This window comes from Psychrobacter sp. CR212 (assembly GCF_059693765.1).
In genome coordinates this window covers 1-57671 of record NZ_JCATIF010000001.1, presented here as the reverse complement: position 1 = coordinate 57671, position 57671 = coordinate 1, and the positions used below count along the sequence as shown (strand labels likewise).

Here is a 57671-nt window from a genome sequence, read left to right as displayed (position 1 = left end):
CTGCTGCTTTGGTTTTGCTGTGTTCTTAGGTACTCATTGACTTCGTTATGTACATTGAACGGACGCGCCTGTGCTGCATTGCCAGCTGTCTCGCTCTTGGCAACCAAACCAGCCATCTGACTATCGCTTGGAGTACCATCAGCTAGACTGCCAGTCGTGCCGCGCTCAAGATCACGGCTGTAGCTGCGCTGATCGCCCTGATTGTACTGCTCGCGATACAAGTCCTGAATATTACGGCTCAGCGCACTAATCTGCTCTTTGGTCGGACGAGCAAGATAACCGTAGATTAACCACAGTAATAAATGCAGCAACATAGTGCCAATCACAAACGGCCACTGCATCGCGATGATTTCACCTTTACTAACGTCTTTTAACGTCAGTGCAACGCTACCAATCACCGCATCACCATTGGTGGCGATTTGGCGAATCGTATCGCCTTGCTGCATCGGCGCGTTGCCCACAGGCACCAAAATATCGTCTTTATTGTCTTTAATCAGTATTCTTGTTACGTCCTGCTCGCTGGTATAGCGGTTAGCAATCACACTGAGACTGACACGGTCTTTGTTTTCTAAAGACAACCTTGCTTCATCAATCAGCTGGGCGACCATTTGCTCGCCTTTTAACGCACGACTTTTACTCAGCTGCTGATCGGTACTGATGACCAATAACAACGTCTGCAAACAAAAACTAACCAGAAGAATAATGGCAAACAACCCTTGCCGCGGCGCTAAATACGTCATGATATGTTAAACTTTTTTGGAGAAAAGAAATTAAAAAACGAGTCTATTGCTCATTTTTTGGCTAATTTTTGAACAATTGTAATGCGCGAATATTGATCGATATTCACGGAAAATCGATAGTATTTCATTGAAATCAGTCATCATATAAAATGCTACTACGTAAAATGATACTTATTTATTGAGCTAAATTTGAACGATGATACTATCGCGCGCTGCCTCATGATTATCGCTGCTATTTTTGCCACAGCATTATTATCAAAGTGGTCCGTTTATCTCATCTACTATATCACCATAATAAGTCTTATAGCGTTAGTCGATTTATAAATTTATCATAATAACTTTGTTGTATTTCAGCAGATTTTAGGCGCTGATAAGCATTTTTGAACACCCATGATACTTTGCATGTCATCTATAGGCGCTGCTCAGTAAAACTGTTATTATTCCCAATCTTATATGAGCATACAAGGGACAATTGAGCCATGCCAAAAAATACATCTTATTCGTTACCAAAAGACAGCAAAGCATGGCAACAAGCCGTCGACTCTATTGCAGAATTATTACCTGATGATACCAATCTGCGAGATTTTGATGCGCTACAGTCGCTGCCTGTTTTTGCGCTCATTGTCGTGCTGCCTACTCAAGTATCAGCGATGGACATTCATCAATATGTTCAGTCTTGGGTCGATGAGCAGCCAAGTTGGCATTTGGTGACGGTCGCTGAGGATACTGAGGCGAGCTTTGTTAATATTACGGTCTCTGATACAGAGCCAACGGCAGCCGATGCACAGCGTCTACCCTTTACCAATGCTCAAGTATACCGCTATTTGTTGGTACCTGTGACCGATACGCTGATGCACCCTAGCAAAAAGACCGCCGCCGCTCACATCATTGACGATCAGCTGACCACTCGTCTGCGCCATGACTTGTCTGAAGAATACAACCGCACACGCAGTGCGGATAGTACAGGCAATCTAGACATCGTCGATTGTCACATCCTATCGGTCGGTCATATGCTACGTACTCACAAGCTTGCCTGTTTTGACATGGATTCGACGTTGATTGAACAAGAGGTGATTGTAGAGCTGGCAAAAACGGCTGGTATTGGTGAGCAAGTTGAAGCCATTACTGAGGCGGCGATGCGTGGTGAAATTGACTTTGATGAATCATTTGCTCAGCGCGTGGCCTTATTAAAAGGTATCTCTACCGATGTGCTTGATGATATTTGCAACCGCTTGACGTTATCGGTCGGTGCCCGTACCACCATCAGTGCGTTAAAAGCCTTGGGCTACCATACGGTACTGGTGTCTGGTGGCTTTACTTACTTTGCCCGCTATATCGCTGAGCAATTGGGCATTGATGAGGTCCATGCCAATGTCTTAGACATCGACGAGGGAGAAGTTACCGGCCAGGTGCAGCTGCCCATTATAAATGGTGCCAAAAAAGCCGCTATAGTCGAGCATACTGCTGAGCGCTTAGGTATGGAGATGTCTCAAGTGGTCTGTGTCGGTGATGGGGCTAATGACTTGCCGATGATGGCGCTTGCCGATTTAGGAGTGGCTTATCATGCCAAGCCCATCGTGCAAGCACGTGCTGATGCCGCGATCAATGTGACAGGACTTGAAGGGACGCTTTATGCACTTGGCTATCCAGCGCTCGCTCCTACTCAGTAATCGCTAAGTATTCTATATCATCCGTTAAGCTGGGTTAATGTCTGTCTCATTAAGCCAGCTTTTATGCGTTAGCACATGTTTCATAAAATGATGTTGTTTTAATTTTTAAGTACGTTTCGTTGTAATAACGCCAGATATTTATTTTTAGATAACATTTATTCTCAGATAATAAAGGACTGTTCATGACGGCACCACAATCCCCACGGCCAAACCAGCCGTCAGTAGCAGAGCCACTAGACCCAAACACTCCTCCCGTACGCACTGATAGTCCAAAGCAGCTGCTTGGTGTGTATATCAAAGGCATGGCGATGGGTGCTGCTGATATCGTTCCTGGTGTCTCTGGTGGCACTATTGCATTGATTGCAGGGATTTATGAGCGCCTGATTAATGCACTCGGTAGCATTGGCCCCAACCTTTGGCAGATATTTCGACAAGACGGCGGACTCAAAGGACTGATTGCGGTTTGGCGACAGGTTGATGCGACATTTTTATTGTGTTTGATACTTGGTATTGCGACGAGTTTTGCTACCTTGGCTGGTATTATCAAATATTTGCTAGACAATCAACCACTGCTTATTTGGTCATTCTTTTTTGGATTGGTGGTCGCAACGGTATTTATCTTATTAAGTGAGATTAAGCGCTGGAATATAGGACGTGTGGCGCTGTTTGCTGCCGGACTCATTGCTGCTGTGGTCATTAGTAGTCTGCCATTACTCGCGGCGACACCTAGCTTACCGTACTTATTTTTTGCAGGCGCGATTGCGATTTGCGCCATGATATTGCCTGGGGTCTCAGGGTCTTTTATATTGTTGTTGCTAGGTGCCTACGATACCGTATTGGAAGCCGTGCATACTCTTAACTTTACGGTACTATTAACTGTGATGGCGGGCATGGCAACTGGATTGTTATTATTTACCCGTGCTCTAAAATGGTTATTAGCCCGCTACTATCAAGCCACCTTGGCATTGCTGACCGGTTTTATTGCCGGCTCTTTGGTCAAGGTATGGCCGTGGAAAGTAGATGTATTAGGCGCTCTTAACAGCGAGGCGATCAATAACGTTATGCCATGGCAGTATCCTACTGGTCCCCACTGGCTGACTACAGTTGGTCTTATGCTACTCGGTGCTATTTTGGTGTCGTTACTATCTTGGTGGGGCAGACGGACCAATAAGGCTTAACTGTTGATCCTCCCTGTGTAAATATTTGATTAAAAAGCCTCTGTTTGAACCATTATAACGGCTCCTACCCTCCCCAATATAAGCGCCCTTTTTTGCGGCGCTTAGCCTACCAGCTAACGATTAAAAATCGTACAAGCTATCTAAAAAAAAGCAACCTTAATCTAAAAAATCAAACGTCAACGGTTGTCGCAAAGTCGCCTATCACCTCTTTAGCTTTGCTCAGCAACCTTCCATAATAGTCTCATTGGAGTTCACCTTATGAATAGCGAGATGAATGATGGCAATGACTATTTTTTCTTTTATTGGCGTAGAGATGTGGAGCAGCTCAGCATGGCTAGGCTATAGCTTGCTAGCAGGTATGATCGTGGCGCTCGCTCTATCATCGCAGCGCTGGCTGTTGCTATATCTATTTGGTGGTATGGTCTACTGGTTGGCTGTTGAGATGATACAGAATATCTTGGTAGGTCGTCCGATGCTGTCTGCGCTTTCGGAATGGCACCGTTACGTCATCGCGATGGGAATCAGCTGGTTACCTTTGGCCGGCTGGGTACTATACCGAGCACTACGCTACGAGGATGTGAGTCATGCAGTCAGTCGGCAGCGCGAGTTAGAAGCGGCTCGCTATGTCGAACATACGCCTGTTTACGATGATGATTATAAGCCACGCTTTCATTGATACTGCCATACTGATATGAATACCCTACCCATAACAGTGATATTTAATGTTACAAGATACTTAACGCTTTCTACTTAACTCCTAAAGAGTTGAAATCACTCAGTAGGTTATAATCTAGTTATATATTTATCATAAAAACTGGTATAAAGTACGCTTTATTCTTATGCCCTACCTTTAGGAGTTCCACTATGTTTACTATTCCTGTATTAGATATCAAGTCTGACCCATTAGATGCGCTGCTAGCCGTGGTTGGCTATCGTCTGTCTATGCTCGCTGATAGCGACAACGAAGACGTCAAAGCACTCTTTGCTGATCGTAATGTCACGATTGAGTTTGCCAGCACCGAATCTGATATCGCGCGTTCTTTTCGCTTTGATAATGGACAATTTAGTCAACAAAGTGGTCATGCAAAAGCAGCAGATTTGACCATTACTTTCAAAGATTCTATGACGGGTGTCAAGCTATTGACCAAAGGTAGCTTGCCTGCATTTATGACTGCCGTGCAAGAAGGCAATCTAAGCATCGAGGGTGACTATAGCCTAATGATGTGGTTCAACAAACTTGCTAAGCATATCGTGCCAGCTGTTCCAGAAGAGTGTAAACCCTACCTCCAAAAAGCCAAGCCTTATGCGTATAAAGCACAGAAGTTTGCTGAGCACTGGGTGGGTTTTGCTAAGCATAAATTGGGCAAGTAAATAGCTGATCCTTTCCTATAAATGAGTAATGCATTGCATGATATTCACTGGTAAAATGGCTGAAATAGGCTCAACTAGATAGTTGCTATTTATGTGCGCTATTGTGACAATTATACATGCTCTCTAGCAGTGTTCTGATTTTCTAAAAAGGTTGCGGTATACTATACGGCAACCTTTTTTATTACCTTATAAATGACAATAGACACATACATTGATATTACCTGATACCATTTAATTTTATAAAAGGATTTACCTTATGGCAGGACTGCTTAGAATCTCTGAACCAAACGCCGATAGCACAACTGACCTACTCAGCCAACCTGATACTCACAAAGCCGCTCACAAATACAGTCGTGACGACATCGCTCAGTTGTTTGATTTGCCTTTGATGGACTTGTTGTTAAAAGCCCAGACCATTCATAGAGAGCACTTTGTCGCCAACGAAATACAAATCAGTACGCTACTGTCTATTAAGACGGGTAACTGTCCTGAGGATTGTGGCTATTGCTCACAATCAGGTCATCATCGCGATACGACGAAACTGCAGGCAGAAAAACGCATAGAAGTGGATAAAGTCATCGCCGCGGCCAAACGCGCCAAGGCAACCGGTTCATCTCGCTTCTGTATGGGTGCTGCATGGAAACACCCAAGCGCCAAAGACATGCCTTATGTGGTCGAGCTCATCAAAGAAGTGAAAGCGTTAGGACTTGAGACTTGCATGACGTTAGGTATGCTCGATACCAATCAAGCGGCGCAACTCGCGGATGCAGGACTGGATTATTACAATCATAACCTAGATACCTCGCGCAGCTATTACGAGCAAGTCGTCAGCACGCGTAGCTATGATGAGCGCTTAGATACCATCGAAAACGTACGCAACTCTGGTATCAATGTTTGTAGTGGTAACATCGTTGGTATGGGTGAGAGCCGGGATGACCGTATTGATTGGGTGCATGAGCTCCTAAAAATGCCTAAAGCCCCTGAGTCGATTCCTGTTAACCTGCTAGTCCCGATTAAAGGCACACCGATTGGCGATAAAGTATTGGCAGAAGGCCAGTTATCAGTGCTAGAGTGGATTCGTACCATTGCCGTGGCACGTATTTGCTGCCCGACTAGTTATGTGCGTTTGTCTGCTGGCCGTGAAAGCTTATCAGATTCAGAGCAAGCCTTGGCATTTATGGCGGGTGCTAACTCCTTCTTTTATGGCGACAAGTTATTGACGACGGGTAATGCCAGTCAATCAGGCGACGACAGACTCATGCGTGAGCTTGGTCTCACCAAGCAGTTTGCCGCACCAAGAACGCCCAAAGTATTGCCTGTGATGGATGCGATGAGCGGTCATCAATCGCAGATGGTATTGGCCGATTAGTTTGGCTGTGTGCGGCTAACAAAAATGTATGAAAACAAGCCTGATATTACACGGCTGATAATAAGAGATTAAATAATGGCAGATTATTTTAACTGGATTAAAGCTGCACACATCATCTCGATGGTCTGCTGGTTTGCGGCGATATTTTATTTGCCGCGTCTGTTTGTCTATCATGCGATGAGTGACGATAGCATCAGCCATGAGCGCTTTGCCATTATGGAGCGCAAGCTGTATCGCGGTATTATGACGCCATCGATGATAGCGACATGGATATTCGGTCTATGGATGTTAGGACTGGGCTGGGATGTTTATAAAGCCCAAGGCTGGCTACACGTCAAGCTATTATTGGTCGTACTGCTATCAGGCTATCATGGCGCTTGCGGATTTTATCGCAAAAAGCTGATTGATAACCCTCACTATAAATCCCATAAGTTTTGGCGCTGGTTTAATGAGGTACCTGTTTTTGCCTTGGTGATTATCGTCATTTTAGTGGTTGTTAAACCATTCTAAAATCCAGTCGAAATGCTTATAACTGATGACCTACCAATAAAAAGCGTCCGCCACTTCCATAAGTGACGGATGCTTTTTTATTTGTTTTTTGGACTGTCTACCAAATATTATAGATCAAACACTAGGGCGCATGATTTGATAGACATTGCTCAAATCATAAACACGATAACGCGCCGGCTCACGGCGGTTTTCACCAGCATAGCTTAATATCAATGCTTGCTTAGCACGCTCATCGACCCAACCGACGAACAGTCCACTGTGCTCAATGCCATTGTAGCCATGATTGATATAGTAAAGCCAGTCACCTGCCTCAATCTCACTGCTACTAGCATAAGGGCCTTGCGCATACGTGCCTTTATGTATGGTATTACGCGAAACTCCCGCTCGATTAAACACCGCATTCAAATAATCCCAGCAGCCGCCTTTGATAATCGTCCGCTCATTCAGTGCCATTTTACGTGCCGTGCTGACCACTTCGCGGGCAGCCATACTGCTTTGCGTCTCCGCACTACTCAATAGCGGTAAATACTCGCTATCGACATTGTCATAACTCCCTGATAAAAATGCTGGCAACACGGTGGGTGACTGACGCTGAATTTCAGGGTAACGATAGGTGCTGTTCATCGTTGACTGATTGCCATCATTGCTCGTATTAGAGTAATTGTTATATATTGGCGAAACTGCTGCATCGCTTCGAGATGAATGAGCACGTTGAATGGTAGAGTGTGTACTGACTTTGACGGAGGGAACTGCTGGATAAGAAGACGTATAGCGCGCACTAGAGTCAGACTGGACGGACTTTTGAGCGATAAGGGCACTCATACTATCTGCATGGGCTTGTATGCTACAAGTGAATAATAATAAACTGCACGACGCTGCGACTGACGACATAGGCAAACGCGACATGACTAACTCCTGATCAAAAAAGTATCAATGACAGTATGGATAATAGTGAAGATTGAATTTTGCAATCTTACTTATAAACCATTTAGACAGGCATCTGCAAGAACTATTCACCTTAGATATGCGATAGACGGTATAAAAATCATGACGAATGGTCATAACAAAGAAGAGCGTTCAGAAGGGTCAAAGAAGACAAAGCACGGTGGTGTTAGATAGGATAGAGACTGGAGTGACTTTTGATGAATCAAGCGACTGAGGCGTAAAAATACTAATCACTACTCATTTTAATATTTACGTGGCGTTTTGTCAGTGCTTGCCCTTCTAATATGGCTTTAGTCACTTTCGCCTCTTGGGCACTCTCAAAACCAGTAATATGATACTTGCGTGCCTCACTGCTATCGACAATCTGCAGCCCATCACCGATAAGCATAATTTTATCGTCGTCAGTCAAATGAATGTGTTCACGTTTGCCTAGATTGTCATGTACCAACTCATCCGCTCGCACCCATAATGTACCGCTACTAATCATGCCACTCATGGCTTTTTTATGCTGCTGACGTTTTTTGTTAAAAATAAAACTACCAACGATAAGCAGTGCCAGCGCACCGATAGCCAATCGCTCAGACAATAAGCTCATTGCCATAGCAACTGCCACCGCACCTATCAGTAATGCAGATCCAAACCAAAACATACCGTTGTCAGCATTATTCGGCTGACCCTGTAAGGTGATTTTGGCGCCATCATCAGTCAGCTTGAGCATGCATTGTTACCTATCGCGAAATGTAAAAAGTGTTTTTTATGAAAAAACTGCCTATCAGAGACTAACAGGCAGTTATCAAAACTAAAAATAAAGACAGCAAGTTTTATCTAAATACCAGACTACCAGCCAAGTGCAGTCTGCTGCATTTTAATCAATTCAGCAATGCCTGTTTCAGCCAATGACAGCATAGCGTCTGCTTGAGCGCGAGTGAACGGCTTTTCTTCAGCAGTACCTTGAAGCTCAATAAACTCACCTTTTTGAGTCATAACGACGTTCAGGTCGGTATCACAGCTAGAGTCTTCTTCGTAGTTCAGATCCAGATAAGCTTCACCATCTTTCATACCAACAGAAACCGCAGCAACCAATCCAATCAGCGGATCAGCTTTGAGTTTTTTGCTCTTTTGGATAGTTTCTAACGCATCGATCAGTGCAACTGCCGCACCAGTGATACTGGCCGTACGAGTACCGCCATCCGCTTGCAATACATCACAATCAAGATAGATGGTGTTTTCACCAAGCTTACTTAAATCAATCATGGCACGTAAGCTACGACCGATCAGACGCTGGATTTCCTGCGTACGGCCTGACTGCTTGCCGCGAGCCGCTTCGCGTTGATTGCGAGTATTGGTTGCGCGTGGCAGCATACCGTATTCGGCGGTTATCCAACCTTTACCTTTACCTTTGAGCCAGCGCGGTACACCAGATTCGACACTGGCCGTACATAGCACTTTGGTATCGCCAAAACTGACCAATACTGACCCTTCAGCATGCTTAGTATAGTGGCGCTCAAAGCTGATAGAACGAAGTTGGTCAAGTTCACGATTGTCAATACGCATAAAAATTCCTAGTACAATATTATAAAAGCAGTGTCATAAAAGTACGCTATCAGTGGCTAATAAGCAGACCGACAGGTATCTGGTAGACTAAAATCTTAAGATATCCTAACGTGACAGCGGCGCAATGGCAAGATTCACGCCCGCCATTGCGCCGTCAGTTAGGCAATAATGGACGATAGAGGCTATTCTAAGCCTTCCATCTTACGCAATTCTTTACGTAGGATTTTGCCAACGTTCGACTTTGGTAATTCGTCAACGAACTGTATGTGACGCGGACGCTTGTAGCCAGTCAGTTGTTTTTTGCCGTACTCAAGCAGCTCTTTTTCGGTGACATCGCCTTTTTTGACCACAAATAGTTTTGGCTCTTCACCGCGCTCATCATTAGGAACGCCAATGGCACCGCACTCTACCACAGCTGGATGCTCACTCATGGCTTCTTCGATTTCATTTGGATACACGTTAAAACCAGATACCAAGATCATGTCTTTTTTGCGATCAACAATTTTGATAAAGCCTTTTTCGTCCATGATGCCAATGTCACCGGTTTTTAGGTAACCACTAGCGGTAAAGGACTCGGTTGTTTCTTTTGGACGATTTTGATAACCAATCATCACCTGTGGACCTTTGACGCATATCTCACCGCGATCACCCAGCGCGACGACGTTTTCTTCTTCATCGATGAGCACGACATCGGTGCTAGGTGCAGGAATACCAATCTTGCCAGTAAACTCTGCGATGGTCATTGGGTTAAAAGCAACGACTGGTGACGTCTCAGATAATCCATAGCCTTCAACGATAGGTAGACCTGTGATTTTATGCCACTCTTTGGCAACGCTCGGCAATACGGACATACCACCGCCGATAGAGGCTTTTAGATTAGAGAAATCTAGGTCTGCAAAGCTGTCTTTGTGCACTAAGCCATTAAATAGCGTATTCACAGCTGGGATAAAAGAAGGTTTGTATTTACCCATCTCTTTGATAAGCCCATCGAGATCGCGCGGGTTAGGAATAAGCAAGCCTGTATAACCCTGGTACATGCTACATATACCGCATACCATAAATGAGAACACATGATACAACGGCAGTGCTGTCAAGATGACATCTCTGCTGTCTATATCATCTTCGAATGCACTATTCATCAGTGCACTAACCTGTAGCATATTGGCGACTAAGTTGCCATGAGATAGCATTGCCCCTTTCGCCACGCCTGTCGTCCCGCCTGTATATTGTAGTAATGCCACATCACTCAAGTTCAACTCAGGACGCTCATAATTACTGGCAGAGACTGCGCCCGATGCCTCCTTAAAGCTCACGCTATTTGGGATTCGATAAGGAGGAATCATTTTTTTGATATGACGAGCGACGAGGTTGACCACGACCCCTTTGACCGTACCCAGCATATCCCCAATCTTACAGACGACAACATGCTCAATCTGCCCTTTATCTTCGGCATCTTGATAGGTTTTCGCAAAATTCTCAACGATGAATAAGGCTTTGGCACCACTGTCATGGAGCTGATGGGACAATTCGCGACTGGTATATAAAGGGTTTACATTGACGAGTATCATACCGGCGCGAATGACACCTAACGCGATGATCGGATACTGTAAGAGGTTGGGCATCATAACCCCAACCTTATCGCCTTTAACCAACCCTAGCGATTGCAAATAACTGGCAATCTGGCGGCTATATAGGTCCAATTGCTTAAAACTAATTGAAGCGCCCATGCAGATATAGGCCGTTTTTTGGCCATAACGGTTAAAATTACGCTCAAACACATCAAGTAAAGAGGTACTGTCCTCTGGCATCTCAATCGTAGCATCAATGTTATAACGCTCATAAGCGCTCAACCATGGACTGTCACTGGCGATGGTCGGCATAGTAGGGAATGCATTGTCTTGATAAATATACTCAGATGCATTGCCTTTATCACTGGTGCCAGCGTTATTATCTGTTGTCTCTTTATTGATATTGTCCGTCATAATTTTCCTTAAATATTACTGTTAAAAACATAGAATACTTTATATAAAAACTCTGTTTTTTTTTGATGGTGTAATGTTTGATGCAGCATGGTGAAATCGTATTAAATGAGCTCACAGGTCAGCGTAGCTATATCATTTTTATAATAATCGCTTTGCAAGTCATATTGAGTAAAATCATCACTCTATTATAAATAAATGCAAAAACCTCTTGGCTGGCACTATAGCAGTTTTACTAAAAATTCTCTATCTATACTCCTTATGCCCCACTATTCACAACAGGCACAACAGGCACAAAGACAAAAAATGACAAGGCAGCACGAGACAACCTTATCATTTTGGTTATAACAATAACTAAATCTGGTTACTCAGCATATTACAAGTACCAATCAATCATAGAGGTACTTATAAATAGCCAGTGATAAAACCCTATCTAAAGATAAGCCTTCGTAGATTAACCGTGGTTTTTCTCTTCGAGTGCTCGTAAGTCTTTACGTAAGATTTTACCGACGTTCGATTTTGGCAGCTCGTCAATAAACTCAACATGGCGAGGACGTTTGTAGCCAGTTAAGTTTTCTTTACCGTAAGCGATGACTTCATCAGCAGTGAGACTGGCGTCACTACGTACCACGTAAATCTTCGGTACTTCACCGCTCTTCTCATCATCGATACCGATCACACCACATTCCAAAATCTTTGGATGTGTCGACATGGCGTCTTCTACTTCGTTTGGATAAACGTTAAAGCCAGATACCAAGATCATGTCTTTTTTGCGATCGACAATCTTAAAGTAACCGTCTTCATCCATCACGCCAATATCGCCAGTACGAAAGTAACCATCCGAAGTCATGACTTCAGCGGTCGCATCTTCACGCTTCCAGTAGCCTTTCATCACCTGCGGGCCACGGATACTAATCTCACCACGCTCACCCAAGGCCACTTCATTGCCTTCTTCATCCAAGATAGCCATATCAGTGGCAGGCATTGGCAAGCCGATGTTTCCTGAGAACTCACCCGTACCATGTGGGTTCGCTGAGGCAACTGGCGAGGTCTCTGACAGACCATAACCCTGAACGATGATATTGCCCGTTACCTGCTCCCATTTGGTCGCCGTGTCTTTGAGTACTGCCATACCGCCGCCCATAGACATCTCAAGCTTGCTATGATCTAGCGATTGGAATTCTTCGTTATTGGCAAGCGCGGTAAATAAGGTATTTACTGCTGGGAAAAATGCTGGTGGATAGTCTTTATATGCTTTGATAAGGCTTGGTAGATCACGTGGATTTGGTACTAGCAGACCGATACAACCACGATATAGACCAAACATACCGCAGACCGTAAACGAGAAAATATGATATAGCGGCAGAGCCGTCATAATCACTGGCTGCTCGTTACCCTTCTCAAACTTATCAAAAGTATCGCCTAAATAAGTATCGCTTTGGATCAAGTTAGCCACCAAGTTACCATGCGTTAGCATAGCGCCTTTGGCCACCCCTGTCGTACCGCCCGTGTATTGAAGTACAGCGACATCATCGAGGCTGATATTGTTAGGACGTTTATAGCTTTTAGCAGAAAAAAGGTTCATTGCTTTTTTGAACTTGACGCTGCCTTTGATATGATAATCAGGCACCATTTTTTTGACGTGACGTACCACGGCATTGACAATAAAGCCCTTGAGCGGACTCATCATGTCACCCATTGAGGCAATTACGACATGATCGACGAGGTCTTGGCCGATATCTTCATAAGTTTTGGCAAAGTTCTCAAGCAAAATCAAAACTTTGGTATCTGAATCTGTTAACTGATGTGACAGCTCTTTGGTGGTATAAAGTGGGTTGACGTTGACCAATATCATACCAGCACGTAGCACCCCTAGCACCGCAACTGGTAGCTGCAAAATATTAGGCATCATTACTGCCACTTTATCGCCTTTTTGTAGTCCTAATGACTGAAGGTAAGCGGCAACTTGTTTACTATAGAGATCCAACTCTTCGTAAGACAGCTTAACATCCATACAGACAAACGCCGTTTTGCCTGCATGATTGATAAAGTTTTGCTCAATAATATCAATCAATGAGGTGTTGGCTGGCGGCATATCAATATCATACTGAATGCCAAGTTTTTCGTATGTTTTGAGCCATACTTTGTCGTTGCGACGAATCAGGTTACCTTGATCTTCCATAATCTTTTCTCTCCTAGTAATAATACATTACCGTCAGCTCATGCAAATCACAGTGTGATAAACAGACGAAAAACCAGAGCGCAGTCTCACCATCATGATGACAAGCGAGGCTGCGATATAGTCGTAAGGTGATGAGCAAACAATGTAGTGGTAAATAGCCCTTTGTTCATTAACATACACACTTTATATAGACTACTCAATACAAAAGATTGTTATACGAGTTCTCAAACTGGCTTGACGGCTGATATTTTCATTAATATCAATTATTTATATTGAAGAAAACTGGCCATATCACTGAATTCTACCCACGGTATCTCTTTTATTTTAGTCACAATATTTACATAATAAGATTGCCTTTGCGCATGCTCTCAAGGGCATCAGCTGGCCCAGTGAGCGTTATAAACTTATGGCAAACTTCCTCTTTGTCGCTGCTCGGTTTAGCTTCGCTGGTTCTGTCACCAATTCGGCACTGTCACTCTAAGATATTTATTAAAAATAAAAAATAAATGTTAGTTTTACTATACTTAACTTTATCTATAAAAGCCACGTACGGGGACATGGTAAGTAAAGTCTATAAAAGCCAGTATAAGCACGTCATGAGCTGTCGTATATTCTGATACATGTCTTTTTAATTGGATCAATATCCTTTACGATAGCACTATCTTATTTTTGCATAAGTATCGCGCCGAACCTAAATGAGCATACGGTGCGGTTCACATTCATACTATGCCTGACTATATAAACCATACTAATTAAAAACTCATAAGCGAAGTCTATTTTATGTCTGATGTTATTGATCCTACTGTTGCCCCAATCATTCCTAATGAGCCGATGGATACTCGCTCAGTGGCAGAGTTCACTGAGCAGGCCTACCTCAATTATGCCATGTACGTCATCATGGATCGGGCGCTACCAAATATCGCTGACGGCCTCAAACCTGTTCAGCGCCGTATTGTCTACGCCATGAGCGAGCTTGGGCTAAAATCCTCTGCTAAGGCAAAAAAATCTGCACGTACGGTCGGTGATGTGCTCGGTAAATACCACCCACATGGTGATAGCGCGTGTTATGAAGCCATGGTGCTGATGGCACAGCCGTTTAGTTATCGCTATCCGCTTATCACGGGTCAAGGTAACTGGGGTAGCCCTGATGACCCTAAGTCCTTTGCGGCTATGCGTTATACCGAAGCCAAAATGTCTGCTTATGCCAACACCCTACTTGCAGAGTTGGGACAAGGCACGGTCGATTGGCAAGATAACTTTGACGGCACGATACAAGAGCCAACCACTCTACCCGCCCGCCTACCCAATATTTTATTAAACGGCACCACAGGAATCGCGGTTGGCATGGCAACTGACATTCCGCCGCATAACCTTAACGAAGTGGTACGCGCAGCGATTCGTTTATTAAAAAATCCTGAGCTGTCTGTTAAGCAGCTTACCCAGTCAATACCAGCACCAGATTTGCCAACGCCAGCTGAAATCATCACTAGCAAAAAAGACTTGCAGACGATGTATGAAACAGGGCGTGGAAGTTACAAAATGCGCGCGACTTTTCATATCGACCCCAAAGAGAAGAATTTAGTCATTATTGACGCGCTGCCCTACCAAGTCTCAGGCAACAAAATCCAAGAGCAAATCGCCAAGCTCATGACGGATAAAAAACTGCCTTGGATTACCGATATTCATGATGAATCAGATCATGAGAACGCTTGTCGTATCGTATTAGAATTGCGCTCAACGCGCGTCGATGTCGATCGCGTTATGAGCCATCTGTTTGCTAGCACCGATCTTGAGAGCAACTACCGCGTCAATATGAACATGATTGGCCTCAATGGTAAGCCGCAGGTCAAAAATCTAAAAGAAATCTTAGAAGAATGGCTCATTTGTCGCCGCTCAGTGGTCACGCGCCGTCTGCAATATCGTCTTGATAAAATCGATAAGCGCTTGCACATCCTTGCAGGTTTGCTAATTGCGTATCTCAATATCGATGAAGTGATACGCATCATTCGTGAAGAAGACGATCCAAAAGCAACATTGATGCAAGACTATGACCTGACTGACATTCAGGCCAATGCCATTTTAGATATTCGTCTGCGTCAGTTGGCAAAGTTAGAGGAAATTGAGTTACGCCGCGAGCAAGATGAACTCGCTGCCGAACGCGCCATTATTCAAGAGTACTTGGACAATCCAGATAGTCTGACCAATCTCATGATTGAAGAGCTCACCGCCGATATGAAAGAACACGGCAATGAGCGTGTGTCGCCATTAGCAGAACGCGAAGAAGCACAAGCATTAAAAGAGTCAGACCTCGTACCGAGCGAGCCGGTCACCGCTATCCTATCGAAAGCGGGCTGGATTCGCGCGGCCAAAGGCCATGATGTCGATGCCGCTGGTATGAGTTATCGCTCAGGGGACAGTTATCAAGCGCACGTGCGCGGCAAGTCTAATGAGAAAATTTACGTCCTCGATAGTACAGGACGTAGCTATAGTATTGATACGCACAACCTTGCCTCCGCGCGTGGTCAAGGCGATCCGCTGACCAGTGTGTTAAAACCGCCAGCCGGTGCAAGCTTTGAGCAGCTATTGACTGGTGCTGACGATCAACGCATCATTCTTGCCAGCTCGCAAGGTTATGGCTTTATCAACACCCTTGGTAATTTAGACAGCAATCAAAAGGCAGGCAAGAATGTCATTAATCTCGCTGCCGATAGTCGCTTGCTGTCTGTCGCTCGTATCGACGCGCCAGTAAAAATGGCGGATAACACTGACGACGAGACCACCAAGTTAGAGATAACGCCTGACCATGTCGCAGTGGTAACCAATGCCGGATATCTACTAATATTTGCCCTCGATGATTTGCCCGAACAGGCTCGCGGTAAAGGAAACAAACTGATTAAGCTGAAAGATGGTGAAGAAGTGCTGGCTATTACGCCACTCAGTTTACAAAACAGCCTCGTCATTACTGCTGGCAAACGCCACGTGACACTCAAGCCGAATGACTTGGCTAACTATACGGGCACTCGTGGTAATCGCGGTGGGCAGTTACCACGAGGCTTTCAGAATGTAACGGGTGTTGAAATAGCAGGATAATTCATAAGCCCAGTTCAGTAGAATGAATTAAGGAGTAACAAAACATGACTTTAAACACTTATTCAGTCGACCTGCTTTATAGGTAAATCAAACACAGCTCATTCTCAGCAAAAAGCCGCCCATACACAATGTATGGGCGGCTTTTTTGTACTAATAAAGGTTTGTATTACCAAGAACAAAAATTTGTACCACAGCAGAAAAATGTCTGACCATATTTGAATATTAAAACTAAGAGCCACCGAAACTAGAAACGATTAAAAGTAGAGTGAAAAAACACAGTTGTAGCGAACAGATACGCTCCATTTACATATCCTTAAGCAGTTCATCTGTGAACAGCGCATCCATAAAACTTGTGATTCGATCTTTCGGCATTAGGTAGGGATTAAAGTCAGTACCTGCCGAAAAATGTCTGAGGGTATGTACTTCATATTCAGGAGTTGGTGTTAAGTATCTGATCAAAAATCCATCCCATTTACGTGTCTCTACCTCTTTAATATCTACAACATGGATAAAAAGATGTGGACGTTCCGTGATAATCCTTGTTATCAGCTCGTTGACATCAAGTCTTGAACCTTCAATATTTTGAATAATATAGTTGTCGTTGATGGCCAGTGCTGAGGTTATACCGCTTTTCTCGTTGTTTCGTCTTGCTATCTCAAAAGTACGAGCCATTTTCACGCCATTATCTTTTTCGCGGTTTTTGCCAATATACGTTAGACTGGTGAGAATGTGAGCACCGTTTTTATTTCTCTCGTCTGAAATCATTCCCTTCTCTCTTCTAAATTAGCACTTAATAGCGTTACCCAAATACAGCCTACTTAGCAAAAATTGGTTGAATGCAAAAAAGTCTAAACGATCTCTACACTACTATATGTCACTACTGAGTTATTGCTGTAGATTAAAGATAGCTATCGACTCGGTATATATTTTTCTACACAATTAATGCAGCTGTCAAATAGTATTTATTGTAGGTATGGCGTGTTGAACACTCAACCATGGCACTGACAGAGGCTATTTTTTAGGCAATTCTCAGGTAAAAATAGTGTTCAAAAAATGTTCAATCTGAGTACTTTTCATTAAGTAGGGATTAAAGTCATAACCCGCTGAGAAGCTTTTTAAGGTATATTCCTCATCTTCAACGCTTGGTGTTAAATATTTGGTTAAAAACCCATTCCATCTCCGCACCTCTATTTCCTCAACTCCAATGATATGAGGGAATAGATGAGGGTAGTCACTAATCAATATTGCTAAGACCTCATTGATAATAGGCCTTGAGCCTTCAATATTTTGAATTAAGTAATTATCATTAATAGCAAGTGCAGATGTTATATCACTTTTTTTATTATTCCTTCGCCATCGTTCAAGAACTCGAGTCAACTCTATTCCATTATTTTTTTCGCTATTTTTTCCAATATAAGTGAGACTGAGAAGAATATGCTCGCCATTTTTTTTATTATTTTTTGAAGTATGGCTCGTCGTTAAATGCATAAGTAACCTTATTTTAAAAATACTTTTCTAATCAAAAAAATACAATCAATAAAATTTTTAGCTTTCGATAATCTTTATAATCTACAGTTTTTTAGAGTTATGACACGAAAATTTTAATAAGATATCAAACCGATGTGTCTCACAACACTAAAGAAAATTAAATCACATCGTGACTTTGTGGTTTTTTCTCCTCAAAAATCGCTTTCAAAAAATTTTCAATCTGAACACTCTTCATTAGGTAAGGATTAAAGTCAGAACCTGCTGAGAAACTCTTTAGAGCATATTCCTCATCTTCAGCGCTTGAAGTAAGGTGTTTGATTAAAAATCCATCCCATCGACGTACTTCGACTTCCTGTACTTTAACAATATTAGGAGAAATCTTAAAATGCTCCTCAATAATCTTAGCTAACGCATTATTAACAGCAGGCCTAGAGCCTTGAATATTTTGAACAAAATAATCTTCATTAATTACAAGCGCTGATACTAAGCTGTTTTCCTCAAAATATTTTCGCCAATGCTCAAGTGCACGGGTCAACTCCACCCCTGATTTTAATTCGACGTTTCTGCCAATGTACGTTAGGCTAATAAGAAGATGCTCGCCATTTCTTTTTCTATTTTCTAGAGTATGGTTTGTCGTTATAATATTCATAAGAAACCCTATTTGCAAAATACTTGTTCTAAATTAAGATACACTTTATTATAAAATATAATCAATGAAATTGTTGCGTTTTGGGCAGGTTTTTATCCTCTATGCTGACTTTATATGGTTATGATATGAATATATTAACAAGATGCATATCGGCATTTTTATCGTTGCATTTTACTACAACAGCTAATAAAAACGGTGCAATGCCATTATTCCAATACCTCAAAACTCTAATCTCTATTAGCCTATAACTACTATTGAATTCTAAAATACGCATGACTAAGCTTTTTCTATCAAGGCGGGTATTACAAGAGCCATTCATCGGATTTGATGTAAAGCATGTCATCAATTAGTACATTTTTAAATTTAGTGGTCTTAAAACACCTAAATTTTAAACCTCACAATCTGAATGATGACACGCCCTAGACAGGTCAAGGTCAAATACTGCTACCAATATCAGCTTAGGGCTTTTTCTCCTCAAAAACGGTGTTCATAAAATCTGTGATTTGCTCTTTTTTCATCATATAAGGATTGAAGTCAGTGCCTGCTGAGAAAGATTTTAGAGCATATTCCTCATTTTTAGTACCTGATATTAGGTATTTGATTAAAAACCCATTCCATCTTCGCGTCTCTATCTCTTCAAAATCAATAATATGAACTAGGAGATGTGGCCGTTCATTCGTCACCCTAGTTACAAGCTCATTAATAGCAACTCTGGATCCTTCAATGTTTTGAATAAAATAGTGATCATTAATGACAAGCGCTGAAGTGATATTGCTTTTTTCGTTATTTTTTCGTGCCGTCTCAAAGGTACGAGTCAGCTTTATGCCATTATCTTTCTCACGATTTTTACCGATATATGTGAGGCTAACCAGAGTATCTGCACCGTCTTTATCTCCCTCCTCCAAAACTTCAGTAGCAGATTCTGAGATGTAATCAATAACTTTATGCATAAAAGATTCCAATGGTCAAAAGCCGCTTTAAATTAAGATACCCTTTACTCTAAAGTACAATCAACAACATTTTGTATTTTTTAGTAGGTTTTTACCCGTTATTACTATTTTCTAGAGAGCCAACGTTGCAGTTTCAATAAGATAGCGTACTCCTACTCCTATCGCTACATCGTAGTACTACAGATTTTGATACATTCAGTGCGGTAGTCTTGTCTAATAAAAAATAAAGCTGAACTATTTTTCGCTATAACACTAATTCAGCCCCAAAATAGGAATCACCAAATCTTCTTCATCAGTGAGGTGTTGCGACAGTAGCTCATTTGCATCCATTAAGCGCTGATGCAATAGCTCAACCAGCGCTTTATCTTCAGTATTGCTTGATGCTAGCCTGCTATTTAGCACTTGCAGCTCATTAAGCAGTGTATCTAAATGCACATGATCACGATCTAATATCTCAAAACCTGCTTTTAGTTGAGGGTACATGCGCATGAACTGTGGAAAGTAGCCTGTATCTTCAATATTATGGTGCTGATGTAATTTAAAAATATATTGATTAATCCGTGGTGAGATTTGTGAGCGGTATTCTAACCATTCAATATCACCCGAACGATAGGCATCACTGATTTGGATAAGAACGTGTTGGCGTTTACGTATGTCAGCGTGAATACTTAGCCAAAACGATGTCTTATAAACATAGTCTGCACTAAACCATTGATTAGGCGGTAGCTTCTCGTACAAAAACAGCCAATCAGCCTCTAACCGACTGTCAGGATGACGTGGAGTCGGAGCAAGTAGCCCCTCATCTGCTTTATTTTGAGCGTTTGAGTTTTGAGTGGAAGCAGTCATAATATTGTCCCTATAAATTATTTTGCTTATTCAGTTTTCTCTATAAGTGCTTGAGTCCTATAAGTGCTTGAGTCGTTATCAATAAATCCTCTTTAAAAACTTAGCTCAGAAAACGACATAGTAATTTATTAGATAAAATTCATTAGATGAACTAAAAAATATTTAATTTAAGTGTAGTCTATATATAGTCTAAACATAGAAGATCAACGGTATCTTCGGTAATACGTTAGCAATTTTATGAATCATCAAAGTGAATAGCGTAAGACCCATGCGTTACACAACCTAGTCAAAACCATTCTCATTTTTGGCTAATGAGGCTGTAGGATAAGACGAATAATAAAGTCGCTCAGACATTAGTAATCAGCTACTATTACCTTTAGTAGCAGCGCTTAAAATGTAAAGGATCATCATGTTTATCGAAGATAAAATTGCTCAAGAAAGTATGAATACCAAAGTTTCTACACCTAAAATCATCTTTTTCGATATCGATGATACCTTGAGTCGCAGCGGCGTCATTGCCAAACATAATAAAGCAACCCTTGAGCAACTGGCAGACACTGATATCAAGCTGGTGATTTCAACTGGGCGCTCCAAGGCCATATTGCCTGAGGATATCTTAGCATTGCTTGATGCAGATATATTGGATGCCATTATTTGTATGAATGGACAGTATAGCTTTGATAAAAAGGGCCGAATCAGCCACTATCCATTGTCAGATGAGCAAACAGATAAAATCGTGCGTCTTTGCCAGCAGAGCGATTTGATTCATAAGTTTGACTCTGCTACTCATATCGCATGGTCAGATGAAAACGACCGTTTGCGTGAATTCAATGCTATCACACCCAACTCCATTCTTGACTCTGAGTATTACAAGTCAAATATCGTCTATCAATGCTCAGTATTTTTTAATAATCAACAAGAAAAAATGCAAGATATCGACTTTGCGCAGTATGATTTAAAACTGGTGCATTGGCATCAAATCGGTGCAGATATATTGCCAATAGAGGCATCAAAAGCTCGCGGTATCAAAGATGTCTGCGAATACTATGGGGTAGATGTTAGCGACTGTATGGCGTTTGGCGATGGTATGAATGACTTAGAGATGTTTGATTTGGTGGGGTTTGCGGTTGCGATGGGGGATGCGCAGCCTGATCTGATAGCGCGTGCTGATTTCGTCACAGGTACGATCGAAGAGTACGGCATACAGACAGTGCTTGAACCGTTCTACGCCACCTCGTCAACCAAATAAAATCTTATTTGAGCATGTATTGCGTACCTATCAATATCCTGTCAAAGCATCGTTGAACTACCATCAACAGTCATTGAATCTTCGGTGATAGCGGCGCTCAGTCATTGAATCTTCGGTGATAGCGGCGCTCAGTCATTGCGTCGCATCCTTTGCTGTTCTGGTGTAGCTAATTATTATGTTAAGTTCTAAGTTATAAGTTCTTGGCGCTATTTGACGCTTGAACCTTCGCTTGTCCTTATACTTGTAATAGCATAGGTCTATACGGCCATTATTTGTCTCACCCTTGGCAATACTCTAGAAAACCCACTCAGCATTGGCTGTCTTTAAACCAATTTTGATTAGTATTATTAGCGACCTTTATTAGCATAACTAAGCATCGTCTTGATAATAGCCCTTTAAATTGTCTAAAGTAATAACCATAATAGTTTTATTAGCGACATCAGGCATCGACTGCCTGATTATTTTTATCTAGGAGAAGTATTTTGACCCATTTATCATCGTCCTGTCCAGACAATCCAATTCGTATCGGACGTATAGTACCAAAGGCATTATTAGCGGCAGCTATTGGCTTGGCATTATCCAGCTGCAGCAATTCTGACAATGCGGCAGATGCTAGCGCTGCGGCGAGCAATGAGGCGCTCAATTTGTATAACTGGTCAGAATACATGCCACAAGAGATTTTGGATGGTTTTGAAGAAGAAACTGGCATCGCAGTCAATTACACAACGTTTGATTCAAACGAAGCGATGTACGCCAAACTTAAACTGCTCGATGATTCTAGCCAGTATGATTTGGCCATTCCATCGACTTATTATGTCGAAAAAATGGCCAAAGAAGGGTTACTGCAAGAGTTAGATAAGTCTAAATTAAGTAACTTTAAAAACCTCGATACGTCATTTACCAACACCAAAGTCGATCCTGACAATAAATACTCTATACCGTACATGTGGGGTAGCACCGGTCTTGCGATCAATGGCGATAGTGTCGATCCTGCAACTGTGAATAGCTGGAATGACCTATGGGACCCTAAGTACAAAGGTCAGGTGATGCTTACCAACGATGTGCGTGAAGTGTTCGGTATGGCGTTACTGACGCTAGGCTACTCGGGCAACAGTAGCAATCCTGATGAAATCAAAGCGGCTTACGACAAGCTTACAACGTTAATGCCAAACGTCAAAACGTTTAACTCTGATGCGACACGTATGCCGTACATCGAAGGTGAGACGTCTCTTGGCATGACGTGGAATGGCGAAGCAGTCATGGCGAATGACGAAGGTCTAACGAGCCTAGCTTATAAATACCCAACTGAAGGCGCTATCTTGTGGATGGACAACTTTGTCATTCCAAAAAATGCCAAACAGGTTGATGCAGCACATAAATTTATTGATTACTTATTGCGTCCTGAAAACGCCAAAATCGTGAGTGAAGAAATTGGTTATGCCTCACCAAACCAGGCAGCACGAGAGCTGATGGATGAAAGCGTTCGCAACAATCCAACGATTTACCCATCTAAAGACGTGTTAGCCAAAGCGGAATTCCAAGAAGATGTGGGCGATGAAGCACTACAAGTGTATCAACAATACTGGGATAAGCTAAAAACGGGTCGCTAATAGCCATGGTTTAATACCTTTAAAATAAAGTAAATCTTTAAGAAAAAACGCTGATCCTAAATGGTCAGCGTTTTTTTGTGCGTTATAAATGCAAATCTGTCTCGCCGCCCTGCTCTTTCATCCGGCGCTGCTCACGGCGCTGATAACCCAGCCCAGATGCAGCAAACCAGTGTAGCTTAGAGGTTTGTAACAGATCACTCAATTGCTGCAACTGGGTTTGCAACGTCTGTGTTAACCAAAAATACCCCTGCCACTCAAATGCTAAGTGCTGCACACTTGGATATTCTGACACAGCAATACGAGTAATCGGGCGAAACACTTCATCACTTGGACTTCGGAGTACCGCCGCCATATGCTGCATGGCTTGCGTCAATTCGTGCTGATAATGTATCAGTAACACATGGTTTTCTTCATCAATTTCGATATTCGTCAAACGCGGAGCAGCGCTTAATAATAAATCAATCGTTCCGATAATATTACGATGGGTACGCTGAATTGTCTCTAGCGTCTCTTTTTCGATTCCTGACTCACTTGCTGTCGCAGCGATATGTGGACGCACAGCCAGCAGGCGTTTATTGATCTGCTGTAGCGCTGTTACCAACTTCCTATCAACGGGTACTTCTTTAATAGGAAAGGCCATTGGGTTTGATTTTTGAGTAGCATTGTCCATTACCCCATCCGCTGCATCAATATGATGACCCACGCCAGCATAGAGACTGCTACAAGCGTCAAGATTACTACTCAATAAAAACCGCCACATCAACGTTGATTTGAGCGGTAAAATCAGCGTCACTGCTACCGAAACACCTGTACCCAGTAAGATATTTAGCGCGCGGTAGATGCCATCTTGACCGATGCTGTTTTGACCCAAGTCAGAGACAATCATCAACATAGTGATACCCGTTAGCAGCCCTGTATATCCGAGCTTTCTGACGGCTAAATAGCCAATGATGCCGCTTAATATACCGATAAGTGCATAATCGATCCATAGCCATGCACCTGCATTTTGAATGAACCACAGCACCCCAAGGGCCGTACCTATGCCTAATAGAGTACCCAAGACACGCTCTTTGGCTTTGGTATAGATAGCGCCTTGATACTGCAATAATCCCAAGATAATAAAAACCGTAATGGTGGTCCACTCACCATGCGGCAGGTTGGTGAGTTTATTGGCCAGTAGCGCCAGTATGACAGCCGTTCCTAAGCGAATGGCGTGCAAGACGTCGGCATGTTGATAGCGAACATAAGGCTCAGTAAATGGAGCAGTAATAAGCTGGTAAAGGGTTGATTTCACGCAAGGCTACTCTTTTTAGTAAATAAACGAGTTTTAGTGGATAAATGAGGTAAACGATAAAGCATATAGGGTACGCAAAAATATGCTAGCAGTCGAGCCTCGATTTACCAAGCATCACTCAAAAAAAACGCCTTTTGTCTGATAAAAGACAAAAGACGTTTACATCACAAACCACTAATAAATCGTGGAATCTAAATCGAGGTAATTATACTTCTAAAAAGTCTAGTATACCTTCTGCTGCTTCGCGGCCTTCCCAAATAGCCGTCACGACCAAATCAGAGCCACGTACCATATCACCACCTGCAAAAATTTTGGGATTCTGCGTTTGGAATTTAAAGGTTTGTTTTTCTGCAGCCAACACTCGACCAGAGCTGTCCATTGCCACTTGCTGCGACTCGAACCAATCAGCAGGACTTGGTCTAAAACCAAATGCCATAATCACGGCATCACATGGGATAATCTCTTCAGAATTAGGAATCGGCTCAGGACGCTGACGTCCGCGGTTATCTGGCGCACCCAAGTGCGTCGTGACTACTTTCACCCCATTGACCTTGCCGTTTAAGCCAATGATTTCAGTAGGCTGGCGGTTGAATAAAAACTCAACCCCTTCCTCACGAGCATTGACTACTTCGCGGCGTGAGCCAGGCATATTTTCTTCATCACGGCGATAAGCACAGACGACTTTTTCAGCACCTTGACGAATACTGGTACGGTTACAGTCCATCGCTGTGTCACCACCTCCTAGTACGACAACTCTTTTGCCTTTAAAGTCGATGTACTCTTCGGCGTCTTTTTCCCAGTCGTTACAGCGATTGACGTTGGCAATCAGATAATCTAATGCATCATAAACGCCATCTAGCTCTTCACCAGCAAACCCGCCACGCATATAGGTGTATGTACCCATACCCATAAAGACCGCGTCATACTCAGCCAATAGCTCATCAATGGTGACGTCTGTACCGATCTCTGTCTCTAAGCGAAATTCCATACCCATGTCTTCAAAGATGACACGGCGGTTACGCATGACGTCTTTTTCCATTTTGAACTCAGGAATACCAAAAGTTAATAAGCCACCAATTTCAGGACGTTTGTCAAAGACGACAGGCTTGACACCATTTCTGACCAAGATATCTGCGCAGCCAAGACCTGCTGGTCCTGCGCCAATGATAGCAACTTTTTTGTCTGTCCAAACGACTTCAGACATATCTGGGCGCCAGCCAAGTGCAAACGCGGTATCGTTGATATATTTCTCGACATTACCAATGGTCACTGCCCCAAAGCCATCGTTCAATGTACAAGCGCCTTCACACAAACGGTCTTGCGGGCAAACTCGTCCGCATACTTCAGGCAAGGTATTGGTGCGATGGCATAATTCAGCCGCTTGGAATATCTGTCCTTCTGTCGCCAACTTTAGCCAGTTAGGAATATAGTTGTGTACTGGGCATTTCCACTCGCAGTACGGGTTACCACACTCAAGACAACGATGCGCTTGCTGAGCAACAGCTTCGTTTTCAAAAGGTTTATAAATCTCAACAAACTCTGTTGAGCGCGTTGCAATGTCTTTTTTGGTTGGATCAAATCTCGGTACATCTAAAAACTGGAAGTTATTTTCTAAGCGTTTTGCCATGGTGCTATCTCTTTTATATAAGGCTCTTTTGCAGTGGGTGGCGACAGTCATGCGATGTGTTGTTTGTCTAAAATCTAAGACATATATCACTGCTGTCACGTACCTGCTGAAAACCTGTGAGTTAAAACGTCTCTAAAAACGGAACGCTGGCTACCCCAATTAAAGTCATTGTCGATTCCTCAATACGATCTCTTAAGACAATCGATTGACACGACCGACAATGACAAATCGGCTATTGTGGGTCGGCCATGGTAGTTTTAAGAAGACTTGCAATGTTCGCCGCTTTTGGCTTCACCAAATAGAATTTACGAACATAGTGCTCAAAGTCGTCCAATATCGTCTGACCCCACGCACTGCCTGTTTTATCTACATGAGCTTCAATCACTTGTTGTAAGTGAATGCGATGCTCTTCTGTTTGCTCGCTTGAGATACGGTTCAGATCGATCAGTTCATGATTGCAACGATCAAAGAAGTCACCTTCCATATCGAGTACATAAGCAAAACCACCCGTCATACCAGCGCCGAAGTTGAGTCCAGTACGGCCAAGAATCGTGACGATACCGCCCGTCATATATTCACAGCAATGGTCACCTGTACCCTCGATGACTGCATGCGCACCAGAGTTACGGACGCCAAAACGCTCACCTGCGGTCCCAGCAGCATATAACTTACCGCCCGTTGCACCATATAGACAAGTATTACCGATGATGGCGGTTTCTTGTGCCGTAAAGTTTGAGTCTTTAGGTGGATAAATGACAATCTCACCGCCAGCCATGCCTTTACCCACATAGTCATTGGCATCGCCTTCAAGCTCAATATTTAGGCCGCCAGCATTCCACACGCCTAAACTTTGCCCTGCAGTACCTGTCAGGCGAAGCTTGATCGGCATATCGCTCATGCCAAGGTTGCCCCATACTTGCGCAATCTCACCAGAGATACGAGCACCAATAGAGCGGTCACAGTTGCCAACGAAATAGCTATAATTACCGCCTGAGCCTTGGCGAATATTCACAAGCATATCACTAATCATTTGCTCAGCGAGCAAGCCTTTATCAAACGGCTCGTTACGCTCCACCTGACACGTTTGGGCTTTGCCCACACTGGCTGGGTGACTAAATAGCAATGGCGTTAAATCAAGATGACGCTGCTTATCAGTATTACCTTCTAAGATATCGAGCAAGTCAGTACGACCGACCAGCTCTTCCATGCTACGAACACCTAGCGCTGCCAACCATTCACGTGTTTCAGTCGCCACAAATTTAAAGAAATTAATCAGCATTTCTGCTTCGCCAATGAAATGCTCATCACGCAGCTTGGCTTTTTGGGTAGCAACCCCTGTTGGACAGTTGTTCAAATGGCAGATACGTAGATACTTACAGCCAACTGCAATCATCGGCGTGGTACCAAAGCCAAAGCTTTCTGCACCAAGAATGGCGGCCTTGACGACATCCAATCCTGTTTTCAGACCACCATCGGTCTGAACACGTACCTTATCACGTAACCCATTCACTCGTAGAGACTGATGGGTTTCAGCCAGACCTAGCTCCCATGGCGAGCCTGCATGATGGATAGACGATAGCGGAGATGCTGCTGTACCACCATCATAACCTGAGATCGTAATCAAATCGGCATAGGCTTTGGCAACGCCTGTCGCGATCGTTCCCACACCTGGACGTGAAACCAATTTAACGGATACCAATGCATCTGGATTGACTTGCTTTAAATCAAAAATCAACTGCGCCAAATCTTCGATAGAGTAAATATCATGATGCGGCGGCGGTGAAATCAAGGTCACGCCTGGCACCGAGTAACGCAAGCGAGCAATCAACGCATTCACTTTACCACCAGGTAGCTGACCACCCTCGCCCGGTTTTGCACCTTGAGCCACCTTAATCTGCATCACTTCTGCTGAGCGCAGATATGCAGGTGTCACGCCGAAACGACCAGAGGCAACTTGCTTGATCTTTGAGTTACGCAATGTGCCATAACGCGCAGGATCTTCGCCGCCCTCACCAGAGTTTGAGCGACCACCGATGGTATTCATCGCCATCGCAATCGATTCATGCGCCTCAGGAGACAGCGCGCCTAGCGACATGCCAGCTGAGTCAAAACGCGTCAAAATCTCAGAGATATCTTCAACATCATCGACATCGATACTGTTGTCAGTCTTTAGTTGCAATAAGTCACGTAAAGTCGCGACTGGGCGGCTATTGACTAGATTGGCATAATTCTGATAATTCTCATAATCGCCCGTACGTACTGCCGTATGTAGGCTGTTAATCACGTCAGGGTTAAAGGCATGGTACTCTTTATTGAAGACAAATTTGAGCAAACCGCCCTGATCTAGTGGCGCACGACGCTTGAACGCGTTGGCAGCCAGTTGCGCTTGGTCAGCGGCAAGATCTGCAAAGGTAGCGCCTTTGATACGGCTTTGTACACCTTTAAAACATAAGCTCACGACTTCTTCAGAGAGACCAACCGCTTCAAACAGCTGCGCCCCGCGATACGACACAATGGTAGAGATACCCATTTTTGATAAGATTTTTAGCAAACCTTTATCCAAGCCTTTGCGGAAATTAACGCGAGCTTGGATCGGATCACCAAGCAGCTCACCAGTAGCCACCAAATCATCGATCACATCATATGCCAGATACGGATACACACAAGTCGCACCAAAGCCAATCAATACCGCTATTTGATGCGAATCGCGCGCCAGACCTGTCTCAATCACCAAGTTAGCATCGGTACGGATACCTTCTGCAATTAGATAGTGATGCACGGCTCCTGTGACTAGGATGGCATTGGCGGGTACTTTTTCTGCATCGATATTTTTATCAGATAGTACAATCAAGGTGTTGCCTGAGCGGATGTTATCTGCCACTTGCTCACAAATAGCGACGATAGCATCAGATAGCTCTAGAGTACGGTCATAGTTCAGATCAATGCGAGCCATCTTGAATGCTGGATCATCCAAGGTTTCAAGCTGCTGCATTTTGCTAGCTGACAATACTGGCGATGACAAAATAATACGATGAGCATCTCTTGCTGATGGTGCAAATACATTGGTTTCAGCACCTAGGCAGGTCTGCAATGACATCACGATTGATTCACGTAATGGATCGATTGGCGGGTTGGTCACCTGTGCGAATTGCTGACGGAAAAAATCACCGACATGGCGGATTTGCTGTGATAGCACTGCCATTGGCGTGTCATCACCCATCGAGCCTACTGGCTCTTGACCGTTTTCAGCATTAGGGCGGATGATCTCTGTACGCTCTTCATTGGTGATGTGATACATCTTTTGTAAGGCTTTGAGCTTATCGCCACGACAAGCTTGCGCTGCTAAGGTTTCTTCTAAGCGCTCATCATCACGGACACGTGTCGCTTCTTCACGCAGCCACTTTCGATACGGATGCGCATTTTTCAGCAACGTTGCAACAGCAGTCGTATCCATCACTTGACCTGTCAACGTATCAATGACCAGCATTTGGCCTGGGCCGACACGACCTTTTGCCAACACATCTTGTGGTGAGTAGTCCCAAACACCAACTTCTGATGCAACCGTGATATAACCGTTCTTGGTCGTCACCCAACGTGACGGACGCAGACCGTTTCTATCAAGCATACAGACAGCATAGCGTCCATCTTGAATAACAAGCCCTGCAGGACCGTCCCATGCTTCCATATGCTGCGAGTAAAACTCATAAAACGCTCGCAAATCCATATCCATGCTATCGACGTTCTGCCATGCAGGTGGTACTAAGATCGACATCGCATGGAACAAGTTCATGCCGCCAGACATTAGCACTTCGAGCATGTTATCTAGGCTTGATGAATCAGAACCTGTGCTATTTACGAGCGGCGTCAATTCATTCAAGTTCGGCAGTTTTTCTGATTTGAGCTTTGGCGTACGTGCTTTTGACCAGTTGCGGTTACCCGTGATGGTATTCAATTCACCATTATGAGCCAGATAACGGAACGGCTGTGCCAATGGCCAACGCGGCAAAGTATTGGTGGAGAAACGCTGATGGAAAACCACGATATGTGATGCCAAGCGCTCGTCTTGAAGATCCAAGAAAAATGCTGGCAGGTCTGATGGCATGACCAGACCTTTATAAATAATGGTCTGGCAGCTTAATGAACATACATAAAACAGCTCGTCATCTGTCAGGCGCTGCTCTGCTTTTTTGCGTGCAACAAACAGCTTACGGTTGAAATCTTCAGCAACCAAGTCATCTGGCGCATTGACAAATACCTGCTTAAAATCTGGTAATGTCTCACGGCCGATCTCACCCACAATACTCAAATCAAGTGGCACATCACGCCAGCCAGCGACTTCTAGTCCTTGAGCGGCAATCTCATCGCTCAATACTTGCTGGCTATGCTCGGCTTTACCATCATCCAAATTGACGAACACCATACCAACAGCAAAGTTGTCTGTGATTGCGAATTGCTGCTCATCAGCGATCTGTTTAAAGAAGTCGGTAGGCGTCGCTAATAGTAGACCGCAACCATCACCAGTTCTACCATCTGCCGCCACACCACCACGATGTGTCATGCAACTTAAACTATGAATGGCGGTTTTTACCAAATTATGGCTGGCTTCACCCTTAATATGAGCAATTAGACCAAAACCGCAATTATCAGAAAAATCATCTGGCGTGGCCAGGTGTGTTTGCGAGGAAATCATTGACATAGCTTGTCCTTTTAAGTAGACGGGCAACTTACATCTCCAATGCGGAGCATAAGCTGGTACCCGTAAGCAGAACGGGCTGATAGTGGATATTCGGATAGTTGAATTAGTAAATGGTGCGAGGCTCAATCAACATCATGCTATAAAAGCAAGTAACCCTTTGACCCTCTTGGTCATTAGGTAATGTCGTGACATATGCGTCATATATTAAAGACAGTGAATGGCAGCCCTTTGAAACAGAGTAATTTATACCCCTAAATGCCAATTGCCCAATCAGTAATACCTTATGTCGTTCGTTTAAGCATCATGTGTTATGTCGTTATATCTAGCAATGAGAGCTGGACATCCAACCATTTAATAATCGTGCATGTGGTTCGTCTTGAATATCTGACGCTCTGTATTCAAGCGCCTTATTCACTCTAAAAAGAGTGACAATAAGAGAGGTTGCGTCACTTACAAGCACTTTAACATAGTCAGTAAGTAGCCGCGCTTGAGAAAACAAACCCTAGTAACACACCTTACAAATCATTGATTTGCTACTAAATGCTTGTTTAATAATAGTTTTTTACGATAACTATACAGAACGTCGCCCACAGTTATATTAGTTAATGATTCACAAAAAATCTAGTCTTTTCTATCGATTCATCAGCCATAATTTGTATAAGGTCTCATTACTATTGGTTATAGGACGATTAAAAACCTATTAGAAATATAATATAAAGCGCCTATGTTAGGGTTACCTGAGGCAATGGATGATATCTGTCTACCTTGAATACTTTGCCCCAAAATAGCGACAGTAGCCACTAATATATTAAAAAAACGAAGTATAAAAAAACCCACTAACCAATTAGCTAGTGGGATTTTCAATAACAGAAAATGCGTATCAGTTGCTTTTGTCCTCTATTAACGATTTGATACTGTCACTATTATTTTTAGGCGCATTATTATTTTTAGGTGCATTTGCATTACTATTTGCCCCATTGTTGCTCGTATTGGGCGGTTTTGGCGCAGGTAGAGCGGGTGGTTTTTTAGCGGTGCTATTATCTGCACCTGCTGTTGACGGCTTTTTATTTTCCTGCTTGGAGTTATTGGTATTACTTTGCGTTTGACTTGATGCCTCATCAGTTGATTGTGGCTCATTACCAACCGTCCGCTCTTCAGTAACGGATAACGTTTCAGAAGTATCTGCAGATTGACGGATGCTTTCTACTGGAGTGCTATCGTTAGAGGAACGTTGACTATCGCGACTCGCATTAGTGTTAGCGGCTTCTTGCTCATTAGCCGTATTGTTGACTGCTTGCGCTTGCTGACGTACTGGTATTTCACGCTTAGTCGGTTTTAGATTGACAGCGCGCGTGCGCTTCGTACTTAAGTCTTTTACTGGATCAGGACGCTCGTAGTTATCGATAATACTGACGTATCGATTGATCTCCTCCGGTAGCACACGTACATTGGCAGGCAGTTTAAAATCTGTGAGCTTTGCTGCCCCGACGGCCTCCTGTGGACTACTCATGATTCCGTAAGTCAGCATATAACGGACTTGATTTTCACTATCAAGATAGCGGAAATAAGCGAACTTATCACGATCTTCACGGCCTTCTAAATAACTGACAATCACGTCATTTTCAGCGACATTCATCACCTGCACGGTCCACTTACCCTTGTTGGCAAGTAGATAGCGCTTGTCTTTAAACTCGTCAGGATAATTACGCAAGTCACGGACAGTCGTATCAAAACTAATCGGCTGTACATCGGTATCCAGCTCGTGAAGCGACTCGATTTTTAATGGTTGCTCAAACTCATCAGCCAACATTTGCGGTGCTGATACTGGTTCGTTTTCAATTTTGGCACCCATCGCTGGCGTTTGGCTTAGCATCCAGACTAACGCTGTCACAACACCTAATAGTAACGTCGCGACCAGCCAGATCAGGGCTTGACGACTGTACGATTGGCCAGCGGTACGCGTCTTCGATTTTGATGCTGCCATAGGAATATCCTTGGTAAAAACATATTTAAGAGCATTACATCAATGCTCATTCAAATAGAAGTGCAGTTAGTGCAGCCTATGAATCTGCTGTACATATCAAGTTTTAGTACGAATACTCACTAAAATTTTGATACATTATGCGCTGTGTTGTGACAATACTTCGAGCAACAGATCGTTATCGAAGTCATTGGTCACTACTGCACTCCCTATTGATTTTAACAAAATCAGCCGGATTTGTCCGTGTTTCACTTTTTTATCGTGTCCCATCAAGTCCAAAGCAGTTTGTACATCAATGGCAGGCGGTTTGGTTGGCAGGTTACCTAGCATCAAAACACGCTCAATGCGCTCAACCTCATCAAGGGTCAACCAACCAATTTTTTGGGACAGTTCAGCTGCTTGCATCATGCCCGCCGCTACCGCCTCACCATGCAACCAATTGCCGTAACCTTGATGGGTCTCGATCACATGACCAAACGTATGCCCAAAGTTCAACAGGGCACGCACACCTGACTCTCTTTCATCTTGAGCGACCACATCTGCTTTGTATTGACAGCAGCGCTTCACGGCTTCGCCAAGTACTGGCAGATCCAACGCCATCATTGCAGTTAAATTCTCTTCAAGCCATGTCAGGAATGCTTCATCCATGATAAGCGCATACTTGATAATTTCAGCGACTCCTGCTGACAGCTCACGTGCAGGCAATGTTTTGAGCGTACTCATATCAGCGAGCACCATTTGTGGCTGCCAGAATGCGCCAATCATATTTTTGCCTTGCGCATGATTGATGCCCGTTTTGCCGCCAACGCTAGAATCGACTTGCGATAATAAGGTCGTTGGAATTTGGATAAAGTTGACCCCGCGCATAAAACTTGCCGCAGCAAAACCTGTCATATCACCCACCACGCCGCCACCAAGTGCGATAAGCGTGACATCACGATTGAAATGCTCTGCCATTAGTGCATCATATATTTGGTCAATGCTTGTCTGGTTCTTATATTGCTCACCATCTGGTAACACGCAAACTTTTACCGTAAACTGCTCTGCTAGCTCGTCTTCTAAAGCTTGCAAATATAGAGGTGCCACGGTATCGTTAGTCACAATCAATACTTGGCAACCCTTAATATAAGGTGCGACTTGCTTTGCCATACTGCTGTCTTTTGACGTCGCATCTTCAGTAATAACGATTGGATAATCATGACTTTGCGTACGAACTGTTAAGCTATCATGAAACAGTGACGTTGCCATGAGACACTCCTTAAGCATTTATAATTGGATAAAAGTAGCGGAGTATACCTACCTATCATATCAATAGATAATATCGGTCTACTCTTTATTGTCTTTTGGTGTTGTGTCATTACAATCAAAAAATGCGTTCAGCTGCTGCATTAATTGGCTGACCATATGACGCGGATAAGTGTGACCAGTGGGCATAATAATATGCGCGACCTGACGATATAATGGATCGCGAATACTATATAGATCTTGCAGTATTTTTCTAGGATTAGGCTGTTGTAAAAGAGGCCGTGACTTGTCTTTAGAAGTGCGGGCCATTTGCACATCGACTGGGGCATTGAGATAAACCACGATGCCACGCTGTCTTAAGAACTCTCGGTTTTCAGCAGCCAATACTGCGCCACCGCCAGTTGCTAATACAATTTGGGGGGCTTGAGTCAGCTCATCAATGGCACGTGTTTCACGCTCACGAAAACCCGCTTCACCTTCTTTGGCGAATATCCAAGCAATGTCAGCACCGGTTTGCGATTCGATATACCAATCACTATCTACAAAAGTGCGACCTAACTGCTTGGCCAGTAACTTACCGATCGTCGTCTTCCCCGCTCCCATCGGACCCACTAAAAACACCGACGGCAATTCCTGCACCATAATACTCACTCAGCTAAATTAGCTATCATACAACGTCATTGATATTCTGGCTAGTAATGCGCTGTGATTATTGTTAGTAATATTTAGCGCTTATCGTCCATTAATCCATGCATATAGCTCGCAATATTAAAGATGCTAAGTTTATGCACAAAAAAAAGTAAGCACTAAGGCTTACTTTTTTAGTGAATAATAAACAAATTTATGATTAATTCAAGCGACTTGTACCATCATTGATCAATTTTGGTGTGACAAATATCAACAGCTCTTCCTTATTGTTATTGCGCACATCTTTACGGAATGCACGGCCAATGTATGGTAAATCGCCTAAAAACGGCACTTTGTCCACATTGTTGTTAGTACGGTTTCTAAAAACCCCACCCAATACCACCGTTTGACCATCTTCAACGATCACATTGGTTGAGATAGAATCCTCGGAAATAGCCACCTGATTGTTGATAATAGTCGGCGTACCGTTAGTAATAAGTAACTGCAGACCAATTTTGCCATCAGGGGTAATATTTGGCGTCGCCTCTAAACTCAGTGCCGCTTCTCTAAAACTGGTTGTGGTTGCGCCGCTCGCTGAGGCTTCCTGATAAGGAATCTGGGTACCAGAAGAAACTTTTGCGGTTTGCTTGTCGGCCGTTAAAACTTTCGGGGTTGAGATGACTTCACCGCGATTGTCTGCTTGCAATGCTGACAACTCAAGATCGAGCATCACATCAGATAAACTTAATAGGCCAAAAGCGATACTACCGGCTGGATTATCCACCCCTAAATCAACGTTTAAGTTATCAGGACGGCTGATGTCATATGAAGGATAAGAAACCGTTTGTCCATTGACAGTCGTGGTTTCTACGTCAAAATCTTTTAAGTCCCACAAAGTTTGATCACTACCACCAACCAACAAGCTACGATTATTGGCTGCACCATTTGATAAGATTCCCCAGCGAACCCCAATCTCTTTACTAAAGCTGTCAGTGGCACTAACGATACGCGCTTCAATCATAACCTGACGCACAGGGATGTCAATCTTGCTAATTAAGGTACGAATATTTTCAATGCTATTTGCCACATCTTTGACAATCAAGGTATTGGTACGCTCATCAACTGTTACCGTACCACGATCCGACAACAACGTATTATTATCATTCCCACGATTTGTAAGTCCGCTCGTGCCCCCTATACCGCTACTACCAGATGAGCCACTTCCTTGAGAAATCAAAGTCAGGACATCTTGTGCTTTTGCATAGCTCAAACGAATATATTCAGTACGTAATGGCGCATAAGATTGAACAGCTTGCTGCGCTTCAAGCTCACGTGCTTCTTGTTCAGCGAGTTCAGTAGAAGGCGCAACCAAAATCACATTACCATTTTCGCGCTTGCCTAGATTTTTACTTTTTAGAATAATATCGAGTGCTTGATCCCAAGGCACGTTGATCAAACGCAAGGTGATGTTACCAGCGACTGAATCACTCGCAACGATATTCATCTCGGTAAACTGCGCTAAAATATCTAACACACTGCGAATTTCAACGTCTTGGAATTCCATAGACAGTGGCTCGCCGCTGTATACTCTCTCCTCAAGAGTCGGTTCACGTAGCAGCTCAGGCTTGCTAATACTAATATTTAACTGATTGCCCGATTGGTAAGCTTGATACTCGTAATCATCAGACATATTAATAGTGATGACACCATTTTTTCCTTGGTTTTTAGTATCGATGCTACTCACCAGACCACTATTAATATTTAATCGACGTAGCAAGTTTCTTGGGACTGTACTGCCTGTTAAACGTACGACAAGCTTATTACCTTGGCGTTGTACATCTACCGGAATGGCTTCGTTGGCAAGTACCATGCTGACGTTACCGCCACCATCATTACCTGCCGAAAAATTGACCGCGCTGAGACCATCATAGCTGTATTGCTTACTCACTTGTGCCGAAGCAAGTTGCGGGTTCAACAATGGGTTAACTCTCACCACCATCGTATCGGCTGGTACTTCGTTTTCTACCACGACGGTATTATTTGTACTGACAGCCGCAACAGGAACCGTGCTGGTCTCGACGATTGGCGTGACGACTGCAGTGGTGGTGATGCCGCTAGAGTTATTAAGGACATCTTGTACAGGGTCACTAGTAATCACTGGACGATCAGGATCTGTAATGGTCAGTAGTAGCTCGTTACCCTCAATCGCTGTTGTATAATTGCCTGATTGCTTGAGGCCAACGATAAGACGCGTCGTACTGTCGCTACTCAAAGTGGTGACATCATTGACCATACCGATATTGTATTCGTTGAAACGACTGGCAAGACCGTTTTGTACTTGTTCAAAGTCTAATACCAAGCGGCTAGGATCATCAAGCTGGTAGGCTGCAGGCAATACTGGTAAACCTGTGAACCCCAAACGCATTTGTGTCACTGCTGGTGCAGTTTGCACTACAGACACATTATTGATGCGCTGTGCAGCGTGGGCGCTACTACTTACTGCCACCATGCTGACTGCCAGTGCTGAAATGGCAAAAGCAGAAGAAACACGGTTGCTCATCATCATTACCTTGTTATTGCGTACTGTCATTATTTATTCCTCAAAAAATCTGCCGACTTAGCTTATAGGGGATACCAGCGACTGGGGTTTTTCAATAAACCCAGCGCGGCTGTCTGGCACAATTTCAATCAAATTAATCTGGGTCGGCGTGATTTCAACAATACGGCCGTCATTCAATCCAAGATAATCACCTACCTTCACACTAGCAACTGAACCATCAGGACGTTGTACCAATGCGTATCGCTGACCTTCAGGCGACACTACTACGCCTCGAAAAACCAGTTGCGATAACTCGTATTGTTCAAGTGGTTCTTTTACACGTGTAATATCTGGGCGCACGCCATCAATAGAAGTGGTAGGACCCTCTACATTCACCAAGCTCGGTGGTAAAAACGGGCTGCGCTGTGAGCTTGCACTATAGACGAAGTCTTCTACTAGTTCAGCTTTGGGTGGTGGTTCGATAGGCTGCGCTGGCTGGTTACGGATGTCAGTCATCGCTTGCTCTGCCATACCGATACGATCCGTACAGCCAGTCATCGCTAGCACTGAGATACTTAAAGTCAACAGCATGGGTAGTTTTTGCATACTCATTAGTTACCTCCTGCATTTGCATCAGTAGCGGCGGCATCACCTGCAGGAGCCGTTTCATCTTCAGGAGTCGCTTCTTTTGAACGATAGGTTTTGGTTTGCAAGACTAGATTAAGCTCAGGTAAAACATCTAAGCTCGGTTGTGGATTACTCACCTCAAAATCGTGCATGGTGATGATACGAGGCAGTGCTGCAAGGCCACTAATAAAACTACCAAACTGATGATATTCACCTAAAGCAGCAATGCGAATCGGTTGCTCAATGAAAAATTCATTTTCAATCTCAGGTTCGACAGAGATGTCTTGAAAACGAATATTACTACCGACACCTGTCATATTGATACCTTCTACCAGCTCTGACACACGCGTGTCTTTTGGCAACTGGTCTAATAAGGTATTAAACTCCGTTTCCATCTGAACGACCTGTGCTTGATAGGCTTGTAGGTGACGCGCGCGCGATTCTTTTTCACGATAGCTTTCAAGCAAGGTCTGTTGCTGACTTTCAGCAGCATTGATCTCATCGATTTTGCTACTAATTGGTAGCGCCCATGATAGGGCCGCTATAAAGGTAATAATAAGACCGATCACCGTCACCTTCACTGGTAGCGGCCAGCTGCCATAGTTCTCAGAGTCTAGTGACTCAAAACTGCGACGAAATTCATTAAGATCAAACTGCTTCTTTGGTTTTGAAGCAATTTTTTTGGTCTTGATCAGGCTTTTTTTACGGACAAGCTTCATAACTCCCCTCCCACACCATCTTCCGCAGGGACAGGCGTTTCTGATTGTACTTTAGTCGTCACCACGAACTGTACATAACTGTCTTCAGGATAGACTGGACGTGGTGTCTCACCAGCCGTAGTGACGGTGTTATTCAGTACAGGGGCCGCTTCATAAGCGCTAATGTTCTGTTGAATATTACTAACTGCTGAGTTACCCATCCATTTACTACTGTCCAAATTACGAATTAAGCTAGATACAATGTTTGGGTTATCAGCCAGACCAGTCAATGTTAATACATCGCCTTCGCGTTTGAGATTGGTTAGATAAAGCGCTGGTGGAATCGCTCTTGCCAGATCATCCCACAAACGTACTGGTACAGGACGCCGACCTTGCAAGTCTTGAATGACCTGCATACGTGAGATAATATCTTCACGGCGCTGCTCTAAACTGTCAATCTCAGTCAATGCGGTGTCTAAGCGTGCATTTTCTTGTTCAATCAAAGCATTAGCATCAAGCTGTTCATCAAGCTCATTGTTAAAATAGCTCCATGAAGCAAAGGCCGCCAATAAAGTGAGCAAAGTCACCGCAACGATCAGAGTCATAAACTCTTTGTTACGACGCTCGCGCTCTTCTTGTCGCCAAGGTAAAAGGTTAATACGAGCCATTAGTCAAAGCTCCTTAACGCAAGACCGCATGCAGCCATTAATCCTGGCGCGTCAATGGTCAATTGCTCATTATCAATATTAGGCGCAATGGTCATATTGGTAAACGGATTGGCAACACTAACGCTTACACCGAGTTTTTGTTGTGCCATCCCAGCAAGACCTGCAATGGAGCTACTACCACCCGCAAGTACCACGTGATCAATACTGCTATACTGACTTGAGGAGAAGTAAAATTGTAAGGAGCGAGTGATTTGCTGAATGGTATTTTCTATAAAAGGGGTCAAAACTTCAGGATAGTAGTCATCAGGCAATGTGCGCTCACGTTTGCTCAGCGTTGCTTCTTCAGCTGACAACCCATACCGGTTTTGAATCGCTTCTGTTAACTGAACACCACCAAACAATTGCTCGCGACTATAAATGAACTCACCATTTTTTGCGATATATAAAGTGGTTTGATTATGGCCGATATCAACCAAAGCGACCAGTTCTGGCATATTTGGCAGATTGTCTGCCATTAGTCCAAAAGCACGCTCTATCGCATGTGATTCGATATCCATAACCTTGGTTTGCATACCACCAAAGGCCAACGCATCAACACGCTGATCAACGTTTTCTGAGCGAGAGGCCGCAAGTAGTACTTGTACCATGTCCTCACTCACTAAAGATGGACCTAGCACCTCAAAATCTAAATTGACATCTTCTAATGGATAAGGCACATATTGATCAGCATCCAAACGTATTTGTGCTTCACGCTCAACATCGCTTAGCATCATATCCATATCAATAATTTTGGTGATGACGGCAGATCCTGATACGGCCGTTGCAGCATTGCTACCCGCAACTTGGCAACGTCTTGCTAGACTCGCTATAATGTTGCCAACCGCCTCTGTATCAACTAGGAGTTTGTCGACGACTACACCTTCTGGTAGTCTCTCAATACCGTAGGATTTTAGGTGGAACATGCCTTGTTGACGCTGTATGTCCACTATTTTTACTGAAGTGGCACAAATATCCACACCAATCAAATGTCGACTTTTTGAAGTAAATAGCCTCACAAACTCTATACCTTATATTAAGTGTACAATCTGATAGTTATTTGTAATAATTGAATACAATACTTTACTTAATTGATAGATTCAAGCGTTTAAAAATATATTAAGGCCTACTTACACATTTATTATGACCTGTTGATTTTGTTCAAGGTATAATAAGTTATCCGCTACAAATTCTAATGAATAAGTCTTATTATGGCCAAAAAAAATGCTACCGCTCGTCTCATTCATTTCTTGGTGGGACTTTTTGTCGCTTGCCTAGCATTGGCAGTTATCTTAGCGCTTGCTGTACCTATTGGTTTTTATGGGATGGCGATGTATTTATCGCCAACTTTGCCAAGTATTCAAGAGATAAAAACTGCCAATTTAGAAATGCCATTGCAGATTTATAGTAGCGATGACAAATTAATCGGCCAATACGGCAATCGTTTATCGTTACCAGTCACATTTGATGAAATTCCTGAACATTTGACTCACGCTTTTTTAGCGGCAGAAGATGCTTCATTCTTTCAGCATAGTGGCATCAGTATCAAAGGTCTTGGGCGCGCGGTCACTGAAGTGGTGACTGATGATGACAGTCAGACTGGTGGCTCAACTATTACGATGCAGGTCGCCAAAAATTATTTTTTAAGTCCTGAGCGCACACTAAACCGCAAACTGACGGAATTATTTTTAGCACGTAAAATCGAAGACGAGCTGAGTAAAAATGATATTTTGACTTTATATGTCAATAAGATTTATTTGGGCGAAGGCGCTTATGGTATCCGCGCCGCTGCCAAAAAATACTATAGTAAATCGCTAGATAACCTCACTATTGCTGAAATGGCAATGCTTGCCGGTTTACCAAAAGCCCCTTCTAAATATAATCCTGTTGCCAATCCTAGCCGCGCGTTGACTCGGCGTAACTGGATTATTGGCCGTATGCATGAGCTTGGCTATATCACAAAAGCTCAGTATGATGAGGCCGTTAACTCCCCCGTTGGCATTAAGCTATATCAAGAAAAACTCGACGTTAATATGCCCTATTTGGCAGAAATGACGCGTGCGACTCTAGTCGAGCGCTATGGTGAGCAAGTCATGCACAGTGGTTGGCGCGTTCGTCTCACGGTCGATAGTAAGGCACAAACCGATGCAGAAGCGGCCATATTAACTGGGCTGATTGCTTATGAGCATCGTCATGGATGGCGCGGTGCAGAGGCAAATGACGAGCCTCTCGAAAACTTTCAACACTATAGCAATATGTCTCCTGCCAAAGTTACCAAAGTCAACTCTCGTAGTTTTGAAGCGATATTACAGTCTGGTGAAAGTGTAACGGTCAATTGGTCTGGCATGAGCTGGGCACGCAAATACATCTCTGCCAATCGTATCGGTTACTATCCTAATAATGCTAGCCAAATAGTGAGCAAAAACGATATTGTCCGCGTGATACCTACCGCAAATGGTAATTGGCAACTAGGGCAGATACCCAAAATACAAGGTAGTCTGGTTTCATTAAATCCAGAAACCGGCGCAGTTAATGCATTAGTAGGCGGTTTTGATTTCAAACACAGTAAATTCAACCGAGCCTTACAAGGATGGCGCCAACCTGGCTCAACCATCAAACCATTGGTCTATACCGCCGCTTTGGAAAAGGGCTACCGCCCAGACAGTATCGTCTCTGATCGCCCTATTCAAGTAGGCGACTGGAAACCTAAAAACTCTGATGAACGTTTCTTAGGTGACATTACCTTACGTCGTGGTTTGTATTTATCTCGCAACTTGGTTTCTATCCGTCTCCTACAAGCCATTGGTATCTCTGATGCGCGCAACCTCTTAGATGAGTTCGGCCTAGACAAAGAAAAACTACCAACAACTTTATCGCTGGCTCTAGGGGCAGGACAAGCAACCCCATTGCAAATGGCAACGGCGTATTCAACCTTTGCAAATGGTGGTCACCGCGTACAACCTTACTTTATTGAGCAAATTTATAACTATAAAAATGAGTTATTATTTCAGGCTAATCCACTTCAGGCTTGCGCCTTATGCTTCAATGAGCAACTTGAAGCGGTTAATAAAAACCTGATAGAAGAATATAACAAATCATTAGTAGACGAAAACAGTACTACTGAAGAATCAGCTAACGAGAGCACAGAGCTAGAAAATAGTGAAAATGTAGAAGAAACGGATGAAGCAATCGATCTTACTGTCTATGACGCTGGTCCACAATCAGATCGCCTAAAAGCACCTGTTGTACAATACATAGCAGCCAAACAAGCACCAAGGATATTAAAGCCTAGAGTAGCATTTGAAATGGCAGATATTTTACGTGATGTGGTGCAACGTGGCACTGCAGTACGAGCAAAAGCCTTAGGCCGTGATGATATTGGCGGCAAAACCGGTACAACCAACGAAGCGAAAGACGCTTGGTTTGCAGGGTTTCATCCTACCAATGCAACGGTTGTATGGATGGGGTTTGATCAGCCAACATCTATGGGTCGCCGAGAGTATGGTGGTGTGGCTGCCCTGCCCGTCTGGATGGACTTTATGAAAGCTCAGCTCAAAGACACACCAAACCAATGGGTGTCTATCAATAACCGCTCAAAATCTAAAAAGCAGCAACAGCAAATTATAGAAATGACCGATGATGGTATTATAACTGATGATGACGACATCTCTGATAATAGCGCACCAGCAAAACCGGTCAAGACTCAAACTCAGCAGCGTAAGCCGACCCTACCTGAACCAACTACAGATACTAACAACTCAGCAGTAGCTCAAGCAAACAATAGCCGTAGTAACGATAGCGTGCCGCAAAACCCTTTATCGGTCACACCAGTTCAGCGTATGCCCCCGATGCCAGAATAATCTACTGGTATCTCTAGCTACCGATATAAAGAAAGGCTTGTTCAGTCATCACTGAATAAGCCTTTTTTGTAGATATTATATTTCGAATAGACTCATCCTGCTAAAACTCAACCATCCCTGCACGTAGTTGCTCGATCAGCTCTAAAAGCTGATTACGCCATTCTCTTATCGTTGCCTCATCAGGTAACCATTGATTTGACAAAGTAACGACATTCACAATAAGGTCGGGCGCAGATAAATCGCTACTTGGTTTTTCATCCACAACCGTATCTGGTGGTACCGCATAGAGACAACGCTGATAAGCGCGCTCTATATTGGCAATAAAGCCTTGCTGCTGTAATTGCTGCAAGCGCTGAATCTCAGGAGATACCTGCGTGCGCTCGCTTAGTGCTTGCTCAATATCTGACAAAGTTGGTGCGGTCATATTTAAACTATAAAAATGACCCAGCTCTTGAGTGAATGCCAGCAACGCACCATATAAATGAAAAATAGCGGTTTCGCAATGGGCTTGATATAACTGCTTATCGCTAGTATTACCTGCTGTTTGGCAGGATAGACGACAAAAATACAGTTTTTGATTGGTACGATCTGCTTGATATTTGGCAACGCGAGTTTTACCTGCCATTTGCGACTTATCCTTCTATAGATAGTAAATTGAGGCTTGTTTTCCAGTGTACTATTTTTTTAGATAATAGCACCATGCCTTTCTCAGTTTTTATGCACACAAAAAAGCCAGCGACTTAGGCTGGCTTTTTCTTAAATTGGGAATGGATCAAAATACTCAATACGATTAATTATTTTGATTTAACTCTTGAGCAAAGGCTTCATCAAAGCTTGCAAAGTCTTTGCTGTCAGTGCTTGCTGTCATATCAAACGCTGCATTTAGATCACTGTCTTGTAGCTTCTGATCCGCTTTCTCTTTACGTGCCTTGTGATAAGCAAGACCCGTACCTGCAGGAATCAAGCGACCAACGACCACGTTTTCTTTCAGACCACGTAGCTCATCCACTTTACCAGTCACAGCAGCCGCAGTTAGTACACGGGTGGTTTCCTGAAAAGAAGCCGCTGAGATAAAGCTTTCAGTTGCCAGACTTGCTTTAGTGATACCTAGTAATTGACGCTCGAACTGTACTGGGAATTTATCTTCCGCTTCTAGTTTCGCATTCAACGCTTTGATATCTGCATACTCGACCTGATCACCTTTGAAGTGACTTGAATCGCCGCCATCAGTAATCTCAACTTTACGGAGCATCTGACGAATGATAACTTCGATATGCTTATCGTTGATTTTTACACCCTGCAAGCGATAAACGTCCTGTACTTCGTTGACGATATAATCAGCAAGTGCCGTCTGACCTTTCAAACGTAAGATATCATGTGGGTTCTGTGGACCATCAGCGATCACTTCACCACGTGCTACCGTCTCGTTTTCAAAGACGTTGATTTGACGCCATTTCGGGATTAGCTCTTCATGTACTTCACCATCTTCATTAGTAATGATAAAGCGGTTCTTACCTTTAGTCTCTTTACCAAAGCTTACGACACCAGTCATTTCTGCCATGATGGCGTGATCTTTTGGACGACGTGCTTCGAATAGATCAGCAACACGTGGTAGACCACCGGTAATATCTTTTGTACCAGAAGATGCTTGTGGTACACGGCCTAGAATCGAACCTGCTGCAACCTTCTCACCATCGCTCACGCGGATGATGGTTTCAGCTGGTAAGAAGTAAACCACTTCTTTACCTTCATCAGTGTTCAAGATAATCGCAGGACGTAAGTCTTTTGCTGAGCTTGAACGGTCACGAGTCGCTAGAATCTCAAACGAGCTCATACCAGTGGCATCATCAACCTTAACGGTCGCCGTTGAACCATCAACGATATCACTGAAACGTGCTGTACCAGCAAATTCTGTGATAATTGGATGGGTATGCGGATCCCATTTAGCGATGGTTTGACCGCTTTCAACCTGCTCTTCGTCTTTTACAAGAACGCTTGAACCGTACGGTACTTTATAGCGCTCACGCTCACGGCCAAGCTCATCAGTCAACGCGATTTCAGCTGAACGCGATACGATGACTAAGTGACCATCAGTATGCTGTACCGTTTTCATGTTCTCAAAGTGTGCTTGACCAGCATTACGTACAGAGATACTGTTGTCCACAGATGCTGAACTCGCGGCCCCGCCCACGTGGAACGTACGCATGGTCAACTGAGTACCTGGCTCACCGATAGACTGAGCGGCCATAACACCAACTGACTCACCGATGTTCACTTTATGACCACGTGCAAGGTCACGACCATAACACTGTGAACACACACCATGCTCAACATCACAAGTAATCACCGAACGTACCCAGATATCATCGATCGCGTTGCTGTCAAGGACGTTAACCCAATACTCATCAATCAAAGTACCGGCTGGAACCAATACTTTATCAGCATCATCGTTATACGTCACATCACGTGCAGTTACACGACCAAGTACTAGCTCGCCTAATTTCTCAATGATTTCACCACCTTGGATATGTGGCTTCATGAGTAGGCCTTCTTCAGTACCACAGTCATCACTCGTGATCACCAAATCTTGCGCCACATCAACTAGGCGACGAGTTAGGTAACCTGAGTTAGCTGTTTTTAGTGCTGTATCCGCTAGACCTTTACGTGCACCGTGAGTTGAGATGAAGTACTGTAGTACGGTCAAACCTTCACGGAAGTTCGCTTTAATTGGTGTCTCAATGATTGAGCCATCTGGTTTCGCCATCAAACCGCGCATACCGGCCAACTGACGAATCTGTGCCGCACTACCACGAGCGCCAGAATCCGACATGATAAAGATCGAGTTGAATGACTTCTGCTCGTCTTCTTCGCCTTGCGCATTGATAACTTTATCTGTTGCCAAATTATCCATCATCGCCTTAGCGACTTTGTCATTGGTACGTGACCAGATATCAACGACTTTATTATAGCGCTCACCAGCGGTCACAAAGCCTTGCTCAAATTGATCTTCGATTTCACGAACTTCGCCTTCTGCCACTTCGATGATTTGCTTTTTCAGTGGTGGAATGACCATATCATCGATACCGATAGATACACCAGATAGCGTTGCTTGAGCAAAACCAAGATACATCAATTGGTCAGCAAACATAACACTTTCTTTGACGCCGACTTTACGGTAGCAAGAGTTGATCAAACGAGAGATATTTTTCTTCGTCATCTCTTGGTTACACTCATCAAACGTCATACCTTTAGGCATGATGTTCCAAATAAGCAGACGACCAGCAACCGTATCTTTGATACTGGTTTCTTTGGTCTCGTTACCCTCTTCATCAATTTGCGTCTCAGTAACACGCACTTTGATCTTGGCGTTTACGTGCAAATCGTTTGAACCAATTGCACGCAAAGCTTCGTTGACGGTCGAAAATATCATGCCTTCGCCTTTGGCATTGATAGACGAGCGACTGATGTAATATAGACCTAGTACAACATCCTGCGATGGTACGATGATTGGATCGCCGTTCGCAGGTGACAAGATGTTGTTGGTAGACATCATTAAGGCACGTGATTCAAGCTGTGCTTCTAGGGTCAACGGCACGTGTACAGCCATTTGGTCACCATCGAAATCGGCGTTGAATGCGGTACAAACAAGCGGATGCAACTGGATGGCTTTACCTTCGATCAATACTGGCTCAAATGCCTGTAAACCCAAACGGTGAAGTGTTGGCGCACGGTTGAGAAGTACTGGATGCTCACGGATAACCATGGCCAGCATATCCCACACTTGTGGCTCTTCACGCTCTACCATCTTTTTGGCAGCTTTAATCGTAGTCGCTAAACCATGAGACAATAGTTTGTTATAAGTAAATGGCTTGAATAATTCTAGAGCCATTTTCTTCGGTAGACCACACTGATGTAAACGTAGTGTTGGGCCTACAACGATAACCGAACGACCAGAGTAATCGACACGCTTACCAAGTAAGTTCTGACGGAAACGACCTTGCTTACCTTTGATCATATCAGCCAAAGATTTCAATGGACGCTTGTTACTACCAGTGATGGCACGACCGCGACGACCGTTATCAAGCAACGCATCCACTGACTCTTGCAACATACGTTTTTCGTTACGTACGATGATATCAGGTGCGCTCAGCTCAAGCAGACGCTTAAGACGGTTGTTACGGTTGATCACACGGCGATATAGATCGTTTAGATCTGACGTCGCAAAACGACCACCTTCTAGCGGTACTAAAGGGCGCAAGTCTGGTGGTAGTACTGGCAAGATATTCATTACCATCCACTCAGGCTTGTTATTAGAGTCACGGAATGCTTCTAATAATTTAAGACGCTTAGACATCTTCTTAAGCTTGGTCTCAGAACCTGTTTGTGGAATCGCTTCACGCAGCTCATCAATTTCAAGATCCATATCGATATCTTTCAATAGGTCTTGGACAGCTTCCGCACCCATCTTGGCAGTGAACTCGTCGCCAAACTCTTCAAGTGCTTTGTAATAATCTTCATCATCAAGCAACTGATACTTCTCTAAAGAAGTCAGACCAGGATCAGTCACGATGTAGCTTTCAAAATATAGGACGCGCTCAATATCGCGCAATGTCATGTCTAGCAATAGACCGATGCGGCTTGGTAGTGATTTTAGGAACCAAATGTGCGCCACAGGACTGGCTAGGTCAATATGACCCATGCGGTCACGACGAACTTTCGCAGTGGTGACTTCAACACCACATTTTTCGCAGATAACGCCTTGGAACTTACGGCGCTTATATTTACCACATAGACATTCAAAATCTTTTACTGGGCCAAAGATTTTGGCACAAAAAAGACCATCACGCTCAGGTTTGAACGTGCGATAGTTGATGGTTTCAGGTTTTTTTACTTCGCCGTGCGACCATGACTTGATGACGTCAGGTGAGGCTAGAGTAATTTGAATGCTATCAAACTCTGTATTACCGTTGCCGGTAGGGCTTTGCATGATATCGAGTAAATCTTTCAAGTTGCTTCTCCGTTATCTTTATAATCATCTGACAGCGTACCATTGACGCAGATAAGATGAATGAAGGCAATGAATAGGGTTGAGGCAAATCACTAAAAGCAGCAGCCATAATACATACTGCCTTTAGTGGACAACTAAGTTAAACAACGGGCTAGTTGCTTTGTTTTAACTCAATATTAATACCCAATGATTTGATTTCTTTGGTCAGTACGTTGAACGACTCAGGCATGCCTGGATCCATATACTGCTCACCATCAACGATGTTTTTGTACATACGAGTACGGCCTTCAACGTCATCCGACTTCACCGTTAGCATTTCTTGCAACGTGTAAGTCGCGCCGTATGCTTCTAGTGCCCACACTTCCATCTCACCGAAGCGCTGACCACCAAACTGCGCTTTACCGCCGAGTGGCTGCTGCGTGACTAGAGAGTAAGAACCCGTTGAACGCGCATGCATTTTGTCATCAACCAAATGGTTAAGCTTGAGCATGTACATGTAACCCACGGTCACTTTACGGTCAAATTTCTGACCTGTACGACCATCATATAACGTCTGCTGACCATCGCGATCCATACCAGCAAGCTCAAGCAAATCTTTAACTTGGCTTTCTCTTGCGCCGTCAAATACTGCTGTGCCCATTGGTACACCGCCACGTAAGTTGTCTGCTAGCGCCATGATGTCATCATCACTTAAACTATCAAGATCAACTTGCTCACCGCCTACTTGGTTATAGATTTTGTCCAAGAAGTCACGTAGCTCTTTGATCGCTGCTTGAGATTTGAGCATACCATCAATCTTCTCACCCAATCCTTTCGCTGCCATACCCAAATGCGTCTCTAGAACCTGACCAATGTTCATACGAGATGGTACACCAAGTGGGTTCAATACGATGTCAACGGTATTACCATTTTCATCATAAGGCATGTCTTCAACTGGCATGATGCGCGATACCACACCTTTGTTACCATGACGACCAGCCATCTTATCACCAGGCTGAATACGGCGCTTAACCGCTAGATATACTTTAACGATTTTTTGTACGCCATGTTGCAAGTCATCACCAGCAGTCAATTTGCGTTTTTTCTCAGCAAACTTCACATCAATATCTTTTTGCTTATCAACCAAGTAATCAGAGATTTGCGTCAGACGCTCAGAGATTTCTTCTTCAACTGGCTGGATATCAAGCAAGGTCTCAAGACTCATATCTTTCATATCAGCCAATGCCATAACCGTACCAGCTTTTAGACCAGCACCGCCGCTGACTTTTTGGCCATCTAATAGATTACCAATACGGCCACGTGCTGCTTCTTCAAAGATACGTAGCTCTTCTTTCAAATCTTTGCGATAGCTATCAAGCTGCGATTTTTCAATCGCTCTTGCGCGTGCGTCTTTTTCAACGCCATCACGGGTGAAGACCTGTACATCAATAACCGTACCTTTACTTGAAGTTGGTACGCGTAGTGAAGTGTCTTTCACATCCGCCGCTTTTTCGCCAAAGATAGCGCGTAGTAGTTTCTCTTCTGGCGTTAGCTGCGTTTCACCTTTTGGCGTCACTTTACCAACGAGAATATCACCAGCGTCAACTTCAGCACCGATATAGACGATACCTGCTTCATCAAGACTTGATAGTGCTGCTTCACCAACGTTTGGAATATCAGCCGTGATCTCTTCTGTACCTAGTTTGGTATCACGAGCCACACAAGTCAATTCTTGGATATGAATCGTAGTGAAACGATCTTCTTTTACGACTTTCTCAGATAGTAAGATTGAATCTTCAAAGTTGTAACCATTCCACGGCATAAATGCGATGCGGATGTTCTGACCAAGTGCTAGCTCACCAAGATCCGTTGATGGACCATCAGCCAAGATATCACCCAAAGCAATCTCGTCACCTTGGTTAACAATGATACGTTGGTTGATACAAGTGTTTTGGTTAGAGCGCGTGTATTTGATCAAGTTATAGATATCGATACCCGCTTCACCAGCAACCATCTCGTCTTCGTTGACACGAACCACGATACGTGATGCATCAACATCTTCAATTACACCGCCACGCTTAGCGATGACACAAACACCTGAGTCACGAGCAACGTGTCGCTCCATACCGGTACCTACCAATGGCTTATCAGCACGCAGGGTAGGAACCGCCTGACGCTGCATGTTCGAGCCCATCAAGGCACGGTTAGCATCATCATGCTCTAGGAACGGAATCAGACCTGCTGCAACCGATACGACCTGACTTGGTGATACATCCATATGCGTCACTTTTTCTGGCGGCATACGAACAAATTCACCATAGCTACGCACACTGACCATCTCGTCAGATAACGCGCCATCCTCAGTCATCGGAGAGTCGGCCTGTGCAATAACAGTACCGACTTCTTCGATTGCCGATAGATATTCAATCTCATCAGTCACTTTACCATCAACCACACGGCGATATGGCGTTTCTAAGAAACCAAAGCTGTTGGTTTTAGCAAATGTCGCTAGTGAGTTGATCAGACCAATGTTTGGACCTTCAGGAGTCTCAATAGGACATACACGGCCATAATGCGTATCATGTACGTCACGTACTTCAAAGCCTGCGCGTTCACGAGTTAGACCACCAGGTCCTAACGCTGATACACGGCGCTTATGGGTAACTTCAGACAACGGGTTGTTCTGATCCATAAACTGTGACAACTGGCTTGAACCAAAGAACTCTTTAACCGCAGCCGCTACTGGCTTAGAGTTAATCAAATCTTGTGGTGACAAGTTGTCTGACTCTGCTGAGCTCAAACGCTCTTTTACGGCACGCTCAACACGTACTAGACCAACACGGAATTGGTTTTCTGCCATCTCACCCACTGAACGAATACGGCGGTTACCTAGATGGTCAATATCATCGACATCGCCGCGACCGTTACGAATTTCGATAAGTTCTTTTAGAACATTAACGATATCATCGTTGGTCAATACACTGCGTTCGCGCTGTACGTCTGGATCATCGGTGTTTTCAAATGGCAGACCAAGACGACGGTTGAACTTCATACGGCCGACGTTAGATAAGTCATAACGATCGGCGTTGAAGAACATGCTCTCAAACAGTTTCTCAGCCGTTTCAACCGTTGGTGGCTCACCTGGACGCATGACTTTATAGATTTCGATCAATGCTTCTTCGCGGCTTGACGTGCTATCAGCACGTAGCGTATCAGCAATATAGCTGCCTTGGTCGATATCGTTAGTGAACAGAATGCTAAACTCTTTGATGGCACCACTGGCTTCAAATGAGTTCAATTTCACCAATAATTCGTGGTCGATTGGCGTGTTTGCTTTAGCGATGATTTCATCATTAACAACGATGTCTTCAGCTAAAATACGCTCATATAGATACTCATCAGGTACCGCAATTTTCGTCATACCTGCTTCTTCAAGCTGACGGATACGGCGTGCGTTGATACGTTTGCCCTGCTCTACAATAACGTCACCTTCAGGTGATACGATATCAAACTGCGCCATTTCGCCACGTAGACGATCAGCAACTAGATCAATTTCAAACGTCTCTTCAGCTTTATAAACAGCGACTTTATCAAAGAACAAATCTAGAATTTCAGATGTAGTCAGGCCAAGTGCACGTAGAATGATAGAAGCCAATAGCTTACGGCGACGGTCAATACGAGCAAAGACTAAGTCCTTTGCATCAAATTCAAAGTCTAACCATGAACCACGGTAAGGGATGATACGCGCGTTATAAAGCACTTTACCACTTGAATGCGACTTACCTTTATCATGGTCAAAGAACACACCAGGTGAACGATGTAGCTGAGATACGATAACACGCTCAGTACCATTAATAATGAAAGTACCGTTCGCCGTCATCAAAGGCATCTCGCCCATGTAAACGCTTTGCTCACGGATATCTTTGATAGCAGCTTTGCTATCTTTATCTTTGCTATCTTTATCTTTGATGATCAAACGGATTTTGACACGCATCGGCGCCGCAAACGTTGAACCACGTAAGATACACTCACGCTCATCAAATTCAGGCGTACCTAAATAGTACTCAACAAATTGTAACTCGGCGTTACCAGAGTGACTCTCAATTGGGAAAATAGAGGAATACGCAGCTTGCAAACCAGTATTCTCACGAGCTTTTGGCTTTTTATGCTCTTGCAAAAATTGCTCATAAGAATCTACTTGAATAGACAGTAAATAGGGAACGTCCATTACAGTGGGCAATTCAGCAAAACTTTTGCGAATACGCTTTTTTTCAGTATAAGAATATGCCATCGAGAGTCCTTACAGTAAACGTGGAAACAAATTAAAAGCGTGGCCAGTATGCATAAATACGATGCACACTTAGCGACGTAAACGATAATATAAAACGGGTTTTCGTGTTCAGTTCATGTCTTTTCTTTCAATTACTACTTTACTCATCAGTGCTTACCTAGCACACTTCACTTAATCTCGTCGTTGCTTGCTAAATTCATGGTAAGTGAATCAATCTATATGACTGTTGCAACCAAAAAATTCAATATTATATAATCTATAATGCATTGCCTATGAGGCTTAATTTACAAATACATTGCTGGAAAATAACGTCTATTAAGATTGCATATAAGCCACTTGCCATCTAGACTGCTTATTACCGAACTATGTTCCCTACACATGCAAACTGTCTATAAGACTTAATATCGACAGTCATGCCACATCAAGTAGGCAACTTATGATCACCAGCTTTTTCAGAATACCGCTTTTTTCAGGATTAATAATCGGGGTAACTATAACTTTAAGAATCAGTATAAACTATAGTGTTGATAGGAAAGCATGCAGACACAAAAAAATGCCAAACATCTACAGACGTTTAGCTGATATTAACTGATTTTAAAAACTGGTATGTGTACTTGCATGTATATCGTCTGTCCTTTTGATGGGTATCCACCGTTAATGCATACGTATGTTGGCAGACACAAAAGGTCAAGCTACGAATTATAATAAAAAAAAGCTGGCAATGCAAGGCATTACCAGCTTTTTTTCTGTACAGTGTTAAACTTATTTTAGTTCAACAGTTGCACCAGCTTCTTCAAGTTTCTTTTTCAACTCTTCAGCTTCAGCTTTAGATGCGCCTTCTTTGATTGGAGCTGGAGCGCCTTCAACCAAATCTTTCGCTTCTTTTAGGCCAAGACCAGTTGCTTCACGTACGGCTTTAATTACGCCAACTTTCTTGTCGCCGAAGCTAGCAAGAACAACGTCAAACTCGTCTTTTTCTTCAGCAGCAGCAGCGCCACCAGCAGCAGCAACAGGTGCAGCAGCAGCAACAGCAGCAGTTACGCCGAATTTTTCTTCCATATCGCTGATTAGCTCAACGATGTCCATTACTGACATTTCAGCGATTGCGTTTAACACATCTTCTTTAGATAGTGCCATGAGAACTCTCCGTTATCTGATAAAAATTAATTGATTTTAATATCGCTTTGGTCGTTTGCCAAATATACAAATAGAATTGGCAATACAGTACAACCAGCGATGTCAAAGTTACGTTAAAACAAGCAATTAAGCAGCTTCTTTTGCGTCTTTGATTGCCGCTACAGTGCGAACGAACTTGCCAGGAACAGCGTTCATAGTCTGGACAAGCTTGGTCACTGGTGCATTCATAGTAGCCATCAAGATAGAGATTGCTTCGTCGCGAGTTGGTAGCTTCGATACGCGCTCTAGCTCTTCTGGACCATAAACTTCACCACCGACTGATACTAATTTGGTCTCTAAAGCTTTGTTATCTTTGCTAAAGTCGAAAACGACTCGAGCGGCAGATCCCAAATCTTCCATAGAGAAAGCCAAAAGTAGTGGACCAGTCATACGGTCTGACATGCTCTCAAACTTAGTGCCTTCAAAAGCGCGTTTTGCCAGGGTATTTTTTACCACTTTCAAAACGACGCCTTTTTCACGGGCTTGTACGCGAAGCTGAGTAAGCTGTGCAACACCAATACCGTGATATTCGGCAGCTACTGCTGAGTAAGCATTAGCAGCAACTTCAGACACTTCAGCCACAACTTGTTGTTTTTGCTCTAGCGTTAATGCCATAAGTTGACTCCTTTAATCTTATCAATCTGCTTATCATAAAAGCGCTAAAAATCGAAATTTCTGCAAGCTTAAATTTCAAGCTAGGACTGACTTGATACGACACATTACCAGCGGATTCAATTAATAAAAAAAGCATCTACTGGTAACGACTGATTACGGCACCGTTATCAGAATGACGTTGAGTAATAGTTTGAAGATTATATAAATAACCTTACCGCCTTATTCGCTCGTGTCTTAAACTGTGTGGGCCACCGTCTGCGTAGGACAACTAAGATTTTCATCTGTCGTCGATTAACAAAAGTGACTCAGTGTCATATTTAACCATTCGAAAATTGTTACTTATGACGCTAAACCACTCTCTACCTACGGTCTTAGACAGCGTAGCAAATACTACGCTGACCTAATATTTTAAATATAGTATGTGCTCATCATTCAAAATACTTGAAGTTCAAGTACTCAAAAATAGAGACTTCAATTATTTTGCAGTACGATAAGGAACAGCGTCGATCGTTAGACCAGGGCCCATCGTGCTAGACAAGGTGATTTTTTTGATAAAAGTACCTTTAGAAGTAGCAGGCTTAGCACGCTTTAAATCAGAAAGAATCGCTTGCGCGTTTTGCTCGATTTGCTCAGCAGTGAAACCAACTTGGCCGATAGTTGCATGGATAATACCAGCTTTATCAACACGGTATTGAGCCTGACCCGCTTTCGCATTAGTCACAGCTTCAGCAACGTTTGGTGTTACTGTACCAACTTTAGGGTTAGGCATTAGGCCACGTGGGCCTAGGATCGTACCCAATTGACCAACAACACGCATAGCATCAGGAGCTGCGATCACAACATCAAAGTCCATGTTACCGGCTTTGATTTCTTCTGCTAGGTCTTCAAAACCAACGATGTCTGCACCAGCTTCTTTAGCGGCTTCAGCAGCAGCGCCTTGAGCAAATACAGCAACGCGTTTGGTTTTACCAGTACCAGCAGGTAGATTGGTTGCACCGCGAACGACTTGATCAGATTTACGTGGGTCAACGCCCAAGTTTACTGCAATGTCGATAGACTCTTTGAATTTTAGCGCTGGCAAATCGTTTAGGATTTGAACGGCTTCTTCTAGCGTGTATTGTTTTTCGTTATCAACACGGCTTTGAATTTCTTTTTGACGTTTGGTTAGCTTAGACATTATACACCCTCCACGGTAATACCCATTGAACGTGCAGTACCAGCGATGGTACGGACAGCAGCGTCAAGATCAGCAGCCGTTAAGTCTGCATTCTTAGTCTTAACGATTTCTTCTAGTTGTGCACGGTCCACTTTACCGACTTTAGCAGTGTTCGGTGTACCTGAACCTTTAGCGATGCCAGCAGCTTTACGTAGTAAGTACGCAGCTGGTGGTGACTTCATGATGAAGGTAAAAGATTTATCGTTATATACTGTGATCTCAGTTGGGATCGGTAGACCTGGCTCCTGGCCTGAGGTCGCAGCGTTAAATTCTTTACAGAACGCCATGATGTTCACGCCTTTTTGACCCAAAGCTGGACCAATCGGTGGTGAAGGATTTGCTTTGCCTGCAGGCACTTGCAGTTTGATGTAACCATCAATCTTCTTAGCCATGATACTCTCCTAAATGGGTGATAGCGCCAAATCAACGTGATATATACCTGGTTGACTAACAGCTCCCCGGTTGATGAACTTTTTGCTGATTTAGTCTAGTTTTTCAACTTTACTAAACTCAAGCTCAACCTGCGTAGGTCGATTAAATACGTTTACCGTTAAATGTAGTTTAGACTTCTCATAATCCACTTTTTCTACCAACCCTTTAAAGTCAGTAAATGGACCATCGATAACCAATAACTCTTCGCCTGGCTCAAATAGCGTCTTAGGACGTGGGTCAGTTTCAGTCTGGTTCAAACGGTTTAAAATGCGATCAGCTTCTACTTGCGTAATCGGTGCAGGCATCTCAGGCGTGCCACCGACGAAGCCCATAATACGAGGGCAATCTTTTACGATATGCCAAGTATTATCGTTCATCTCCATCTGAATCAATACATAACCTGGAAAGAATTTACGCTCACTCTTACGCTTTTTGCCGTCTTTCATTTCGACGACTTCTTCAGTAGGAACCAGTACATCACCGAATGACTCAGCAAAGTCACTACGGTTAATACGATCAGTTAACGAACGTTGTACTTGTTTTTCATATCCTGAAAACGCTTGGACAATATACCAACGCATATCACGCTCCTGATCATTATAAATAAGTCGTTATAAGTAAATCTCTCGTTAATAGTCACTAATACGTGCTATTAACCGATAAAGATACCAACGAACCAATTAAAGAAATTATCTAATAACCAAATAAAAAACCCAACAATTCCGATCACGACAATGACTTGCCATGTGTAATGAAAGGTTTCGTCTTTACCTGGCCATGTCACTCGGCGAAGCTCAACACCTGCGTCTCTTAATAATATTTTAAAAGCACGACCTTGATGCGTCAGCGCCAAGCAAATTAATGCAAATACAACAAGTGCAACAATAATACCAATACGTACCCAGACATCGTTGGCAGGTTGCCAATAGCCTGGTAGATATTGATTAACGAGAGTCGCACCGATCAAAACAATTGCGGCAAGTAGCCACAAAATCAAATCTTTGATTGAGCCAGTCTTAGCAACTTCAACAGCAGAAGTACCGCTCGCTGAGATGTGCTTATTTTTAGACAGCATTCCACCAGCAACCGCCTTGGCATCAGATAACTTAGTCTCGAGGTTATCTTGATTATTGCTCATAAAGAACTCGCTTCGGAGATGATGGGGTACAACAAAGATGAGATAAGAAGATGGCAGGCGATGTAGGACTCGAACCTACAACCCTCGGTTTTGGAGACCGATGCTCTACCAATTGAGCCAATCGCCTATGGGTGTAAAGGACAGCATTATACAATATCCAGCATAGAATGCAAGCCTTTGGCGGTAAAATTGTTAATTTTTACCTGATATTACATCTATCAAAAGTCACTATATTAATTATAGGCTTTCTCGTTATGGTTTATATTAACCATACACGTTAAATGCAGCGCTAATATAGCAAGCTATGCGGCAAATTTCAATACAGTGCATTATAAATAAATAGCCAGTATCAAAAGTCACTCCATCAAAAGAACCATTTTACCAAAGCTTAGATCTAAGGCTGCAAATACCCCTATTTACCTCCAAAAAAAAAAGCCACCCTAGATAGGATGGCTTTTTTATGACTAATTCATAATCTCATTACTGAGACTTAAGTCTTAGTTCAATACGTTAGCAACAACACCAGCGCCTACAGTAC

At 43.5% G+C, this 57671-nt stretch carries 41 protein-coding genes and 1 tRNA gene (1 of these 42 running past the window's edge); 10 read left to right on the top strand and 32 right to left on the bottom strand.

Annotated features, from left to right (window positions below; translation table 11 throughout):
* Nucleotides 1-740 carry the 5' portion of a hypothetical protein gene (locus AC58CZ_RS00210; protein WP_494223710.1) on the bottom strand. It extends 727 nt beyond the left edge of the window, so only the first 740 of its 1467 coding nucleotides appear in the window; the start codon lies at nucleotides 738-740; its stop codon lies beyond the left edge, outside the window.
* Between the two features lie 479 nt (nucleotides 741-1219).
* Between AC58CZ_RS00210 and serB the strand changes: the two genes are divergently transcribed.
* From serB to hemJ, 6 genes are all read left to right on the top strand, one after another.
* Nucleotides 1220-2410 carry a phosphoserine phosphatase SerB gene (gene serB, locus AC58CZ_RS00205; protein WP_494223711.1) on the top strand — a complete coding sequence of 397 codons (1191 nt, stop codon included), beginning with the start codon at nucleotides 1220-1222 and terminating at the stop codon, nucleotides 2408-2410.
* A gap of 182 nt (nucleotides 2411-2592) precedes the next feature.
* A complete protein-coding gene (locus AC58CZ_RS00200; protein ID WP_313907179.1) occupies nucleotides 2593-3588 on the top strand; it encodes a DUF368 domain-containing protein in 996 nt (331 codons plus the stop codon).
* Nucleotides 3589-3871: 283 nt separating this feature from the next.
* The gene (gene aciT, locus AC58CZ_RS00195) at nucleotides 3872-4264 is read left to right on the top strand and encodes an AciT family ciprofloxacin tolerance protein (protein WP_227511582.1); all 393 of its coding nucleotides are present in this window, start codon (nucleotides 3872-3874) and stop codon (nucleotides 4262-4264) included.
* Between the two features lie 188 nt (nucleotides 4265-4452).
* Complete coding sequence (locus tag AC58CZ_RS00190) at nucleotides 4453-4959, top strand: SCP2 sterol-binding domain-containing protein (RefSeq protein WP_071002949.1); 507 nt, start codon at nucleotides 4453-4455, stop codon at nucleotides 4957-4959.
* A 256-nt stretch (nucleotides 4960-5215) separates the two neighbouring features.
* A complete protein-coding gene (gene bioB, locus AC58CZ_RS00185) occupies nucleotides 5216-6328 on the top strand; it encodes a biotin synthase BioB (RefSeq protein ID WP_494223712.1) in 1113 nt (370 codons plus the stop codon).
* A gap of 75 nt (nucleotides 6329-6403) precedes the next feature.
* Complete coding sequence (gene hemJ, locus AC58CZ_RS00180; protein ID WP_494223713.1) at nucleotides 6404-6838, top strand: protoporphyrinogen oxidase HemJ; 435 nt, start codon at nucleotides 6404-6406, stop codon at nucleotides 6836-6838.
* Between the two features lie 114 nt (nucleotides 6839-6952).
* On the opposite strand, the gene AC58CZ_RS00175 is transcribed toward hemJ, so the two are convergent.
* From AC58CZ_RS00175 to AC58CZ_RS00155, 5 genes are all read right to left on the bottom strand, one after another.
* Nucleotides 6953-7744 carry a hypothetical protein gene (locus tag AC58CZ_RS00175; protein WP_494223714.1) on the bottom strand — a complete coding sequence of 264 codons (792 nt, stop codon included), beginning with the start codon at nucleotides 7742-7744 and terminating at the stop codon, nucleotides 6953-6955.
* Between the two features lie 265 nt (nucleotides 7745-8009).
* Nucleotides 8010-8501, bottom strand: coding sequence for a hypothetical protein (locus tag AC58CZ_RS00170; protein ID WP_430284236.1), 492 nt, complete (start codon nucleotides 8499-8501; stop codon nucleotides 8010-8012).
* 119 nt (nucleotides 8502-8620) lie between these two features.
* Entirely contained in the window at nucleotides 8621-9337 is a 717-nt protein-coding gene (gene rph, locus AC58CZ_RS00165) for a ribonuclease PH (RefSeq protein WP_058024458.1), read from the bottom strand.
* A 182-nt stretch (nucleotides 9338-9519) separates the two neighbouring features.
* The gene (locus AC58CZ_RS00160; protein ID WP_494223715.1) at nucleotides 9520-11319 is read right to left on the bottom strand and encodes an AMP-binding protein; all 1800 of its coding nucleotides are present in this window, start codon (nucleotides 11317-11319) and stop codon (nucleotides 9520-9522) included.
* Between the two features lie 451 nt (nucleotides 11320-11770).
* Complete coding sequence (locus tag AC58CZ_RS00155) at nucleotides 11771-13498, bottom strand: AMP-binding protein (RefSeq protein ID WP_494223716.1); 1728 nt, start codon at nucleotides 13496-13498, stop codon at nucleotides 11771-11773.
* Between the two features lie 780 nt (nucleotides 13499-14278).
* Here AC58CZ_RS00155 and parC point away from each other — a divergent pair.
* Nucleotides 14279-16588, top strand: a complete 2310-nt coding sequence (gene parC, locus AC58CZ_RS00150) for a DNA topoisomerase IV subunit A (protein ID WP_494223717.1) — start codon at nucleotides 14279-14281, stop codon at nucleotides 16586-16588.
* A 303-nt stretch (nucleotides 16589-16891) separates the two neighbouring features.
* Here parC and AC58CZ_RS00145 read toward each other — a convergent pair whose 3' ends face one another.
* The 5 genes from AC58CZ_RS00145 to AC58CZ_RS00125 all read right to left on the bottom strand — a co-directional run bounded on the left by AC58CZ_RS00145 (nucleotide 16892) and on the right by AC58CZ_RS00125 (nucleotide 20521).
* Entirely contained in the window at nucleotides 16892-17353 is a 462-nt protein-coding gene (locus tag AC58CZ_RS00145; protein WP_494223718.1) for a BLUF domain-containing protein, read from the bottom strand.
* A gap of 264 nt (nucleotides 17354-17617) precedes the next feature.
* Nucleotides 17618-18076: a BLUF domain-containing protein gene (locus AC58CZ_RS00140; RefSeq protein ID WP_494223719.1), complete on the bottom strand. Its 459-nt coding sequence runs from the start codon at nucleotides 18074-18076 to the stop codon at nucleotides 17618-17620.
* A 157-nt stretch (nucleotides 18077-18233) separates the two neighbouring features.
* Entirely contained in the window at nucleotides 18234-18725 is a 492-nt protein-coding gene (locus AC58CZ_RS00135; RefSeq protein WP_494223720.1) for a BLUF domain-containing protein, read from the bottom strand.
* 458 nt (nucleotides 18726-19183) lie between these two features.
* Nucleotides 19184-19675, bottom strand: a complete 492-nt coding sequence (locus AC58CZ_RS00130; protein WP_494223721.1) for a BLUF domain-containing protein — start codon at nucleotides 19673-19675, stop codon at nucleotides 19184-19186.
* 252 nt (nucleotides 19676-19927) lie between these two features.
* On the bottom strand, nucleotides 19928-20521 hold the full coding sequence (locus AC58CZ_RS00125; RefSeq protein WP_494223722.1) for a hemerythrin domain-containing protein: 594 nt from the start codon (nucleotides 20519-20521) through the stop codon (nucleotides 19928-19930).
* A gap of 409 nt (nucleotides 20522-20930) precedes the next feature.
* Here AC58CZ_RS00125 and AC58CZ_RS00120 point away from each other — a divergent pair, with 409 nt between their 5' ends.
* Together AC58CZ_RS00120 and AC58CZ_RS00115 are read left to right on the top strand one after the other, a co-directional pair.
* Nucleotides 20931-21770, top strand: a complete 840-nt coding sequence (locus tag AC58CZ_RS00120; protein WP_494223723.1) for a Cof-type HAD-IIB family hydrolase — start codon at nucleotides 20931-20933, stop codon at nucleotides 21768-21770.
* 482 nt (nucleotides 21771-22252) lie between these two features.
* Nucleotides 22253-23380 (top strand): extracellular solute-binding protein, encoded by a 1128-nt coding sequence (locus AC58CZ_RS00115; protein ID WP_494223724.1) that lies wholly within the window; start codon nucleotides 22253-22255, stop codon nucleotides 23378-23380.
* 82 nt (nucleotides 23381-23462) lie between these two features.
* Here the strand turns inward: AC58CZ_RS00115 and AC58CZ_RS00110 are convergent, their stop codons facing one another.
* The 11 genes from AC58CZ_RS00110 to pilM form a co-directional block, all read right to left on the bottom strand.
* Entirely contained in the window at nucleotides 23463-24674 is a 1212-nt protein-coding gene (locus tag AC58CZ_RS00110; protein ID WP_494223725.1) for an FUSC family protein, read from the bottom strand.
* 205 nt (nucleotides 24675-24879) lie between these two features.
* Complete coding sequence (locus tag AC58CZ_RS00105; RefSeq protein WP_494223726.1) at nucleotides 24880-26301, bottom strand: FAD-dependent oxidoreductase; 1422 nt, start codon at nucleotides 26299-26301, stop codon at nucleotides 24880-24882.
* Nucleotides 26302-26533: 232 nt separating this feature from the next.
* A complete protein-coding gene (gene gltB, locus AC58CZ_RS00100; RefSeq protein WP_494223727.1) occupies nucleotides 26534-30997 on the bottom strand; it encodes a glutamate synthase large subunit in 4464 nt (1487 codons plus the stop codon).
* Nucleotides 30998-31877: 880 nt separating this feature from the next.
* Nucleotides 31878-32981 carry a hypothetical protein gene (locus AC58CZ_RS00095; protein ID WP_494223728.1) on the bottom strand — a complete coding sequence of 368 codons (1104 nt, stop codon included), beginning with the start codon at nucleotides 32979-32981 and terminating at the stop codon, nucleotides 31878-31880.
* 135 nt (nucleotides 32982-33116) lie between these two features.
* Nucleotides 33117-34226 carry a 3-dehydroquinate synthase gene (gene aroB / locus AC58CZ_RS00090; RefSeq protein WP_494223729.1) on the bottom strand — a complete coding sequence of 370 codons (1110 nt, stop codon included), beginning with the start codon at nucleotides 34224-34226 and terminating at the stop codon, nucleotides 33117-33119.
* A 78-nt stretch (nucleotides 34227-34304) separates the two neighbouring features.
* On the bottom strand, nucleotides 34305-34865 hold the full coding sequence (aroK, locus tag AC58CZ_RS00085) for a shikimate kinase AroK (protein ID WP_071002932.1): 561 nt from the start codon (nucleotides 34863-34865) through the stop codon (nucleotides 34305-34307).
* Between the two features lie 205 nt (nucleotides 34866-35070).
* A complete protein-coding gene (locus AC58CZ_RS00080; RefSeq protein WP_494223730.1) occupies nucleotides 35071-37440 on the bottom strand; it encodes a type IV pilus secretin PilQ in 2370 nt (789 codons plus the stop codon).
* A 27-nt stretch (nucleotides 37441-37467) separates the two neighbouring features.
* A complete protein-coding gene (locus tag AC58CZ_RS00075; RefSeq protein WP_058025948.1) occupies nucleotides 37468-38001 on the bottom strand; it encodes a pilus assembly protein PilP in 534 nt (177 codons plus the stop codon).
* Nucleotides 38001-38735: a type IV pilus inner membrane component PilO gene (locus tag AC58CZ_RS00070; RefSeq protein ID WP_071002930.1), complete on the bottom strand. Its 735-nt coding sequence runs from the start codon at nucleotides 38733-38735 to the stop codon at nucleotides 38001-38003. The genes AC58CZ_RS00075 and AC58CZ_RS00070 overlap by 1 nt, the downstream gene beginning before the upstream one ends.
* The gene (locus AC58CZ_RS00065; RefSeq protein WP_071002929.1) at nucleotides 38732-39382 is read right to left on the bottom strand and encodes a PilN domain-containing protein; all 651 of its coding nucleotides are present in this window, start codon (nucleotides 39380-39382) and stop codon (nucleotides 38732-38734) included. Before AC58CZ_RS00065 ends, AC58CZ_RS00070 begins: the two co-directional genes overlap by 4 nt.
* Nucleotides 39382-40437 carry a type IV pilus assembly protein PilM gene (gene pilM / locus AC58CZ_RS00060; protein ID WP_071002928.1) on the bottom strand — a complete coding sequence of 352 codons (1056 nt, stop codon included), beginning with the start codon at nucleotides 40435-40437 and terminating at the stop codon, nucleotides 39382-39384. Before pilM ends, AC58CZ_RS00065 begins: the two co-directional genes overlap by 1 nt.
* Nucleotides 40438-40629: 192 nt before the next feature.
* Here pilM and AC58CZ_RS00055 point away from each other — a divergent pair, with 192 nt between their 5' ends.
* Nucleotides 40630-43278, top strand: a complete 2649-nt coding sequence (locus tag AC58CZ_RS00055) for a PBP1A family penicillin-binding protein (RefSeq protein ID WP_494223731.1) — start codon at nucleotides 40630-40632, stop codon at nucleotides 43276-43278.
* 100 nt (nucleotides 43279-43378) lie between these two features.
* Here AC58CZ_RS00055 and AC58CZ_RS00050 read toward each other — a convergent pair whose 3' ends face one another.
* The 10 genes from AC58CZ_RS00050 to AC58CZ_RS00005 form a co-directional block, all read right to left on the bottom strand.
* Nucleotides 43379-43903: a DUF6586 family protein gene (locus AC58CZ_RS00050; protein WP_494223732.1), complete on the bottom strand. Its 525-nt coding sequence runs from the start codon at nucleotides 43901-43903 to the stop codon at nucleotides 43379-43381.
* 165 nt (nucleotides 43904-44068) lie between these two features.
* Nucleotides 44069-48286, bottom strand: coding sequence for a DNA-directed RNA polymerase subunit beta' (gene rpoC / locus AC58CZ_RS00045; protein WP_494223733.1), 4218 nt, complete (start codon nucleotides 48284-48286; stop codon nucleotides 44069-44071).
* A gap of 151 nt (nucleotides 48287-48437) precedes the next feature.
* The gene (rpoB, locus tag AC58CZ_RS00040; protein ID WP_494223734.1) at nucleotides 48438-52556 is read right to left on the bottom strand and encodes a DNA-directed RNA polymerase subunit beta; all 4119 of its coding nucleotides are present in this window, start codon (nucleotides 52554-52556) and stop codon (nucleotides 48438-48440) included.
* Nucleotides 52557-53318: 762 nt separating this feature from the next.
* Nucleotides 53319-53693, bottom strand: a complete 375-nt coding sequence (gene rplL / locus AC58CZ_RS00035; protein WP_093071059.1) for a 50S ribosomal protein L7/L12 — start codon at nucleotides 53691-53693, stop codon at nucleotides 53319-53321.
* Nucleotides 53694-53819: 126 nt separating this feature from the next.
* Nucleotides 53820-54347 (bottom strand): 50S ribosomal protein L10, encoded by a 528-nt coding sequence (gene rplJ / locus AC58CZ_RS00030; RefSeq protein WP_071002922.1) that lies wholly within the window; start codon nucleotides 54345-54347, stop codon nucleotides 53820-53822.
* Nucleotides 54348-54822: 475 nt separating this feature from the next.
* A complete protein-coding gene (rplA, locus tag AC58CZ_RS00025; protein ID WP_071002921.1) occupies nucleotides 54823-55524 on the bottom strand; it encodes a 50S ribosomal protein L1 in 702 nt (233 codons plus the stop codon).
* On the bottom strand, nucleotides 55524-55955 hold the full coding sequence (gene rplK, locus AC58CZ_RS00020; RefSeq protein WP_071002920.1) for a 50S ribosomal protein L11: 432 nt from the start codon (nucleotides 55953-55955) through the stop codon (nucleotides 55524-55526). The genes rplA and rplK overlap by 1 nt, the downstream gene beginning before the upstream one ends.
* A 90-nt stretch (nucleotides 55956-56045) precedes the next feature.
* Nucleotides 56046-56576, bottom strand: coding sequence for a transcription termination/antitermination protein NusG (gene nusG, locus AC58CZ_RS00015; RefSeq protein ID WP_071002919.1), 531 nt, complete (start codon nucleotides 56574-56576; stop codon nucleotides 56046-56048).
* Nucleotides 56577-56647: 71 nt separating this feature from the next.
* On the bottom strand, nucleotides 56648-57133 hold the full coding sequence (secE, locus tag AC58CZ_RS00010; RefSeq protein WP_494223735.1) for a preprotein translocase subunit SecE: 486 nt from the start codon (nucleotides 57131-57133) through the stop codon (nucleotides 56648-56650).
* A gap of 51 nt (nucleotides 57134-57184) precedes the next feature.
* Nucleotides 57185-57260 (bottom strand) — tRNA-Trp (locus AC58CZ_RS00005).
* Nucleotides 57261-57671: the final 411 nt, after the last annotated feature.

What these genes read in the sequence shown, in the direction of transcription:
- rph (WP_058024458.1), bottom strand. Translation starts at nt 9,337, where the DNA reads ATGCGTATTGACAATCGTGAACTTGACCAACTTCGTTCTATCAGCTTT.
- parC (WP_494223717.1), top strand. Translation starts at nt 14,279, where the DNA reads ATGTCTGATGTTATTGATCCTACTGTTGCCCCAATCATTCCTAATGAG.
- AC58CZ_RS00125 (WP_494223722.1), bottom strand. Translation starts at nt 20,521, where the DNA reads ATGACTGCTTCCACTCAAAACTCAAACGCTCAAAATAAAGCAGATGAG.
- AC58CZ_RS00050 (WP_494223732.1), bottom strand. Translation starts at nt 43,903, where the DNA reads ATGGCAGGTAAAACTCGCGTTGCCAAATATCAAGCAGATCGTACCAAT.
- rplJ (WP_071002922.1), bottom strand. Translation starts at nt 54,347, where the DNA reads ATGGCATTAACGCTAGAGCAAAAACAACAAGTTGTGGCTGAAGTGTCT.
- AC58CZ_RS00175 (WP_494223714.1), bottom strand. Translation starts at nt 7,744, where the DNA reads ATGTCGCGTTTGCCTATGTCGTCAGTCGCAGCGTCGTGCAGTTTATTA.
- AC58CZ_RS00055 (WP_494223731.1), top strand. Translation starts at nt 40,630, where the DNA reads ATGGCCAAAAAAAATGCTACCGCTCGTCTCATTCATTTCTTGGTGGGA.
- AC58CZ_RS00070 (WP_071002930.1), bottom strand. Translation starts at nt 38,735, where the DNA reads ATGAAGCTTGTCCGTAAAAAAAGCCTGATCAAGACCAAAAAAATTGCT.
- bioB (WP_494223712.1), top strand. Translation starts at nt 5,216, where the DNA reads ATGGCAGGACTGCTTAGAATCTCTGAACCAAACGCCGATAGCACAACT.
- nusG (WP_071002919.1), bottom strand. Translation starts at nt 56,576, where the DNA reads ATGCGTTGGTATATTGTCCAAGCGTTTTCAGGATATGAAAAACAAGTA.
- aroK (WP_071002932.1), bottom strand. Translation starts at nt 34,865, where the DNA reads ATGGTGCAGGAATTGCCGTCGGTGTTTTTAGTGGGTCCGATGGGAGCG.
- serB (WP_494223711.1), top strand. Translation starts at nt 1,220, where the DNA reads ATGCCAAAAAATACATCTTATTCGTTACCAAAAGACAGCAAAGCATGG.
- AC58CZ_RS00200 (WP_313907179.1), top strand. Translation starts at nt 2,593, where the DNA reads ATGACGGCACCACAATCCCCACGGCCAAACCAGCCGTCAGTAGCAGAG.
- AC58CZ_RS00095 (WP_494223728.1), bottom strand. Translation starts at nt 32,981, where the DNA reads ATGGCAGCATCAAAATCGAAGACGCGTACCGCTGGCCAATCGTACAGT.
- AC58CZ_RS00130 (WP_494223721.1), bottom strand. Translation starts at nt 19,675, where the DNA reads ATGCATAAAGTTATTGATTACATCTCAGAATCTGCTACTGAAGTTTTG.
- AC58CZ_RS00155 (WP_494223716.1), bottom strand. Translation starts at nt 13,498, where the DNA reads ATGGAAGATCAAGGTAACCTGATTCGTCGCAACGACAAAGTATGGCTC.
- aciT (WP_227511582.1), top strand. Translation starts at nt 3,872, where the DNA reads ATGACTATTTTTTCTTTTATTGGCGTAGAGATGTGGAGCAGCTCAGCA.
- AC58CZ_RS00190 (WP_071002949.1), top strand. Translation starts at nt 4,453, where the DNA reads ATGTTTACTATTCCTGTATTAGATATCAAGTCTGACCCATTAGATGCG.
- gltB (WP_494223727.1), bottom strand. Translation starts at nt 30,997, where the DNA reads ATGTCAATGATTTCCTCGCAAACACACCTGGCCACGCCAGATGATTTT.
- secE (WP_494223735.1), bottom strand. Translation starts at nt 57,133, where the DNA reads ATGAGCAATAATCAAGATAACCTCGAGACTAAGTTATCTGATGCCAAG.
- aroB (WP_494223729.1), bottom strand. Translation starts at nt 34,226, where the DNA reads ATGGCAACGTCACTGTTTCATGATAGCTTAACAGTTCGTACGCAAAGT.
- rpoB (WP_494223734.1), bottom strand. Translation starts at nt 52,556, where the DNA reads ATGGCATATTCTTATACTGAAAAAAAGCGTATTCGCAAAAGTTTTGCT.
- AC58CZ_RS00135 (WP_494223720.1), bottom strand. Translation starts at nt 18,725, where the DNA reads ATGAATATTATAACGACAAACCATACTCTAGAAAATAGAAAAAGAAAT.
- AC58CZ_RS00170 (WP_430284236.1), bottom strand. Translation starts at nt 8,501, where the DNA reads ATGCTCAAGCTGACTGATGATGGCGCCAAAATCACCTTACAGGGTCAG.
- AC58CZ_RS00075 (WP_058025948.1), bottom strand. Translation starts at nt 38,001, where the DNA reads ATGAGTATGCAAAAACTACCCATGCTGTTGACTTTAAGTATCTCAGTG.
- hemJ (WP_494223713.1), top strand. Translation starts at nt 6,404, where the DNA reads ATGGCAGATTATTTTAACTGGATTAAAGCTGCACACATCATCTCGATG.
- AC58CZ_RS00120 (WP_494223723.1), top strand. Translation starts at nt 20,931, where the DNA reads ATGTTTATCGAAGATAAAATTGCTCAAGAAAGTATGAATACCAAAGTT.
- AC58CZ_RS00105 (WP_494223726.1), bottom strand. Translation starts at nt 26,301, where the DNA reads ATGGCAAAACGCTTAGAAAATAACTTCCAGTTTTTAGATGTACCGAGA.
- AC58CZ_RS00160 (WP_494223715.1), bottom strand. Translation starts at nt 11,319, where the DNA reads ATGACGGACAATATCAATAAAGAGACAACAGATAATAACGCTGGCACC.
- rplA (WP_071002921.1), bottom strand. Translation starts at nt 55,524, where the DNA reads ATGTCTAAGCTAACCAAACGTCAAAAAGAAATTCAAAGCCGTGTTGAT.
- AC58CZ_RS00145 (WP_494223718.1), bottom strand. Translation starts at nt 17,353, where the DNA reads ATGATTTCAGACGAGAGAAATAAAAACGGTGCTCACATTCTCACCAGT.
- AC58CZ_RS00080 (WP_494223730.1), bottom strand. Translation starts at nt 37,440, where the DNA reads ATGACAGTACGCAATAACAAGGTAATGATGATGAGCAACCGTGTTTCT.
- rplL (WP_093071059.1), bottom strand. Translation starts at nt 53,693, where the DNA reads ATGGCACTATCTAAAGAAGATGTGTTAAACGCAATCGCTGAAATGTCA.
- AC58CZ_RS00140 (WP_494223719.1), bottom strand. Translation starts at nt 18,076, where the DNA reads ATGCATTTAACGACGAGCCATACTTCAAAAAATAATAAAAAAAATGGC.
- AC58CZ_RS00065 (WP_071002929.1), bottom strand. Translation starts at nt 39,382, where the DNA reads ATGGCTCGTATTAACCTTTTACCTTGGCGACAAGAAGAGCGCGAGCGT.
- rplK (WP_071002920.1), bottom strand. Translation starts at nt 55,955, where the DNA reads ATGGCTAAGAAGATTGATGGTTACATCAAACTGCAAGTGCCTGCAGGC.